General features: G+C 31.6%; 69 protein-coding genes (2 of these 69 running past the window's edge). 21 read left to right on the forward strand and 48 right to left on the reverse strand.

What is annotated here, in order from left to right; translation table 11 throughout:
* The 3 genes in view from D3P13_RS00560 to D3P13_RS21845 are tightly spaced (at most 34 nt apart) and all read right to left on the reverse strand, a layout consistent with a single transcriptional unit that may run on beyond the window.
* Positions 1–325, reverse strand: the 5' portion of a protein-coding gene (locus D3P13_RS00560; RefSeq protein ID WP_117879353.1) for a DUF4136 domain-containing protein. It extends 227 nt beyond the left edge of the window; only the first 325 of its 552 coding nucleotides appear in the window; its start codon is at positions 323–325; its stop codon lies off the left edge, out of view.
* Positions 326–348: 23 nt separating this feature from the next.
* On the reverse strand, positions 349–2340 hold the full coding sequence (locus D3P13_RS00565; protein WP_117879354.1) for a urocanate hydratase: 1992 nt from the start codon (positions 2338–2340) through the stop codon (positions 349–351).
* A 34-nt stretch (positions 2341–2374) separates the two neighbouring features.
* Positions 2375–2542 carry a DUF5522 domain-containing protein gene (locus D3P13_RS21845; RefSeq protein WP_157972790.1) on the reverse strand — a complete coding sequence of 56 codons (168 nt, stop codon included), beginning with the start codon at positions 2540–2542 and terminating at the stop codon, positions 2375–2377.
* Between the two features lie 67 nt (positions 2543–2609).
* Between D3P13_RS21845 and D3P13_RS00570 the strand changes: the two genes are divergently transcribed.
* A complete protein-coding gene (locus D3P13_RS00570) occupies positions 2610–3518 on the forward strand; it encodes a 1-aminocyclopropane-1-carboxylate deaminase/D-cysteine desulfhydrase (protein ID WP_117879355.1) in 909 nt (302 codons plus the stop codon).
* 1 nt (position 3519) lies between these two features.
* Entirely contained in the window at positions 3520–4362 is an 843-nt protein-coding gene (locus tag D3P13_RS00575) for a glucosaminidase domain-containing protein (protein WP_117879356.1), read from the forward strand.
* 89 nt (positions 4363–4451) lie between these two features.
* Here D3P13_RS00575 and D3P13_RS00580 read toward each other — a convergent pair whose 3' ends face one another.
* The 3 genes from D3P13_RS00580 to ligA form a co-directional block, all read right to left on the reverse strand.
* Positions 4452–4979 carry a hypothetical protein gene (locus D3P13_RS00580; RefSeq protein WP_117879357.1) on the reverse strand — a complete coding sequence of 176 codons (528 nt, stop codon included), beginning with the start codon at positions 4977–4979 and terminating at the stop codon, positions 4452–4454.
* A gap of 167 nt (positions 4980–5146) precedes the next feature.
* Positions 5147–5818 carry a lysoplasmalogenase gene (locus D3P13_RS00585; protein WP_117879358.1) on the reverse strand — a complete coding sequence of 224 codons (672 nt, stop codon included), beginning with the start codon at positions 5816–5818 and terminating at the stop codon, positions 5147–5149.
* A complete protein-coding gene (ligA, locus tag D3P13_RS00590; protein ID WP_117879359.1) occupies positions 5818–7815 on the reverse strand; it encodes an NAD-dependent DNA ligase LigA in 1998 nt (665 codons plus the stop codon). Before ligA ends, D3P13_RS00585 begins: the two co-directional genes overlap by 1 nt.
* A gap of 261 nt (positions 7816–8076) precedes the next feature.
* On the opposite strand from ligA, the gene sqr reads away from it, so the two are divergent.
* From sqr to D3P13_RS00625, 7 genes are all read left to right on the forward strand, one after another.
* The gene (gene sqr / locus D3P13_RS00595; RefSeq protein ID WP_117879360.1) at positions 8077–9321 is read left to right on the forward strand and encodes a type III sulfide quinone reductase, selenoprotein subtype; all 1245 of its coding nucleotides are present in this window, start codon (positions 8077–8079) and stop codon (positions 9319–9321) included.
* Positions 9322–9350: 29 nt separating this feature from the next.
* Positions 9351–9662, forward strand: coding sequence for a TusE/DsrC/DsvC family sulfur relay protein (locus D3P13_RS00600; RefSeq protein WP_117879361.1), 312 nt, complete (start codon positions 9351–9353; stop codon positions 9660–9662).
* A gap of 30 nt (positions 9663–9692) precedes the next feature.
* Positions 9693–10223, forward strand: a complete 531-nt coding sequence (locus tag D3P13_RS00605) for a DsrE/DsrF/DrsH-like family protein (RefSeq protein WP_117879362.1) — start codon at positions 9693–9695, stop codon at positions 10221–10223.
* Between the two features lie 179 nt (positions 10224–10402).
* The gene (locus tag D3P13_RS00610; protein ID WP_117879363.1) at positions 10403–10798 is read left to right on the forward strand and encodes a (deoxy)nucleoside triphosphate pyrophosphohydrolase; all 396 of its coding nucleotides are present in this window, start codon (positions 10403–10405) and stop codon (positions 10796–10798) included.
* Positions 10791–11894, forward strand: coding sequence for a DEAD/DEAH box helicase family protein (locus D3P13_RS00615; protein ID WP_117879364.1), 1104 nt, complete (start codon positions 10791–10793; stop codon positions 11892–11894). Before D3P13_RS00610 ends, D3P13_RS00615 begins: the two co-directional genes overlap by 8 nt.
* Positions 11895–11913: 19 nt before the next feature.
* A complete protein-coding gene (locus D3P13_RS00620; RefSeq protein WP_117879365.1) occupies positions 11914–12183 on the forward strand; it encodes a hypothetical protein in 270 nt (89 codons plus the stop codon).
* A gap of 166 nt (positions 12184–12349) precedes the next feature.
* A complete protein-coding gene (locus D3P13_RS00625) occupies positions 12350–13285 on the forward strand; it encodes a TerC family protein (protein ID WP_117879366.1) in 936 nt (311 codons plus the stop codon).
* 17 nt (positions 13286–13302) lie between these two features.
* Here D3P13_RS00625 and D3P13_RS00630 read toward each other — a convergent pair whose 3' ends face one another.
* From D3P13_RS00630 to rpsL, 36 genes are all read right to left on the reverse strand, one after another.
* Positions 13303–14217 carry a dimethylarginine dimethylaminohydrolase family protein gene (locus D3P13_RS00630; protein ID WP_117879367.1) on the reverse strand — a complete coding sequence of 305 codons (915 nt, stop codon included), beginning with the start codon at positions 14215–14217 and terminating at the stop codon, positions 13303–13305.
* A gap of 66 nt (positions 14218–14283) precedes the next feature.
* On the reverse strand, positions 14284–15570 hold the full coding sequence (locus D3P13_RS00635; protein WP_117879368.1) for a citrate synthase: 1287 nt from the start codon (positions 15568–15570) through the stop codon (positions 14284–14286).
* A gap of 150 nt (positions 15571–15720) precedes the next feature.
* Complete coding sequence (gene eno, locus D3P13_RS00640; protein WP_117879369.1) at positions 15721–17013, reverse strand: phosphopyruvate hydratase; 1293 nt, start codon at positions 17011–17013, stop codon at positions 15721–15723.
* A 177-nt stretch (positions 17014–17190) separates the two neighbouring features.
* A complete protein-coding gene (carA, locus tag D3P13_RS00645) occupies positions 17191–18294 on the reverse strand; it encodes a glutamine-hydrolyzing carbamoyl-phosphate synthase small subunit (protein ID WP_117879370.1) in 1104 nt (367 codons plus the stop codon).
* An 89-nt stretch (positions 18295–18383) separates the two neighbouring features.
* Entirely contained in the window at positions 18384–18875 is a 492-nt protein-coding gene (rplQ, locus tag D3P13_RS00650) for a 50S ribosomal protein L17 (protein WP_117879371.1), read from the reverse strand.
* Positions 18876–18887: 12 nt separating this feature from the next.
* On the reverse strand, positions 18888–19880 hold the full coding sequence (locus D3P13_RS00655) for a DNA-directed RNA polymerase subunit alpha (RefSeq protein ID WP_117879372.1): 993 nt from the start codon (positions 19878–19880) through the stop codon (positions 18888–18890).
* Between the two features lie 21 nt (positions 19881–19901).
* Positions 19902–20507, reverse strand: coding sequence for a 30S ribosomal protein S4 (gene rpsD / locus D3P13_RS00660; RefSeq protein ID WP_117879373.1), 606 nt, complete (start codon positions 20505–20507; stop codon positions 19902–19904).
* A gap of 143 nt (positions 20508–20650) precedes the next feature.
* Positions 20651–21046 (reverse strand): 30S ribosomal protein S11, encoded by a 396-nt coding sequence (gene rpsK / locus D3P13_RS00665; protein ID WP_117879374.1) that lies wholly within the window; start codon positions 21044–21046, stop codon positions 20651–20653.
* A 69-nt stretch (positions 21047–21115) separates the two neighbouring features.
* On the reverse strand, positions 21116–21490 hold the full coding sequence (rpsM, locus tag D3P13_RS00670) for a 30S ribosomal protein S13 (protein WP_117879375.1): 375 nt from the start codon (positions 21488–21490) through the stop codon (positions 21116–21118).
* A gap of 2 nt (positions 21491–21492) precedes the next feature.
* On the reverse strand, positions 21493–21609 hold the full coding sequence (gene ykgO / locus D3P13_RS00675; protein ID WP_013305171.1) for a type B 50S ribosomal protein L36: 117 nt from the start codon (positions 21607–21609) through the stop codon (positions 21493–21495).
* 10 nt (positions 21610–21619) lie between these two features.
* The gene (gene infA, locus D3P13_RS00680; protein WP_117879376.1) at positions 21620–21835 is read right to left on the reverse strand and encodes a translation initiation factor IF-1; all 216 of its coding nucleotides are present in this window, start codon (positions 21833–21835) and stop codon (positions 21620–21622) included.
* Between the two features lies 1 nt (position 21836).
* The gene (secY, locus tag D3P13_RS00685; protein ID WP_117879377.1) at positions 21837–23174 is read right to left on the reverse strand and encodes a preprotein translocase subunit SecY; all 1338 of its coding nucleotides are present in this window, start codon (positions 23172–23174) and stop codon (positions 21837–21839) included.
* A gap of 7 nt (positions 23175–23181) precedes the next feature.
* Positions 23182–23634 (reverse strand): 50S ribosomal protein L15, encoded by a 453-nt coding sequence (gene rplO / locus D3P13_RS00690; RefSeq protein WP_117879378.1) that lies wholly within the window; start codon positions 23632–23634, stop codon positions 23182–23184.
* Between the two features lie 9 nt (positions 23635–23643).
* Entirely contained in the window at positions 23644–23826 is a 183-nt protein-coding gene (gene rpmD / locus D3P13_RS00695; RefSeq protein WP_117879379.1) for a 50S ribosomal protein L30, read from the reverse strand.
* A 12-nt stretch (positions 23827–23838) separates the two neighbouring features.
* Complete coding sequence (gene rpsE, locus D3P13_RS00700) at positions 23839–24363, reverse strand: 30S ribosomal protein S5 (protein ID WP_117879380.1); 525 nt, start codon at positions 24361–24363, stop codon at positions 23839–23841.
* 9 nt (positions 24364–24372) lie between these two features.
* Complete coding sequence (gene rplR / locus D3P13_RS00705; protein WP_117879381.1) at positions 24373–24726, reverse strand: 50S ribosomal protein L18; 354 nt, start codon at positions 24724–24726, stop codon at positions 24373–24375.
* 12 nt (positions 24727–24738) lie between these two features.
* Entirely contained in the window at positions 24739–25281 is a 543-nt protein-coding gene (gene rplF / locus D3P13_RS00710) for a 50S ribosomal protein L6 (protein WP_117879382.1), read from the reverse strand.
* A 13-nt stretch (positions 25282–25294) separates the two neighbouring features.
* Positions 25295–25693 (reverse strand): 30S ribosomal protein S8, encoded by a 399-nt coding sequence (rpsH, locus tag D3P13_RS00715; protein ID WP_117879383.1) that lies wholly within the window; start codon positions 25691–25693, stop codon positions 25295–25297.
* A gap of 62 nt (positions 25694–25755) precedes the next feature.
* Positions 25756–26025: a 30S ribosomal protein S14 gene (gene rpsN, locus D3P13_RS00720; protein WP_117879384.1), complete on the reverse strand. Its 270-nt coding sequence runs from the start codon at positions 26023–26025 to the stop codon at positions 25756–25758.
* Between the two features lie 3 nt (positions 26026–26028).
* On the reverse strand, positions 26029–26580 hold the full coding sequence (gene rplE / locus D3P13_RS00725) for a 50S ribosomal protein L5 (protein ID WP_117879385.1): 552 nt from the start codon (positions 26578–26580) through the stop codon (positions 26029–26031).
* Between the two features lie 2 nt (positions 26581–26582).
* A complete protein-coding gene (rplX, locus tag D3P13_RS00730; RefSeq protein WP_117879386.1) occupies positions 26583–26891 on the reverse strand; it encodes a 50S ribosomal protein L24 in 309 nt (102 codons plus the stop codon).
* A gap of 11 nt (positions 26892–26902) precedes the next feature.
* Positions 26903–27271, reverse strand: a complete 369-nt coding sequence (gene rplN, locus D3P13_RS00735; RefSeq protein WP_117879387.1) for a 50S ribosomal protein L14 — start codon at positions 27269–27271, stop codon at positions 26903–26905.
* Positions 27272–27273: 2 nt separating this feature from the next.
* Positions 27274–27531 (reverse strand): 30S ribosomal protein S17, encoded by a 258-nt coding sequence (gene rpsQ / locus D3P13_RS00740; protein WP_117879388.1) that lies wholly within the window; start codon positions 27529–27531, stop codon positions 27274–27276.
* 19 nt (positions 27532–27550) lie between these two features.
* The gene (rpmC, locus tag D3P13_RS00745) at positions 27551–27742 is read right to left on the reverse strand and encodes a 50S ribosomal protein L29 (RefSeq protein ID WP_117879389.1); all 192 of its coding nucleotides are present in this window, start codon (positions 27740–27742) and stop codon (positions 27551–27553) included.
* A gap of 11 nt (positions 27743–27753) precedes the next feature.
* The gene (rplP, locus tag D3P13_RS00750; RefSeq protein ID WP_117879390.1) at positions 27754–28188 is read right to left on the reverse strand and encodes a 50S ribosomal protein L16; all 435 of its coding nucleotides are present in this window, start codon (positions 28186–28188) and stop codon (positions 27754–27756) included.
* A 19-nt stretch (positions 28189–28207) separates the two neighbouring features.
* On the reverse strand, positions 28208–28924 hold the full coding sequence (gene rpsC / locus D3P13_RS00755) for a 30S ribosomal protein S3 (protein ID WP_117879391.1): 717 nt from the start codon (positions 28922–28924) through the stop codon (positions 28208–28210).
* Between the two features lie 5 nt (positions 28925–28929).
* Positions 28930–29340, reverse strand: a complete 411-nt coding sequence (gene rplV, locus D3P13_RS00760) for a 50S ribosomal protein L22 (protein ID WP_117879392.1) — start codon at positions 29338–29340, stop codon at positions 28930–28932.
* A 3-nt stretch (positions 29341–29343) separates the two neighbouring features.
* A complete protein-coding gene (gene rpsS / locus D3P13_RS00765; RefSeq protein ID WP_117879393.1) occupies positions 29344–29622 on the reverse strand; it encodes a 30S ribosomal protein S19 in 279 nt (92 codons plus the stop codon).
* 9 nt (positions 29623–29631) lie between these two features.
* Positions 29632–30456 (reverse strand): 50S ribosomal protein L2, encoded by an 825-nt coding sequence (rplB, locus tag D3P13_RS00770; RefSeq protein WP_117879394.1) that lies wholly within the window; start codon positions 30454–30456, stop codon positions 29632–29634.
* Between the two features lie 11 nt (positions 30457–30467).
* A complete protein-coding gene (rplW, locus tag D3P13_RS00775; RefSeq protein WP_117879395.1) occupies positions 30468–30758 on the reverse strand; it encodes a 50S ribosomal protein L23 in 291 nt (96 codons plus the stop codon).
* Between the two features lie 4 nt (positions 30759–30762).
* Positions 30763–31392: a 50S ribosomal protein L4 gene (gene rplD, locus D3P13_RS00780; RefSeq protein ID WP_117879396.1), complete on the reverse strand. Its 630-nt coding sequence runs from the start codon at positions 31390–31392 to the stop codon at positions 30763–30765.
* On the reverse strand, positions 31392–32009 hold the full coding sequence (rplC, locus tag D3P13_RS00785) for a 50S ribosomal protein L3 (protein ID WP_117879397.1): 618 nt from the start codon (positions 32007–32009) through the stop codon (positions 31392–31394). Before rplC ends, rplD begins: the two co-directional genes overlap by 1 nt.
* Before the next feature lie 152 nt (positions 32010–32161).
* A complete protein-coding gene (rpsJ, locus tag D3P13_RS00790; protein WP_117879398.1) occupies positions 32162–32467 on the reverse strand; it encodes a 30S ribosomal protein S10 in 306 nt (101 codons plus the stop codon).
* Positions 32468–32485: 18 nt separating this feature from the next.
* A complete protein-coding gene (gene fusA, locus D3P13_RS00795; RefSeq protein ID WP_117879399.1) occupies positions 32486–34609 on the reverse strand; it encodes an elongation factor G in 2124 nt (707 codons plus the stop codon).
* Positions 34610–34612: 3 nt separating this feature from the next.
* Positions 34613–35089, reverse strand: coding sequence for a 30S ribosomal protein S7 (rpsG, locus tag D3P13_RS00800; protein WP_117879400.1), 477 nt, complete (start codon positions 35087–35089; stop codon positions 34613–34615).
* Positions 35090–35114: 25 nt separating this feature from the next.
* Positions 35115–35489 carry a 30S ribosomal protein S12 gene (gene rpsL / locus D3P13_RS00805; protein ID WP_117879401.1) on the reverse strand — a complete coding sequence of 125 codons (375 nt, stop codon included), beginning with the start codon at positions 35487–35489 and terminating at the stop codon, positions 35115–35117.
* 171 nt (positions 35490–35660) lie between these two features.
* Between rpsL and D3P13_RS00810 the strand changes: the two genes are divergently transcribed.
* From D3P13_RS00810 to rlmB, 6 genes are all read left to right on the forward strand, one after another.
* Positions 35661–37340 (forward strand): ShlB/FhaC/HecB family hemolysin secretion/activation protein, encoded by a 1680-nt coding sequence (locus tag D3P13_RS00810; protein ID WP_157972791.1) that lies wholly within the window; start codon positions 35661–35663, stop codon positions 37338–37340.
* A 159-nt stretch (positions 37341–37499) separates the two neighbouring features.
* Complete coding sequence (locus D3P13_RS00815) at positions 37500–40589, forward strand: SusC/RagA family TonB-linked outer membrane protein (RefSeq protein ID WP_117879403.1); 3090 nt, start codon at positions 37500–37502, stop codon at positions 40587–40589.
* Between the two features lie 13 nt (positions 40590–40602).
* Positions 40603–42096, forward strand: coding sequence for a SusD/RagB family nutrient-binding outer membrane lipoprotein (locus D3P13_RS00820; protein ID WP_232829107.1), 1494 nt, complete (start codon positions 40603–40605; stop codon positions 42094–42096).
* A gap of 20 nt (positions 42097–42116) precedes the next feature.
* Complete coding sequence (locus tag D3P13_RS00825) at positions 42117–42965, forward strand: hypothetical protein (RefSeq protein ID WP_157972792.1); 849 nt, start codon at positions 42117–42119, stop codon at positions 42963–42965.
* A gap of 387 nt (positions 42966–43352) precedes the next feature.
* Positions 43353–44003: a hypothetical protein gene (locus D3P13_RS00830; protein WP_117879405.1), complete on the forward strand. Its 651-nt coding sequence runs from the start codon at positions 43353–43355 to the stop codon at positions 44001–44003.
* 80 nt (positions 44004–44083) lie between these two features.
* Positions 44084–44818 carry a 23S rRNA (guanosine(2251)-2'-O)-methyltransferase RlmB gene (gene rlmB / locus D3P13_RS00835; RefSeq protein ID WP_117879406.1) on the forward strand — a complete coding sequence of 245 codons (735 nt, stop codon included), beginning with the start codon at positions 44084–44086 and terminating at the stop codon, positions 44816–44818.
* A 67-nt stretch (positions 44819–44885) separates the two neighbouring features.
* On the opposite strand, the gene D3P13_RS00840 is transcribed toward rlmB, so the two are convergent.
* Entirely contained in the window at positions 44886–45545 is a 660-nt protein-coding gene (locus D3P13_RS00840) for a rhomboid family intramembrane serine protease (RefSeq protein ID WP_117879407.1), read from the reverse strand.
* A 128-nt stretch (positions 45546–45673) separates the two neighbouring features.
* Between D3P13_RS00840 and D3P13_RS00845 the strand changes: the two genes are divergently transcribed.
* Positions 45674–46948 carry a replication-associated recombination protein A gene (locus tag D3P13_RS00845; RefSeq protein ID WP_117879408.1) on the forward strand — a complete coding sequence of 425 codons (1275 nt, stop codon included), beginning with the start codon at positions 45674–45676 and terminating at the stop codon, positions 46946–46948.
* An 80-nt stretch (positions 46949–47028) separates the two neighbouring features.
* Here D3P13_RS00845 and D3P13_RS00850 read toward each other — a convergent pair whose 3' ends face one another.
* Both D3P13_RS00850 and D3P13_RS00855 read right to left on the reverse strand, forming a co-directional pair.
* A complete protein-coding gene (locus D3P13_RS00850) occupies positions 47029–47958 on the reverse strand; it encodes a hypothetical protein (protein WP_117879409.1) in 930 nt (309 codons plus the stop codon).
* 191 nt (positions 47959–48149) lie between these two features.
* A complete protein-coding gene (locus D3P13_RS00855; RefSeq protein ID WP_117879410.1) occupies positions 48150–48830 on the reverse strand; it encodes a YjjG family noncanonical pyrimidine nucleotidase in 681 nt (226 codons plus the stop codon).
* Between the two features lie 78 nt (positions 48831–48908).
* On the opposite strand from D3P13_RS00855, the gene D3P13_RS00860 reads away from it, so the two are divergent.
* The 3 genes from D3P13_RS00860 to D3P13_RS00870 all read left to right on the forward strand — a co-directional run bounded on the left by D3P13_RS00860 (position 48909) and on the right by D3P13_RS00870 (position 52845).
* Entirely contained in the window at positions 48909–50165 is a 1257-nt protein-coding gene (locus tag D3P13_RS00860) for a lipopolysaccharide biosynthesis protein (protein ID WP_157972793.1), read from the forward strand.
* Positions 50166–50443: 278 nt separating this feature from the next.
* Positions 50444–51574 (forward strand): glycosyltransferase family 4 protein, encoded by a 1131-nt coding sequence (locus D3P13_RS00865; RefSeq protein ID WP_117879412.1) that lies wholly within the window; start codon positions 50444–50446, stop codon positions 51572–51574.
* Positions 51571–52845, forward strand: coding sequence for an oligosaccharide flippase family protein (locus D3P13_RS00870; RefSeq protein WP_117879413.1), 1275 nt, complete (start codon positions 51571–51573; stop codon positions 52843–52845). Before D3P13_RS00865 ends, D3P13_RS00870 begins: the two co-directional genes overlap by 4 nt.
* Here D3P13_RS00870 and D3P13_RS00875 read toward each other — a convergent pair.
* The 3 genes from D3P13_RS00875 to radC all read right to left on the reverse strand — a co-directional run bounded on the left by D3P13_RS00875 (position 52837) and on the right by radC (position 55829).
* On the reverse strand, positions 52837–53721 hold the full coding sequence (locus D3P13_RS00875) for a peptidoglycan bridge formation glycyltransferase FemA/FemB family protein (protein ID WP_117879414.1): 885 nt from the start codon (positions 53719–53721) through the stop codon (positions 52837–52839). The two genes, D3P13_RS00870 and D3P13_RS00875, sit on opposite strands and share 9 nt — an antisense overlap.
* 10 nt (positions 53722–53731) lie before the next feature.
* Positions 53732–55042, reverse strand: coding sequence for a polysaccharide deacetylase family protein (locus tag D3P13_RS00880; protein WP_117879415.1), 1311 nt, complete (start codon positions 55040–55042; stop codon positions 53732–53734).
* Positions 55043–55130: 88 nt separating this feature from the next.
* Positions 55131–55829 carry a RadC family protein gene (gene radC / locus D3P13_RS00885; protein WP_117879416.1) on the reverse strand — a complete coding sequence of 233 codons (699 nt, stop codon included), beginning with the start codon at positions 55827–55829 and terminating at the stop codon, positions 55131–55133.
* A 253-nt stretch (positions 55830–56082) separates the two neighbouring features.
* Here radC and trkA point away from each other — a divergent pair, with 253 nt between their 5' ends.
* A complete protein-coding gene (trkA, locus tag D3P13_RS00890) occupies positions 56083–57432 on the forward strand; it encodes a Trk system potassium transporter TrkA (protein ID WP_117879417.1) in 1350 nt (449 codons plus the stop codon).
* 18 nt (positions 57433–57450) lie between these two features.
* Positions 57451–57671 carry the 5' end (the start) of a TrkH family potassium uptake protein gene (locus D3P13_RS00895; protein WP_117879418.1) on the forward strand. It continues 1297 nt past the right edge of the window, so 221 of the gene's 1518 nt are visible here — the first part of the coding sequence; it begins with the start codon at positions 57451–57453; its stop codon lies off the right edge, out of view.

Below are 57671 nucleotides of genomic sequence, written 5' to 3' on the forward strand. Positions count from 1 at the left end.
CATAATACCAAGGATACCAACCGTTATAATTGTTATTATACACATTAATTTTTTCTCTAGACTTGGTAAAGATATTTACCAATAAATCTGGGTTTTCAGATTTTGTAAATCCTTTAGCTATTAAATCTGCTTCAACCGCTCGTAATATTCTACGCTTGTCTAAATCAGAAATATCTACTTTATCAATTCCTTTTTTGTAAAAAGCAAACGTTTTATATTTACTAAAGTCAACTTCTTTATCATAATCTGAAGAAACTCTAACTGATGCACAAGAGGATACTAAAAAAAGTACCACAACCACTGAAAGTAATTTTACGTATTTCATAAGTTTAATTTTTTAAAAACAATTTAATCTAATAATGATTCGTCAACTATATTAGGAAGTGTAACTTTTAAATTGGGTTCTACTTCCATTGCTCGCTTTATAGCAAATATAGCTTCTTTATTTCTCGCCCAACTTCGTCTTGCAATACCGTTATTTACATCCCAAAATAGCATGGCTTGCAAACGTTGTTCAGCTTCTTCACTACCATCAATAACCATGCCGAAACCACCATTAACAACCTCTCCCCATCCTACGCCACCACCATTATGTATAGATACCCAAGTGGCCCCTCTAAAGCTATCTCCAATTACATTTTGTATGGCCATATCTGCAGTAAACTTTGATCCATCATAAATATTTGAGGTCTCTCTAAAAGGAGAGTCTGTACCAGAAACATCATGATGATCTCTTCCTAACACCACCGGACCAATTTCACCAGCAGCAATTGCATGGTTAAAGGCCTTGGCTATTTTAATACGACCTTCAGCATCTGCATATAAGATTCTTGCTTGCGAACCTACTACCAATTTATTTTCTTGTGCTCCTTTTATCCATTTCACATTATCAGCCATTTGCTGTTGTATTTCAACAGGCGAATGCTGCATCATTTCTTCCAACACAGCACAAGCAATAGCGTCTGTTTTTTCTAAATCTTCAGACTTGCCAGAGACACAAACCCATCGAAAAGGACCAAAACCGTAATCGAAACACATAGGTCCCATAATATCTTGTACATAACTCTTGTATTTAAAATCAATTCCGTTTGTTGCCATTACATCAGCTCCAGCTCGTGATGCTTCTAAGAGAAATGCATTACCATAATCGAAAAAATAAGTACCTTTTGCTGTATGCTTATTTATTGCATCGGCTTGACGCCGTAAACTTTCTTGTACTTTTTCTTTAAAAGTAGCAGGGTCTTTCACCATTAATTCAACCGCCTCTTCAAATGATAATCCCACAGGATAATAACCGCCTGCCCAAGGATTATGTAATGAGGTTTGGTCAGAACCTAAATCGATATATACATTTTGTTCATCAAACTTTTCCCAAACGGCAACCACATTTCCATGATAGGCAATAGAGATGACTTCTTTATTTGCTTTCGCTTTACGTACACGCTGCACCAACACATCTAAATCATCAATAACCTCATCTACCCAACCTTGTGAATGCCGTGTCTGAACCGCCTTTAAATTAACCTCTGCACATACCGTAATACAGCCTGCAATATTCCCCGCTTTGGGTTGAGCACCGCTCATACCGCCAAGCCCAGAAGTCACAAACAATTTTCCGGCTAAACCTTCACCTTGTTTGGCAATTTTTCGCCCTGCATTTAAAACCGTAATCGTAGTACCATGCACAATTCCTTGAGGACCGATATACATAAAACTACCCGCTGTCATTTGCCCATATTGGGTTACACCTAAGGCATTAAATTTCTCCCAATCATCTGGTTTGGAATAATTGGGAACCATCATACCGTTAGTAACCACAACTCTTGGTGCATTTTTATGCGAAGGAAACAACCCCATTGGATGACCTGAATACATCGTTAAGGTTTGCTCATCAGTCATTTCAGCCAAATACTGCATGGTAAGTAAATATTGAGCCCAATTTTGAAACACCGCTCCATTACCTCCATAGGTTATCAATTCATGTGGATGTTGTGCCACGGCATTGTCCAAATTATTTTGAATCATATGCATTATGGCTTTGGCTTGTAATGATTTTCCAGGATAGGCTTCTATTGGTCTAGCATACATTTTATACTCGGGCTTAAACCGATACATATAAATTCTACCATAAGTTTCTAATTCTTCTTTAAATTCAGGTAGTAATGTGGCATGAAATTTAGAATCAAAATAACGAAGTGCATTTTTAAGGGCTAGCTTTTTTTCATCTTCTGATAAAATGGCTTTTCGTTTAGGAGCATGGTTTATTTCCGAATCATACGTTTTAAGATTGGGAAGTTGGTTTGGAATACCTTTTAAAATTTGTTGATGAAATTCGTTCATTGGTATTTATTTATTATAAACCGTTTATTATTCTCTAATTATCAAAAGAATCTGTTTTTTTATCATAACCATAAGGACAATGTCTACATCCGCTTTTACAGCAATATCCACGTTTTAAATGGTATTTCTCTGTAAACACTTTGTATCCTTTATCCGTGAGATAATAATCCTCAGGTTCTAATTTTGGTAAATTATTAAACATGCAATTTTATTTATCAGGTAAATTTACCATAAATATCATTAAATAAATTCACTAATTTCGCCATGATATGGATTTTAACGTAAACAGCAGAAACCAATCGGTGCATTTTCCTTTACTTGAGGATATTGAACTTGTTATTAAACGAGAAGATGAAATCCATCCTGACATTTCAGGTAATAAATACAGAAAATTGAAGTATAATTTAATTGCTGCCAGAGAGCAAGGCTTTGACACCTTAGTCACTTTTGGTGGTGCCTATTCTAACCATATTGCAGCAACTGCCGCTGTAGGATTAAAATTCGGGTTTAAGACCATCGGTATTATTAGAGGCGAAGAATTGGTTGATAAAATTGAAGGAAATGCAACTTTGGCTTTTGCTCAAAAATGCGGAATGCAGTTTAAGTTTATCACTAGAAGTTTATATCGTGAAAAGGAAAATGACACCTTTTTAAGTACTTTAAAAGATGAATTGGGCAACTACTATTTAATACCTGAAGGAGGCACAAATAGCTTAGCCATAAAAGGATGTGAAGAAATTTTAACAAAAGAAGACAAAAGCTTTGATTATATTTGCACATCTGTTGGAACAGGTGGCACTATTTCTGGTATTATAAATAGTACGGAACCCCGTCAGAAAGTGATAGGGTTTTCATCACTTAAAGGTGACTTTTTAAAAGATGAAATTGCCAAATGGACAACGAAGAACAATTGGGAATTAAATACCGACTTTCATTTTGGCGGTTACGCTAAAATAAATAATGAGCTTATTACATTTATAAATAATTTTAAGCTTGCAACTGACATTCCCTTAGACCCTATTTATACTGGAAAAATGCTTTACGGCATTGTAGATATGGCTAAAAATAAAGTATTTAAAAAAGGAAGTAAAATACTTGCAATTCATACTGGCGGTTTACAAGGAATAGCAGGAATGAATAACGTATTAAAACAAAAGAATTATTTGCAATTAATTTAAAATGAAGTATCTAAAAATAGTTTTAAGTATTATTATTTTAAGTGTTTTTGCCAGTTGTGGCTCACACAAAAGAACAACTTCACAAAAAATAATAGATCAACGACAACCAAATAAAGTCGTAAAAAAGACGGTAACACCTGTAAAACTTCAAAAAATAGATGAAGCTGATGTAATTCATGCTGATCTAATGAGACGTAAACCTAATTTGAATGAAAACACATTGGCGTATATTGATGAATATAATGATATTGCCATCTTAGAAATGATAGCGTATAAAATACCTGCTAGTATTACATTGGCACAAGGTATATTAGAATCTAACAGCGGTAAGAGTAGACTTTCAGTAAAAGGTAACAATCATTTTGGTATAAAGTGTCATACTTGGGATGGTAAACGCATGTATCATGATGATGATTCACGTCAAGAATGTTTTAGAAAATACGAACATCCATTAACCTCTTTTAGAGATCATTCCTTATTTTTATTTGATAGAAAACGTTATGCTGGATTGTTTGAGCTTCGTAAAAAAGATTATAAAGGTTGGTCTAAAGGCTTGAGAAAAGCGGGTTATGCAACAGACCCTAAATATCCTGCAAAGTTAATTACACTTATAGAAACTTATGAATTAGATAAGTATGACGACTTTGATGAAAGCTATCTTTATAATGGTAAAGTAATTAAAAAAACAAAAGATGATGTAACGTCTAAATACATCATTGTATCTAAAGGAGACACCTTGTATTCTTTAGCTAAAAACAATAACTTAACCGTTGATAAATTAAAGTGGCTAAACGGTCTTAAGAATAATGAACTGTCTGTGGGTCAGAAAATTTTTGTTGAATAATTGCAACAGTTAAGTGTCTTTTTACAATAAAAAAATCGTCACAAATACTTTCGTGTCAGTGACGATTTTCCAAAACTAAATCTAAATTATTAATTATTATTTGATCTTTTATTTACTCTATTACCTTTAGAGTTTTGATTGTTCATGTTACGTTTTCCTTGTTTTTTCATTTTATCTCCTTTGCGTTTCATGGTTGTTTTCCAGGTTTCATATTGGTCTTCATTTAAAATCTTTTTCATAGATTCTTGACGAACCAATTGAGCATCTAATCTAGATTTTTGCTTGTCATATGAATTTCTATTCGCTGGCTTTTCTCCTTTTTCACGTAAAGCTTGCATCTCTTTTCTTTTTGCATCACGCACAATAGCTTGTTCTTTGTTTAAATCATACACCTTTTTTTGCTGAGCATCCGTAAGGTCTAAATTTAATGCCATTTTTTTTGTTTGTAATTCTGCCATTTGATCAGGTGTCATATCTGATCTATTAAAGCCTCTTTTGTTGTTTTGAGCAAAAGCACCTACAGTTAACAAGGCCATAAAACCTCCAATTACTAAATTTCTACGCATTGGTTTTTTATTTCCTATTAGGGATTTGTTTTTTGTTTCTAAATTTTTCATTTTTTTTATTTTAATGTTATACTGCTTTGACTGTAGCTATTAAAAATAGTTTAATTAAAAGTTTGATTTTAACAGTAGATTAACATTCCAAAAAATTAGTGACTCTATCAAAAAATTACTTTTCTATATCCTTAAAAATCATAAAAATCTGACTAATAGATTATTTACTATTCTTTTTCGTGGGTAAGTACAGCTCTTAAAATTAAATATTGAGCCGCTAAATAGGTGAGCATAATAATGATGGGGAATATATTATTTGTAGTATCAAATTTATTTATTGCCAACACAGAATCGGAAATAATAAAAAGACAAGCACCTATAAACATATATTTCGAAGCAATACTTTTTCTATGTAAGTAAAATAATAAAGAAACAATGCCCATCACAGAAATGGTAACACCATAAACCACCACAGGAACGAACAATTCATTTAAGCTATTTTTCAATAAATTGATGAGTGCAAAAAACACTATTAAAAAGGGTACCGTAGCTATGAGTATAGTTTTTAAATTAGAGCTATTAATCCAACCCAATACTATTTTAATATATATGATATGTGCTATTAAAAAGGAAATTAAACCTAACATAAAATAGAGTTCACCTTCAAATAACAATAATACATCACCAAAAAACGAAAACACTAAAGCACCTATATACCAGCCATTAACCTGCTTCGTTGACACCAAATAGAGCATCAATAGTGTTAACATTAACAAGGGTTTAAAAACACTTCGCAGTAGTTCTATATTGAAAACAACACCTACCATATCACAAAGTGAAACTATTACAAAAAGAGCTGTAATAATAGTAACTTTAGTATTGTTTTTGGTTGTAGTCATTATATCATCGCTATATAATCATCTTCTGAAATAATAGGAATACCTAAATCTTCAGCTTTTGTACGTTTACTTGGTCCCATATTATCACCTGCAATAATATAATTGGTCTTTTTAGAAATGGAGCTTGATACTTTTCCGCCATTATCTTCAATTGATTTTTTAAGTTCGTTTCTACTCATTTTTGTAAAAACACCTGACACTACAAAAATCTTTCCTTGCAATTCATCTGTCTGATTTTCCAACGCCTTGGCGGAAAGTTCCATTTGCACACCATAGCTTTTTAATCTATTTACCAAGTCAATATTTAAAGGATTATTTGAAAAATCAATAATACTTTGAGCTATTCTGTCTCCTATTTCATCAACGGCAATTAATTCTTCAAAACTTGCGTTGAGTAAACTATCAATGTTTTTAAAATATTTAGCCAATTTTTTAGCAACTGTTTCACCAACAAATCGAATTCCTAAAGCAAATAAAACACGTTCAAATGGAATTTCTTTTGATTTTTCAATTCCTTTAATCATGTTTTCAGCAGATTTTTCAGCCATTCTTTCTAACGGAATAATTTGTTCCGTTTTTAACTCATACAAGTCTGCATAATTTGAAATTAAGTTCTCCTTAGCTAATAAGGCAACCGTTTCTCCACCCAAGCCTTCAATATCCATGGCTTTTCTACTGATAAAATGTTGAATTCTACCTGCAATTTGTGTCGGACAACCATATTCATTAGGGCAATAGTGTTTGGCGTCTCCTTCAGTTCTTACTAACGACGTATTGCATTCCGGACAATGTGTAGCATAAACTGTAGGTTGAGAATCTGCGGGTCTTTTTGTTAAATCTACCCCAACTACTTTAGGAATAATTTCACCGCCTTTTTCTACAAATACAGTATCATTAACACGTATATCTAGTTTTTCAATTTGATCAGCATTATGCAACGAAGCACGTTTTACGATGGTACCTGCTAACTCAACCGGTTCTAAATTAGCAACTGGTGTTATGGCTCCAGTTCTACCAACTTGATAAGAAATACTATTTAAAACGGTACTTTTTTGCTCCGCTTTAAACTTATAGGCTATTGCCCAACGTGGTGCTTTTGCCGTATACCCTAATTCATCTTGCTGATGTAACGAGTTTACTTTTATTACCACACCATCGGTTTCATAAGGCAACTTAAAACGCTGCGTATCCCAATAATTTATATAGTCTAATATTTCGTCTATGGACTTCGCTACTTTTATAGTATCTGGAATTTTAAAGCCCGCTTTTTTAGCATTTTCTAAGGCTTCATAATGGGTTTTAAAGGGTAATCTTTCAGCCACCACATGGTATAGTAAGCAATCTAATGGTCGTTTAGCCACCTCGGCACTATCTTGTAGTTTTAAACTACCACTCGCCGTGTTTCTTGGGTTCATATAAGGATCATCACCAGCTTCTACCCTAGCCTCATTCATTTTCGAAAAACCCTCTAGCGGTAAAATAATTTCACCTCTAATCTCAAAATCATCTACAAAATTACTTTTTAATTGCAACGGAATTGAGCGTATTGTTTTAATATTGGCAGTAACATTATCTCCTTGAAATCCATCACCTCTAGTTACGGCTTTTATTAATTGTCCTTTTTCATAGGTTAAATTTATTGACGCTCCGTCATATTTAAGCTCGCAAGTATATTCAACAGCCTCTGTTCCTAATATTTTTTGAACGCGTTTTTCCCAATCCAATAAATCTTCTTTAGAATAACTATTACTTAAAGAATACATTCTATTCTTATGAGCAATCGTTTCAAAATTCTTAGTAACCTCACCACCTACACGTTGCGTAGGTGAGCTGGCATCAAAAAACTCAGGATGCTTTGCTTCCAAATCTTGCAATGTTTTGAGCTTCATGTCAAAATCATAATCAGAAATGGTGGCATTATCCAACACATAATAGTTATAATTATGTTCACGTAATTCTTCTCGGAGTTGTATAAGTTGTTCTTGAATTGAAGACATTGTTCTTGTAAATTTTAAAAGTTAAAAATAAATAAATTTTAACTCTAAAAGTTAAAAAACTTCAGGTCTTTATAAGTCGTTCCCTTTTTACAAGAAAGGTTCTTCATTTTATATTATAAGTAACAAAAACCTTCATTAACCATTCATTATGTAACATAAGTTACTGAATATCGAGTGTTTAGCATCAATTACATGACTTTTATCACCTTTTTCCACATTATTATTAACTAACTTCGAGACAGTAACTTAAACAAATAACTCATGAAAAAGCTATTAATATTAGGAGCAGGAACAGCAGGCACAATGATGGCAAATCATTTAAGGCCGAAACTACGCAGTAATGAATGGGATGTTACTATTGTAGATCAATATAAGACACATTATTATCAACCTGGTTTTTTATTTCTTCCTTTTGACACCTATACCGAAAGTCAAGTAAAAAAAGTTGGAAAAAAATTAATTCATAAAAAAGTAAATTATATCCAGAAAAAAATTGAGAAGATAATTCCCAACGAAAACAAAGTCCAATTAGAAGATGAAACCATAAATTATGATGTACTCATAATTGCAACTGGTTCAAAAATTGCACCTCAAGAAACTCAAGGTCTATTAGGACCATTATGGAAAAAAGACATTTTTGATTTTTACACTTATGAAGGTGCTTTGGCACTCAGGGATAAACTAAGAGATTGGAAAGGCGGAAAATTAGTAGTTCACATTACTGAAATGCCTATAAAATGTCCCGTTGCTCCACTTGAGTTTGCTTTTTTAGCTGATTCTTATTTCCGTAAAAAAGGTATGCGAGACAAAGTAGATATTACCTATGTAACGCCACTTTCAGGGGCATTTACAAAACCCACTTGTTCTACCGCATTGGCGTACCTTTTAGAAGAGAAAGATATTCATCTCGAACCTGATTTTTCTATAATGGAAGTAGATAATAACCAAAAAGCAATTGTAGATTATGAAGAAAGAGAAATTCCTTTTGATTTACTAGTAACCGTACCAACCAATATGGGTGATGAACTTATAGAAAGGTCAGGTTTAGGTGATGATTTGAATTTTATACCTACAGATCATAACACCTTACAATCAAAAGCACATGAAAATATTTTTGTAATTGGAGATGCCACTGATGTTCCAGCCTCTAAGGCAGGTTCCGTAGCACATTTTCAGGCAGAAACATTGACAGATAATATCCTTCTCTATATAGATGGTTATAAACTTAAAAAAGAATTTGATGGACATGCCAATTGTTTTATTGAAACAGGAAATAACAAGGCATTGCTAATTGATTTTAATTACAACACAGAACCCGTACATGGTACATTCCCTTTTGCTAAAATAGGTCCATTACGGTTATTGAAAGAAAGTGTATTTAACCATTGGGGAAAATTAGCTTTTCGATGGATTTATTGGAACATGTTATTAAAAGGTATTGCCATTCCTTTTGTCTCAAGAAATATGAGCTTTAAAGGAAAAGTATTTGACATAAAATCGAAATAAAAATTAAGTAAAACTAAAAAACTAAAATTATGGAAGCAAAAACAATAGCAGGTATGCAAGTAAACGTAAACGAAGAAGGATACCTAGAAGATATGAATCAATGGAATGAAAATATTGCAACAGAAATTGCAGATGAAATAGGTATTGAATTAACTGATAAACATTTTGAAGTGCTACATTATTTACGCAATCAAAATAAAGAAGGTGTGGCCCTTACTATCAGAAGAGTAGGTAAATCTGGCATTGTAGATATTAAAGGATTGTATACATTATTTCCAAAAGGACCTTTAAAATTTTCATCTAAAATTGCTGGAATACCAAAACCAACAAGTTGTATATAGTTCACTATAAATTCAATAAAAACTCACAAAATGGAAACAAAAAAAATAGATAATAAAACCGAGTTAAAAGAGAAGAAGCCTTTAGAAAAAGTATGTCTTATTTGTGCAAAAGGTAGTTTAGAAGATGTTTATGCTACTTTAATAATGGCGAATGGTGCCGTTATGGAAGGTATAGAAACCAATGTGTTTTTCACCTTTTTCGGATTGGATGGTATCACTAAAAAATCGATGAATACATTGCATACAGCAACAACAGGAAACCCTTCTATGAGAATGCCAGGAGGTCTTCCTTTCCCTACTATGCTTGGCGGATTACCAGGAGTAGAAACAGCAGTTTCGGGTATGATGCGAAAACAAATGGAAGCGTTAGATATGCCACCTGTAGATGAATTTCTAGAAATGATAACCGCTGGTGGTGGTAGAATATTTGCTTGTAAATTAGCCGTTGACATGTTTAAAATAACCAAAGAAGATATGTCTGAAGAAGTAGAAGATATCATTACCATAGGTCAGTTTTATGAACTTTGCGATGGTGACAGAACTCAAATAATATTTACCTAGTCATTTTAAATTAAACTGTAAAACCCGAAGCCGTGGCTTCGGGTTTTTTATTTGCCTTTCTCAACAAAAAGGGCGAACTTCGTCATTGGTCGATACCAATAAATAAAATGAGTTAACATACTTTAGTTTCATGATAGAATTTAATTTATCATACTAACATAATATTTTAATAAAAGTAAATGAAAAAAGTAGAAGTTGTTGCTGCAATAATCATGCATGATAATGAGATTCTTTGTGTTCAAAGAGCAGAAAACTTATTAGATTACATCTCTTGTAAATTTGAATTTCCAGGCGGAAAAATAGAAAATGGTGAATCTAAAAAAGAAGCTTTGGAAAGAGAGTTAATTGAGGAGTTAAATATTAGTCCAAACATTGAGAATTTGTATCTAACCGTTGTTCATCAATATCCAGATTTTGAACTAACAATGCACAGTTTCTTATGTACTACATCTACAAAAAAAATCGAACTAAATGAGCATATTTCATCTCAATGGCTTAAAAAAGAAGAATTATTAAAACTGGATTGGGCAGCAGCGGACTTACCTATTGTTTCAAAATTAATTACTAATGATTAAATTTTCTACTGAAAAGTTTGAGAAAAGTATTCAAACAGGTTTTATAAACAAATCTATTAGTTCTGAGGTGGTTTATCAGCCAGAATTATTGGTAAACAGTAAAGAACCTAAGTTAAAAATTTTATCAACTATCATAAAAGAGTTAGAATCTTGTGAATCCTTTTATATATCCGTTGCATTTGTAACTACTGGTGGAGTAGCAACATTAATGAATACTTTAATATCATTAGAAAAAAGGAATATAAAAGGTAAGATATTAGTTTCTCAATATTTAAATTTCACACAACCTGAAGCTCTAAAAAGGCTCTTAAAGTTTAAAAACATTGAACTTAAAATTGCGACAAAAGGTAATTCACATTCTAAGGGTTATCTTTTTAAAACAAATAAATATTATAATTTAATCATTGGCAGTAGTAATTTAACAGATAATGCATTAACAACAAATAAAGAATGGAATTTAAAAGTATCTGCTTTAAATGAAAGTGAAATTGTTAACAAGGTTGTTGGAGAATTTGAAGATGATTTTAAGCATGGTACCAAAGTTACTTCTCAGTTTATCGAAGCGTATAAAACAATATATGACAATCAAAAATTATTCAATACTCTAAACGAAACTGTACAAGTATCCATTAAAAAAATCATCCCAAATTCAATGCAACGAGAAGCATTGATAAACCTAGAGAATTTAAGGCTTGAAAATAAAAATAAAGCTTTATTAATTTCAGCGACAGGAACGGGTAAAACTTATCTATCTGCATTTGATGCTAAGGCATTTAATTCTAAAAAATTACTATTTGTTGTACACCGTTTAAACATTGCTAAGAAAGCCTTAAAAACATTTGAAATGGTATTTGGTGACTCAAAAACAATGGGCTTATACTCAGGGAATCATAGAGATTTAGACAAAGATTTTAATTCTGCTTTTACTATAAAAACTTACTCAAGTAAAAAATCAATTACAAATGAAGGTTGGGAACATAAAGAAATAGTGTTAAAAGCTAATTCTTTTGATGATAGTTATGAAGACATTGTCATCACTGAAGAAAATGCTCAAGGAATGACGGTAATCGGGGAATTTGTATGTGTTTTAAATTGAAAAATTTAACGAAAATCATATGCTAAACTTTAAAGAAAAAATAAATTATCTAAACGAACAATTAAGTATAACCAATGAAAATTATGCAGATAGTTTTAAACTAGATATTGTGTTTTTCATTAATGATTTTAATGAACAGAATCAACTTTTATTCTTTTTAAATCAACTTTCTTCAAGAGAAGAAATCACTAAATGGATAAATAAATTAACTTCAAGAATTGTTATGAAATTTGATAAAGAAAGTGAAAGCATAAATGACTTTATTTATGATTATATAATAAATGGTTAATCTAAGGTTAAATTTATTAAACATTAACTCAACTAGCCTTATAACTTAATTACATCTTATAATACATAAAAGTATTTGTTTAAAATGAAACAAAATAATTTCTTTTCCCGTTAATTTTGAATCTGTAAATGATATACTTTTACACGCAATTAACACATAAACTTATATGATTGTTTGGGGCTTATTTATTTTAGGAATTTTAATTTTTCTAGCGTTAGATTTAGGTGTTTTTAATAAAAACCCGCATGTTATTAGTATTAAAGAAGCTTCTGCATGGACAGCCGTTTGGGTGACGCTTTCCTTTCTTTTTTCGGGTGTTATTTACTGGTTGTATGGTTCGGGTACCATTGCCAATCCAGATCAGCTTACGGCTACTAATGCCACTATCAAATATATTACAGGTTATTTGATTGAACTATCATTGAGTATCGATAATATTTTTGTGATTGCCGTTATTTTCAGTTCTTTTAATATTCCTTTAAAATATCAGCATCGCGTATTGTTTTGGGGTATTTTGGGTGCCATCGTATTTAGAGCTTTGATGATTTTCTTTGGTGTAGTACTCATTAATAAATTCAGTTTTACTACTTATGTTTTTGGAGCCTTTTTATTATTTACGGCCTTTAAAATGCTAACACAAAAAGAAGAAACCTTTAACCCTAAAAGGTCTTTTGTCTATAGAAATTTAAGAAAAGTAATGCCCATTACTACTCAAATGGATGGACAAAAGTTTTTTATGCAGTTAAAGCATATAAAAGCGGCTACACCACTATTTATAACGTTGGTTGTAATTGAGTTTACAGATATTCTATTCGCACTAGATTCTGTGCCTGCTATCTTAGCCATTACTTCTGATCCGTTTTTGGTATTTAGCTCTAATATCTTTGCTATTTTGGGGCTACGGTCTATGTATTTCTTTCTTTCAAATATGCTTAATAAATTTGCATATCTTAAATACAGTTTGGTTGCTATTTTAACCTTTGTTGGTGTAAAATTAATTTTAGCACATCACTTTAAATTTCCAGAATGGGTTTCGCTAACCATTATAGGCTTGTCCTTGCTGATAGGTATTTTAGTTTCTCTAAGAAAAGCAGAAGATTAAAAAGAACTATTTATATTTTAGTCGCGTATCAATGGCATTGTAGAACAACGTAACAATCCTTCTTGTTTGGCAATTTCGGCATATGGCACTTCTTCAACCGTAAAATCGTGTTGACGTAACCATGTATTTAAGCGTGTAAAATTTCGTTCAGAAACGATCACTTTTTCAGAAATAGAAAATATATTACTATTCATGTTGTACATTTCCTCTTTTGTAATTTCATAGGTGTTTTCAGCTCCAAAATAATTAACCAACCACTTGTACTCTTCTTCAATTAAGAATCCATTTTTATGAAGTATCGCTTTGTCTTTACCAATAGGTTGAAAACAACAATCTAAATGCAAGGCATTATCTTTAGCGTCTGTATTAGATTTACGTAGCTCAAATGATTTTACCTTTTTGTTAGGAAACAATTCTTGTAAAGCTTCAACAGCATAACTATTAGTACGTGCGGTAATTAAATCAGGGTAATCATCACCCGTATAAACACCTACAAAAATATACTCATTCCATGGCATTACATCACCGCCCTCTACATGTACCTTTTCTGGTAATTTAATTACATTTTTAGGATCTATTTGAGCTATAACATAATCTATAGCTTCAATTTCTCGATCTCGGTCTGGCAGTATATTTGATTTTATAAATTTATCTTCTATGACAAAGGCAATATCTCTAGTAAAAATCTGATTGTAATTTTCTATTGATTTTGGTCTAAAAACATGTACATCGTATTTTTTAAAAACCGCATCTAAAGCTTCCATTTCTAGTATCATATCTTCTTGCTTCGGATAGGTACCTGCCAAAATATGCTCAATTGACTTAGGGTCATACGCTTCTTCAACAGAAGGTGCTGGACCATTACTGTTGGCAATACCTAAGACTACCGCTCGTAGTCTTGAAGTTTCGTTTTGTATATTTAGTTTAAGCATATAAAAAATGTCATTTTCCCCAAAAATATGGAAAAAATGACATTATAGATATTTTAAAATTGATAATTATCTTTTTTCTACTGGTATAAAAGGTCTTAAGGTTTTACCAATATATATTTGACGTGGTCTACCAATAGGTTCTTTGTTTAAACGCATTTCTCTCCATTGAGCAATCCATCCTGGTAAACGACCTAAAGCAAACATTACGGTAAACATTTCTGTTGGAATACCTAACGCTCTATAAATGATACCTGAATAGAAATCAACATTTGGATATAGTTTTCTTTCTACGAAATAAGGATCTTCCAACGCTTCTTTTTCTAAGCCTTTAGCGATTTCTAAAATTGGATCTTCAATACCTAAATCTGCTAAAACTTCATCAGCAGCTTTCTTAATTATTTTAGCTCTAGGATCAAAGTTTTTATATACACGATGACCGAAGCCCATTAATCTAAATGGATCATTTTTATCTTTAGCTTTGGCCATGAATTTTTTAGTATCACCACCATCCGCTTTTATAGCTTCTAACATTTCTATTACAGCTTGGTTTGCACCACCATGTAATGGCCCCCAAAGAGCTGAAATACCTGATGCCAATGACACAAATAAACCAGCATGAGATGAACCTGCAATACGCACAGTACTCGTTGAACAATTTTGTTCATGGTCTGCATGTAAAATTAACAACTTATCTAAGGCTTCTACTACAATAGGATTTAAAGTATACTCTTCATTAGGTTGTCTAAACATCATTTGTAAGACATTCTCAACATACCCTAACGATGTGCTACCATAATTTAGAGGTAACCCCATTTTTTTACGCATGGTCCAAGCTACTAATACCGGAAACTTACCTAAAATCTTAACTATCGATTTGTACATCGCTTCTTCAGACCGAACATCTACTGACGTTGGATTAAAAGCTGTTAATGCACTTGTTAATGAACATAAAACGCCCATTGGGTGTGCCGATTTTGGAAAAGCATCTAATATTTTTTTAACATCTTCATCTACAATAGATTGATGTTGAATATCATAATGAAATTTATCCAACTCACTTTCCGTTGGTAATTCTCCAAATATTAATAAATAGACAACTTCTAAAAAGTGTGCCTTTTCAGCTAGTTCTTCAATACCGTAGCCTCTATAATGTAAAATTCCTTTTTCACCATCTAAAAATGTAATAGCACTCTCACACGACCCCGTGTTTTTAAACCCTGGATCTAACGTTATAACTCCGTCTGTACTAGTTCTTAGCGAGCTTATATCAATTCCTAATTCATCTTCAGTACCTTTTACGACCGGAAATTCATACGACTTTCCATTTATTGCTAAAGTTGCTTTTTCTGACATGTATTTTGCTTAAATTTTATTAAATATAGTATAACGCTAATTTACAAAAATTACTATAATAATTTTAAGAAAAAAATTGAATTTAATATTCCGCATAAAAAAAAGCGATTATCTTAGATAATCGCTTTTTATATTCACTTATAATTAAAATTATTTAACCTTAAATGCTTTTTCTTGAGGATAATAAGCTACATCTCCTAATTCTTCCTCAATACGTAATAATTGATTGTACTTAGCCATACGATCTGAACGAGAAGCAGAACCCGTTTTAATCTGACCACAATTTAACGCTACCGCTAAATCAGCAATAGTATTATCTTCTGTTTCACCTGATCTGTGACTCATTACAGTTGTATATCCAGCATCTTTTGCCATATTTACAGCAGCAATAGTTTCTGTAAGTGAACCAATTTGATTTACTTTAATTAAAATTGAATTCGCAATGCCGTTCTCAATACCTTTTGCTAAACGCTCTACATTTGTAACAAATAAATCATCACCAACTAATTGTACTTTATCTCCAATTAATTCAGTAAGATATTTAGTTCCATCCCAGTCATTTTCATCCATTCCATCTTCAATAGAGATAATTGGATATTTAGCAGCCAATTCAGCTAAATATTCCGCTTGTTCTTTAGAAGTTCTTATTACACCTTTATCACCTTCAAATTTTGTGTAATCATATTTACCATCAACAAAAAATTCTGCAGATGCACAATCTAAAGCAATCATAATTTCATCACCTAATTTGTAACTGGCATTAGAAACAGCTTTTGCAATAGTATCTAAAGCATCTTCTGTACCTCCAGCTAAGTTTGGTGCAAAACCACCTTCATCACCAACAGCTGTACTTAAACCTCTATCGTGTAATACTTTCTTTAAGTTATGGAAAATCTCTGTTCCCATTTGCAAAGCATGCGTAAAGTTTTTGGCCTTTACTGGCATAATCATAAACTCTTGAAAAGCAATAGGAGCATCTGAATGCGAACCACCGTTGATGATATTCATCATTGGTACTGGTAACGTTTTTGCAGAAACACCACCTACATAACGATAAAGAGGCATACCTAATTCATTAGCAGCAGCTTTAGCAACTGCTAAAGAAACACCTAAAATAGCGTTTGCTCCTAACTTAGATTTATTTGGTGTACCATCTAACTCAATCATTAATTTGTCAATCAACGCTTGTTCAAAAACAGAAGTTCCAATTAATTCTTCAGCAATTATATCATTAACATTAGCAACGGCTTTTAAAACACCTTTACCCATATAAGCTTTACCACCATCGCGTAATTCAACAGCTTCATGCTCTCCTGTTGACGCTCCAGATGGTACTGCAGCTCTACCTAATATACCACTATCTGTAATTACATCAACTTCTACAGTTGGATTACCTCTTGAATCAAAAATTTGACGTGCGTGAATGTTAATTATAATGCTCATGACTTTACTATTTTTTGTTATTATTTAATGTTTTAAACTCTCTTAAATTGTTCATGTAAATTTACGCAATTACCGCCGTTTTTACCTTAAAAATAAAGCTTATATACGACAACGTTTTCGATAAAAACTAGGTCAATCCAGCTTGCAGTAGATTCCTTTTACATTTACAAAATTGTATTAATTACTTTCAATCATTTCAAAGAACTGATCAAAAAGATATACCGAGTCATTTGGTCCCGGACTAGCCTCTGGATGGTATTGTACAGAAAAACACTTTTTATTTTTGATACGAATACCTGCTACGGTATGATCATTTAAATGCATGTGTGTTATTTCTACATTTTCATTCTTTTCAGTTTCTTCTTTGTTAATTGCAAATCCGTGATTCTGAGATGTTATTTCACCTTTACCAGAAATTAGATTTTTTACAGGATGATTAATTCCTCTATGACCGTGGTGCATTTTATAAGTGCTAATTCCATTTGCTAAAGCGATTACTTGATGCCCTAGACATATTCCAAATAACGGTAAATTTTTTTCAATAATTTCTTTAGCTACTTTCTGAGCTTCTACTAATGGTTCTGGATCTCCAGGACCGTTAGACAAAAAGTATCCGTCTGGATTAAAGCTACTCATTTCCTCAAAAGTTGAGTTATAAGGGAAAACTTTTATATACGCATCTCTTTTGGCTAAATTTCTAAGAATATTCTTTTTTATACCAATGTCTAATGCTGAAATTTTATATTTTGCATTCTCTTCACCAACATAATAGGGTTTGTCTGTTGACACTTGAGATGCCAATTCTAAACCATCCATATTAGGTACTTCTGCCAATTGTTTTTTTAATTTTTCAATATCATCAACCTCAGTTGAAATAATGGCATTCATAGCTCCATTTTCTCTAATATAAGTTACTAGAGCTCTCGTATCCACATCCGAAATTGCAATCAAATTGTGTTTTTCAAACCAATCTTTTAAAGAACCATCAGCATCAGGGCGTGAATAATCAAAACTAAAGTTTCTACAAATTAATCCAGAAATTTTTATTCCATCTGATTCTACTTCAGCTTCCTTAACACCATAATTTCCAATATGTGCATTGGTTGCAACCATTAATTGACCAAAATATGACGGATCTGTAAAAATTTCTTGATAACCGGTCATCCCCGTATTAAAACAAATTTCTCCTGTTGATGAACCTTCTATACCAATTGATTTCCCTTCAAAAACAGTTCCATCAGCTAATAAAACGATTGCCTTTTTTCTAGTTTGATACTTCATTTAGCGTATATGATTTTTACAAAAATAATATAAAAAAAAGGATAAACTAAATTAGCTTATCCTTTTTATATTTAATGTTTATTAACATTCTATTCTTCCTCTTCTGAATTAGAAGCTTTTTTATCAGCAACTGGAACCGGAGGTACAGCTGTAGTAGCTTTGCTACCACCTCTTCTACTTCTTCTAGTATTTTTCTTCTTATTGCTATTAGGATTGTAAGTAGTATTGTAATCAACCAATTCTACCATAGCCATATCAGCATTATCACCTAATCGGTTACCCAATTTGATAATTCTAACATAACCTCCTGGTCTGTCTGCTACTTTAGTAGCAACTTCTCTAAACAATTCTGTTACTGCCTCTTTTTGTCTCAAATAAGCAAAAACTATTCTTCTATTGTGAGTAGTATCAGCTTTTGATTTTGTGATTAAAGGTTCCACAAATTGTCTTACCGCTTTCGCTTTAGCAACAGTAGTATTTATACGTTTATGCTCTATTAATGAACATGCCATATTTGCTAACATGGCTTTTCTATGAGCAGTTTTTCTACTTAAATGATTAAATTTCTTTCCGTGTCTCATCTCTTACTATCCTTATTCTTTATCTAACTTATATTTACTTAAATCCATTCCAAAAGTTAATCCTTTGACATTCACTAACTCATCTAATTCAGTTAATGATTTTTTACCAAAGTTTCTAAATTTCATTAAGTCATTTTTATTGAATGATACTAAATCACCTAAAGTATCTACTTCAGCAGCTTTTAAACAATTTAATGCTCTTACTGAAAGATCCATATCAATCAACCTAGTTTTTAACAACTGTCTCATGTGAAGTGATTCTTCATCATAAGTCTCAGTTTGTGCAATTTCATCAGCCTCTAAAGTAATACGCTCATCAGAGAATAACATAAAGTGGTGAATCAATATTTTTGCAGCTTCAGTTAATGCATCTTTAGGGTTTATAGAACCGTCAGTAACAATATCAAAGATTAATTTTTCATAATCTGTCTTTTGCTCAACACGAAAGTTCTCTACTGCATATTTTACATTTTTTATTGGTGTAAAAATAGCATCAGTAAATATTGTTCCTAAAGCAGCATTTGCTTTTTTATTCTCTTCAGATAAAACAAAACCTCTACCTTTTTCTATTGTAAATTCTAAATCAAGTTTAACTGATTTTTCCATTTTACAGATAACTAAATCAGGATTCAATACTTGAAAACCTGAAATAAAGTTTTGAAAATCACCAGCAGTTAACTGATCTTTACCAGTTACTGTTACCGTTACCGTTTCGTTTTCAGTTTCTTCAATTTGTTGCTTAAAACGTACTTGTTTTAAGTTCAAAATCATTTCAGTAACATCTTCTACAACACCTTTTACTGTAGAAAATTCATGCTCAACACCTTCAATTCTTAAAGATGTAATTGCGTATCCTTCTAATGAAGATAATAAAACTCTACGTAGTGCATTACCAACTGTTAAACCATAACCTGGTTCTAAAGGTCTGAATTCAAATCTACCTTCAAAATCAGTAGATTCGATCATTATTACTTTATCGGGTTTTTGAAAATTTAATATTGCCATAAGTTCAAATACTATCTTTAATTATTTAGAGTATAATTCTACAATAAATTGTTCATTAATATTTTCTGGAATTTGAATTCTTTCTGGTACAGTTACAAAAGTACCTTGCATTGTATCACTATTCCAGTTTAACCACTCAAATACCGCACTATTATTAGCTAATGAATTTTCAATAGCCACTAAAGATTTAGATTTTTCTCTAACTCCGATAACATCACCTGCTTTTAAAGAATAAGAAGGAATATTAACTAATTCACCATTAACAGTTATATGTCTGTGAGAAACTAATTGACGAGCTCCACTACGAGAAGGAGAAATACCCATTCTGAAAACAACGTTATCTAAACGAGATTCACATAATTGAATTAAAATCTCACCCGTAATACCTCTACTTCTAGATGCTTTTTCGAATAAATTTCTAAACTGACGTTCTAAAATTCCGTAAGTGTATTTTGCTTTCTGCTTTTCCATTAACTGGACAGCGTACTCAGATTTTTTACCACGACGACGGTTATTACCGTGTTGTCCTGGAGGATAATTTCTCTTTTCGAATGATTTATCATCTCCGAAGATTGCCTCGCCAAATTTACGAGCTATTTTAGTTTTGGGTCCTGTATATCTTGCCATTTCTTTTTGTTTTATAAAAGGGATTATGAATTAAGGCTTATCCTTCGATAATCTATATTTCCTTCTAATTGATTAAAATTTATATTAACAGTTACTAAATTATATTCAGTATTTTATACTTGAGCAGTTGATATTAATTCAACTTATACTCTACGTCTTTTAGGAGGACGACATCCGTTGTGAGGTAATGGAGTAACATCAATTATTTCAGTTACTTCGATACCAGCATTATGTATGGTTCTAATAGCAGATTCTCTACCATTACCTGGACCTTTTACATATACTTTCACTTTTCTCAATCCTGCTTCATGTGCAACTTTAGCACAATCTTCAGCTGCAGTTTGAGCAGCATAAGGTGTGTTCTTTTTAGAACCTCTAAACCCTTGCTTACCTGCAGAAGACCAAGAAATAACATCTCCTTTTTTATTCGTTAAAGAAATTATGATATTATTGAATGTAGCTTGAATGTGAGCTTCACCAATAGCATCAACGACAACTTTACGTTTTTTTGAACTCGCTTTTGAACTTGTTTTTGCCATAATTAATAGTCATTAGTAGATTGTACAAAGTAAGTTAAAAATATAACTACTAGCACAAACCCTTATAAATTATTTAGTTGCTTTCTTTTTGTTAGCAACAGTTTTTCTTTTACCTTTTCTAGTTCTAGAATTATTCTTAGTTCTTTGACCTCTTAATGGTAAACCTGATCTATGACGAATACCTCTGTAACATCCAATATCCATTAAACGCTTAATGTTCATTTGAGTTTCAGAACGTAATTCACCTTCTATAGTGTAAGTACCAACTTGTTCTCTAATTCTACTGATTTCATCATCAGTCCAATCTTGAACTTTAGTGTTTTCATCTACCTTTGCATTGGCTAAAACTTCTTTTGCTCTATTTCTGCCAACACCATAGATGTAAGTTAATGAAATAACTCCTCTTTTGTTTTTTGGTATATCTATACCCGCTATTCTTGCCATAATTATCCTTGTCTTTGTTTAAATCTAGGATTCTTTTTATTGATTACATATAATCTACCTTTTCTGCGAACTATTTTGCAGTCGGCACTTCTCTTTTTTACTGATGCTCTTACCTTCATCGTTATATTTTTAGTATCTGTAAGTTATTCGAGCCTTAGTTAAATCATAAGGACTCATTTCTAATTTTACTTTATCTCCAGGTAGTAATTTAATGTAGTGCATACGCATTTTACCTGAAATGTGTGCGGTTACAATATGACCATTTTCTAGCTCAACGCGAAACATTGCATTTGACAATGCTTCAATTATTGTTCCGTCTTGCTCTATTGCTTGTTGTTTTGCCATATTATACTACTGATTTTCTATTAGTTCCTGTTTTCATTAAACCATCATAATGACGATTTAATAAATGTGAATTTATTTGTTGTATTGTATCTATAGCAACACCCACCATAATTAATAATGATGTACCACCATAAAATATAGCCCAACCCGGTTGCACACCTGCTTTTACAATAAAAGCTGGTAGTATAGCCAACAGAGCTAAAAATATTGAACCTGGAAATGTTATTCTTGATAAAATAGTATCTAAATAGTCAGCCGTTTCTTTACCTGGTCTTATTCCTGGTAAAAAGCCACCACTCCTTTTCAAATCATCTGCCATCTTATTGGTAGGAATTGTAATTGCCGTATAAAAATAACTGAAAATTATAATTAAAATCGCAAATACTACATTATACCAAAAACCAAACATATCTTGAAAAGCAATACCCATAGATTTCAACGTATTATTTTCTGCACTTGATAATAATTGAGGCACAAACATTAAAGCTTGAGCAAAGATTATCGGCATAACACCAGATGAATTTAATTTCAATGGAATGTATTGTCTTGCACCAGCAGCATCTTCTACATTACCTGCAACTGTACGCCTCGCATACTGCACGGCTATTCTTCGAACCGCGGTGACTAAGAAAACACATGCTAAAATAGCTACCAACCAAAGTATTACTTCAATTAAAACCATTAATAAACCTCCATTAGATTGTGAAACCCTAGAAGTAAATTCCTGCATAAATGTTGACGGTAATCGTGCGATAATACCAATCATAATTAACAATGAAATACCATTACCAATACCTTTATCAGTAATTCTTTCACCCAACCACATTGCAAACACAGTACCTGTAGTTAATAAAAGAATAGACGAAAACCAGAATAATGGTCCTCTACCTAATAAAAACGCAGTTTCAGGAATACCTAAACTTGGTAAACTTGCAATATAGGCAGGAGCTTGTAATAGTAAAATACCAATGGTTAACCAACGTGTAATTTGATTAATCTTTTTACGACCACTTTCACCTTCCTTCTGTAATTTTTGCAAATAAGGTACTGCTATCCCCATCAACTGTACCACAATAGATGCAGAAATATAAGGCATAATACCTAATGCCATTACTGAAGCTTGAGCAAATGCTCCACCAGTAAAGGCATTTAACAATCCTAATAAATTATTATCACTAGTCTTATTAGCAAGATTTGTTAATTGAGTTCCATCAATACCTGGCAATGTTACTTGAGCAGCTAAACGATAAACAACCATTAATCCAAGTGTTAAGATAATCTTGTTTCTTAACTCTTCAATTTTCCAAATATCTTGTATGGTACTTATAAATTTTTTCATTTATTTCTTATAATGTTACTGCTTTTCCACCTACTTTTTCAATAGCTTCTTTTGCTGTTGCAGTAAATTTATGTACAGTAATATCTAATTTCGCTTTTAATTCTCCTCTACCTAAAATTTTAACCAAGTCATTTTTACCAACAACTCCATTATTAACTAGAATTTCAAAAGTAACCGTATCTTTTATGCTACCATTATCTACCATAGTTTGTAAGGTATCTAAATTTATAGCCGCGTATTCTTTTCGGTTAATGTTGGTGAATCCAAATTTAGGTAAACGACGTTGAATTGGCATTTGCCCACCTTCAAATCCTATTTTCTTAGAATATCCAGAACGAGATTTAGCACCGTTATGACCTCTTGTAGCTGTACCACCTTTTCCAGATCCTTGACCTCTACCTATTCTTTTCGCTTTACTTTTTACTGCACCTTTGGCAGGTCTTAAGTTGTTTAATTCCATATCGTTATCTTATTTAACTTCCTCTACAGAAACTAAGTGTTTAACTTTATTTACCATACCTAGAATCGTTGGTGAAGCATCATGCTCAACAACTTGATTCAATTTACGTAAACCCAATGACTCTAAAGTTCTTTTTTGATCTTGAGGACGTCTGATTTGACTACGTACTTGTTTTACTTTAATTTTTTTCATCTCCTCTTAGTTTTATCCGTTAAAAACTTTGTTTAAAGAAATTCCTCTTTCTTTAGCAATAGTATTTGCATCACGCATTTGCAATAAAGCATCAAATGTTGCTTTTACCACGTTATGAGGATTTGAAGAACCTTGTGATTTTGATAATACATCATGTACACCAACAGATTCTAATACCATACGTACAGCACCACCAGCAATTACACCAGTACCATGAGTAGCAGGTTTTAAAAATACTTTTGCACCAGCATACTTACCTTTTTGTTCGTGAGGTATTGTATGTTTTATGATCGGTATTCTTATTAAATTTTTCTTAGCGTCTTCAATAGCTTTTGCAATAGCAGAGGCAACATCCTTAGATTTTCCAAGACCATGACCTACAACACCATTTTCATTACCAACAACAACAATTGCTGAAAAACCAAATGTTCTACCACCTTTTGTTACTTTAGTAACCCTTTGTACTCCAACCAAATGATCTTTTAAATCTAATCCACTTGGTTTTACGTGTTCAACGTTTCCGTATTTTTGATACATAAATCTTAATTAAAATTTTAATCCTGCTTCTCTTGCTCCATCCGCAAGAGCCTTTACTCTACCGTGGTATAAATAACCATTTCTATCAAAAGCAACACCTTCTATTCCAGATTTTGTCGCTTTTTCAGCCAATGCTTTACCTACTGCAGCAGCTACTTCAATTTTTGTGCCTTTAGCAGCAATTCCTTTATCTCTTGATGATACTGCAACCATTGTGTTACCAGTAATGTCATCTATTAATTGAGCATCAATTTCTTTATTGCTTCTAAATACTGAAAGCCTTGGCTTTTCAGTAGTACCTGAAACAATTTTTCTAATTCTTTGCTTAATTCTTTGTCTTCTTTGAAGCTTTGATAATGCCATAATATCTATTTATTATGCAGATTTACCTGCTTTTCTTCTTAATTCTTCTCCTACAAATTTAATTCCTTTCCCTTTGTAAGGTTCTGGCTTACGATAAGAACGAATCTTAGCGGCTACCTGTCCTACTAACTGTTTGTCAAAAGAACTTAATTTTACAATTGGGTTTTTACCTTTTTCTGATACCGTTTCAACTTTAACCTCTGGAGCCAAATTTAAAACAATATTATGTGAAAATCCTAAAGCCAACTCTAACCTTTGTCCTTGATGACTAGCTCTATAACCAACACCAACTAATTCTAACTCCTTTGACCAACCTTTAGAAACACCTTCAATCATATTAAACATAAGAGCTCGGTATAAACCATGCTTTGCCTTATCTTCTTTACTATCTGAAGGACGTGTTACTAAAATATTTCCGTCTTCAACTTTAATAGTTACGTTAGTAAAACCTTGCTTTAATTCGCCTAATTTCCCTTTAACGGTAACTATGTTATCTTTAACATCTATAGTAACTCCTTCTGGAATCGCCACTGGATTATTTCCTATTCTTGACATCTCTTATTCTTTATTAGTAAACGTAACATAAAACTTCTCCACCAACATTTTCTAATTTGGCCTGTTTGTTAGTCATCACACCTTTAGAGGTTGACACTATCGCAATACCAAGACCGTTTAAAACTCTTGGTAAATCAGAAGTATTTACATATTTACGTAAACCTGGTTTACTAATTCTTTCAATTTTCTTAATTACAGGTTGTTTTGAAACACTATCATATTTCAAAGCAATCTTAATTGAATCTTGAACTTTATTTTCTTCAAACTTATAACTTAAGATATAACCTTGATCAAATAAAATCTTAGTCATTTCCTTCTTTAAGTTAGAAGCTGGTATTTCAACAACTCTTAGTCCTGCATTAGCTGCATTTCTAATTCTTGTTAAATAATCTGCAATAGGATCTGTATACATATATATTTAATTACGGTTTTGGTTTTTAACATTTATGTTAAACCTGAAACCAATTTATAATTTTACCAACTCGCTTTTCTAACACCAGGTATTAAACCTTGATTAGCCATTTCACGAAATGTTACACGAGAAACTCCGAAAGTTCTCATATACCCTTTAGGTCTTCCTGTTAATTTACAACGATTGTGTAATCGAACAGGTGAAGCATTTTTAGGTAACTTTTGTAATCCTTCAAAATCGCCAGCTTCTTTTAAAGCTTTACGTCTCTCAGCATATTTAGCTACTGTTTTTCTTCTCTTTACCTCACGGGCTTTCATTGATTCTTTAGCCATTTCTTAATTTTTTTTAAAGGGTAAACCTAATTCGTTTAACAATGATTTTGCTTCTTTATCAGTATCGGCAGAAGTTACAAAAGTAATATCCATACCACTAATTTTATTCACTTTATCAATATCAATCTCAGGAAAAATAATTTGTTCAATAATTCCTAAATTGTAATTACCTCTTCCGTCAAAACCAGTAGATTTTATACCTCTAAAATCTCTTACACGTGGTAATGATGCTGTTACTAATCTATCTAAAAATTCGTACATTCTTTGTCCACGTAACGTAACTTTAACACCAATTGGCATTCCTTTACGTAATTTAAACGATGCAACATCTTTTTTAGACATTGTTGCTATTGCTTTTTGACCAGATATTTTGGTTACTTCGTCAAGAGCATAATCAATTAACTTTTTATCAGCTACTGCAGCACCTACACCTTTACTAATTACAATTTTTTGTAATTTAGGAACTTGCATAATATTTTTATAGCCGAACTCTTCGGTTAAAGCAGCCTTAATTCTGCTATTATATTCTTCTTTAAGTCTAGGTACGTATGCCATAACTAAATAATTTCTTTTGATTTTTTAGAGAATCTTACTTTTTTGTCGCCCTCAATTTTATATCCCACTCTAGTGGTATTGCCATTTTCTACTAACATAATGTTAGATATTTGGATAGGAGCTTCAAATTTTGAAATTCCACCTTGAGGATTTTGAGCACTAGGTTTAGTATGTTTAGATACCATATTAACACCCTCTACAACTGCTTTGTTCTTATCTTTAAGAATTTTTACAATTTTTCCTTCTTTACCTTTATCTTCTCCAGTTGTTACTCTAACAGTATCTCCTGTTTTTAGTTTGATCTTTATCATCATCTATAATTTTAAAGCACTTCAGGTGCTAGTGATACAATTTTCATGAATTGTTTTTCACGAAGTTCTCTAGCCACTGGTCCAAAAACACGAGTACCTCTCATCTCTTCAGTTGGAGTTAATAATACACATGCATTATCATCAAATCTTATATAAGAACCATCTTTACGACGTACTTCTTTTTTTGTTCGTACCACAACCGCTCTAGAAACTTGTCCTTTCTTAACTGTGCCGTTAGGTGTAGCATGTTTTACCGACACTACAATTTTATCGCCAACAGATGCGTAACGCCTTTTTGTTCCGCCTAAAACTCTTATTACCAACACTTCTTTTGCACCGGTATTGTCAGCTACTTTTAATCTTGATTCTTGTTGTAACATAATTATTTAGCTCTTTCTAAGATTTCTACTAATCTCCAACGTTTGGTTTTACTTAAAGGTCTTGTTTCCATGATCTTTACAGTATCCCCCTCATTGCAGTCGTTTTTTTCGTCATGTGCAACATATTTCTTCGTCTTAATAACGAACTTTCCGTACATAGGGTGTTTTGCTTTTGAAACTTCATTAACAACAATAGATTTCTCCATTTTGTTACTTGAAACAACTCCTATTCTTTCTTTTCTAAGATTTCTTTTTTCCATCTTGTAAATACGAATACAATTACTGTACTTCTCTTTTAGTTAATTCTGTGGCTAATCTTGCAACTGTCTTTCTTAAATCTTTCAGTTGAATTGGATTCTCAAGTGGAGATATAGCATGTGCCATTTTAAGATCTGAATAGTTCTTTTTTACTCCTGCCAATTTTTCCTGTATATCTGCTACAGCTAATTCTTTAATTTCTGATTGTTTCATCTCTTATGCTTTTAGGCCTCGTTTTCCTCGTAATCTCTTGCGATTATAAATTTTGTTCTTACAGGTAATTTCTGTGCTGCTAATCTTAGTGCTTCTTTAGCAACTTCGATTGATACACCTCCTATTTCGAATAAAATTCTACCTGGTTTTACCACAGCTACAAAATATTCTGGAGCACCTTTACCTTTACCCATACGTACCTCTAAAGGTTTTTTCGTAATAGGTTTGTCTGGAAATATTTTAATCCAAATACTTCCTTGTCTTTTCATATAACGCGTTGCTGCAATACGAGCTGCCTCAATCTGACGTGATGTAAGTAGGTCTTGATCTAAAGATTTTATACCGAACATACCGTTTGAAAGTCTATGACCCCTTTGGGCATTCCCTTTCATGTTCCCTTTAGCCTTCTGTACTTTACGATATTTCGTTCTTTTTGGTTGTAACATTTCTTAAAACTTTAAAAAATTATTTTCTTCTTTGAGGCTTTCTTCCTCCACCTTTTTGACCACCTTTACCTTGTTTCTTAGACAAGCCTACTAAAGGAGACAATTCTCTCTTACCATATACTTCACCTTTCATAATCCACACTTTAACACCTATTCTTCCATAAGTAGTATGAGACTCTACTAAAGCATAATCAATATCAGCTCTAAATGTAGAAAGAGGTATTCTTCCCTCTTTATAAGATTCTGAACGTGCCATCTCTGCTCCATTTAAACGACCTGAAATTTGTACCTTAATACCTTCAGCATTCATTCTAATAGTTGCAGCAATCGCCATTTTAATTGCTCTTCTATAAGATATTCTATTTTCTATTTGACGTGCAATACTAGTTGCTACTAAAAAAGCATCTAATTCAGGACGTTTAATTTCAAATATATTTATCTGTACTTCTTTACCAGTAATCTTTTTAAGTTCTTCTTTTAACTTATCAACTTCTTGACCACCTTTTCCAATAATAATTCCCGGACGAGCCGTAGTAATTGTTATCGTTATCAATTTAAGTGTACGTTCTATAATTACTCTAGCAACACTTGCTTTAGCTAATCTAGTGTGTACGTACTCTCTAATTTTATAATCTTCTGCAAGCTTATCGCCGTAGTCATTTCCACCATACCAGTTAGATTCCCATCCTCTGATAATTCCTAAACGATTTCCTATTGGATTAGTTTTTTGTCCCATACTATTTACGAATTGCTTGTATTATTTTTTTCTCCTAATATCATAGTAACATGATTAGAACGTTTTCTTATTCTATGTGCACGCCCTTGTGGAGCCGGTCTTAATCTCTTTAACATTGCTGCACTATCAACATAAATTTCTTTTACAAATAATCCAGCATCCTCGATATTTGCATCTTCATTTTTTGCTTGCCAATTTGCTATTGCAGACAAAGTCAACTTCTCTAAATCACGTGAAGCTGCCTTTGGACTGAATTTCAAAAGAGCTAATGCCTTTTCAACTTCAACACCTCTTATCTGATCAGCTACTAATCGCATTTTTCTTGGCGAAGTTGGACAACCATTTAACTTTGCAAAAAATTTAGTTTTGCGATCTTCTTTAAGCTGCTGTGCTCTTAATTTTTTTCGAACTCCCATTGCTTATCTTTTACCTTTATTTTTCGTACCTCCATGTCCTCTAAATGAACGTGTTGGTGAAAATTCTCCTAATTTATGACCTACCATGTTTTCAGTAATATATACTGGTACAAATTGACGACCATTGTGAACTCCAATTGTTTGTCCAACAAAGTCAGGTGTAATCATTGAGGCTCTTGACCATGTTTTGATTACAGATTTTTTTCCAGAATCTATATTAGTTTGTACTTTCTTTTCCAATTTATGGAAAACGTAAGGTCCTTTTTTTAATGAACGTGCCATATCTTTCTCTTATTTTTTTCTACGTTCTACGATATACTTATTACTCGCTTTCGTCTTAGAACGTGTTTTAAATCCTTTTGCAGGAATACCGTTTCTAGATCTTGGATGTCCACCTGAAGATTTACCTTCACCACCACCCATTGGATGATCTACTGGATTCATAACTACTGGTCTAGTTCTTGGTCTTCTACCTTGCCATCTTGATCTACCTGCTTTACCAGACACTTCCAATTGATGATCTGAATTAGAAACAACACCAATAGTTGCTTTACATGTAAGTAAAATTAATCTTACTTCACTAGAAGGCATTTTGATTGTTCCATATTTTCCTTCTCTTGCAATTAACTGAGCAAAAGAACCTGCACTACGAGCAATAACTGCTCCTTGACCAGGATGTAATTCAATACAAGAAATTATTGTACCTAATGGTAAATCTTTTAAGATTTTTGCATTACCAACTTCTGGCGTAGCCTTCTCTCCAGATAATACTGTTTGTCCAACCTGTAATCCAGCTTGAGCAATTACATATCTTTTTTCACCATCAGCATAATTTAGTAAAGCGATATAAGCAGTACGATTAGGATCGTACTCTATAGACTTTACTGTAGCTGGTATACCGTCTTTCTCTCTTTTAAAATCGACAATACGGTATCTTTTTTTATGACCACCACCTAAATATCGCATGGTCATTTTTCCTCCACTATTTCTACCACCAGATCTTTTTTTCGGTGCTAACAAACTCTTTTCAGGTTTGTCAGTAGTTAACGTTTCAAAAGTATTTAATACCTTATGACGTTGACCTGGAGTTACTGGTTTTAATTTTCTTAATGACATCTTTTTTCGTCTTAAATATTGCTATAAAAATCTATGCTATCTCCGTCAGCTAATTCAATAATAGCTTTTTTATAAGCTCCTATTTTACCTGTTACAACTCCTTTTTTGGTAAATTTTGTATTACGTTTTACCGGATAAGTCAAAGTTCTAACTTTACTAACTGAAACACCATAAGTGCTCTCAACAGCATTCTTTATCTCTATCTTATTTGCACGCTTATCAACTTCAAACGTGAATCTATTATGTAATTCACTCAGTTCGTTTGCTTTCTCCGTAATAATTGGTTTTATTAAAATGCTCATGCTATTACTTGCTAAGATTTGATTCAATTTCTCCTATACTTCCTTCCGTAAGAACAATTTTATTTGCGTTAAGCATCCCGTAAGTGCTTAATGATGAAGCGTTTACAACGCTAGTGCCTTTTAAATTGCGAGAGGACAAATATACATTTTTATTTGAAGCATCCAACACAAACAACGTTTTTTTGTTATTAAGCTCTAAAGCATTTAAAACATTTGTAAAATTTTTCGTTTTTGGAGCATCAAATTCAAAGTTCTCTACAACCACAATATTGTTGTCTTTTGCTTTGATTGATAGTGCTGATTGTCTAGCTAATCGTTTTAAACCTTTATTCAATTTAAAACTATAACTTCTAGGTCTAGGTCCAAAAATTCTACCACCACCTCTAAAAACAGGAGATTTAATAGAACCTGCACGTGCTGTACCTGTACCTTTTTGTTTCTTTATCTTTCTAGTACTACCTTTTATCTCAGCTCTTTCTTTCGCTTTGTGAGTACCTTGTCTCTGATTTGCTAAAAATTGCTTAACATCTAAATAAACAGCATGCTTATTTGGTTCTATTGCAAAAATCGCATCTGAAAGCTCAACTTTTCTTCCAGTATTTTTCCCGTTGATATCTATAACTTCTACTTTCATTATTTCTGAATAGTTATGTAAGCGTTTTTATGACCAGGAATAGCTCCTTTAACTACGATAAGATTCTTTTCAGCTATTACTTTTAAAACTCTTAAATTTTGAACTTTCACTTTATCACCACCCATTCTACCAGCCATTCTCATACCCTTAAATACTCTTGCAGGATAAGATGCTGCACCTATAGAACCAGGAGCTCTTAGACGGTTATGTTGACCGTGAGTTGCTTGACCAACACCAGCAAAGCCATGACGTTTCACAACCCCTTGAAAGCCTTTACCTTTAGAGGTACCTGCAACATCAACAAATTCACCTTCTTTAAAGTGTTCTACAGTGATTGAATCACCTAATTTGTACTCCTCATCAAAACCTTGAAATTCAGCAACGCGACTTTTGGCAGTTGTTCCAGCTTTCTTAAAGTGTCCTTTTAACGCTTTAGTTGTCTGCTTTTCTGCTTTGTCATCGAAACCTAGTTGTAAGGCTTCATAGCCGTCAACTTCTTTGGTTCTGACTTGGGTAACTACACACGGACCTGCTTCAATAACAGTACAAGGAATATTTTTCCCGTTGTCATCAAAAATACTGGTCATTCCAATTTTTCTTCCTATTAACCCAGACATTTTACTTATTTATTAATTAATTATTATTTACTTACTTTTTTTTCAAAAAAATAGGGTCAAAAATAATTCAACCCTGAATGTATTTTTTCCGTTTTTCCTTCGTCAACCGCTTAGGACATGTTGAGATACAAATAAATTGTATCCCTTAATAATTATACTTTAATCTCTACTTCAACACCACTTGGCAATTCTAGCTTCATTAAAGCATCAATTGTTTTTGATGATGAACTGTAAATATCTAACAATCTTTTATAAGAACTTAATTGAAATTGCTCTCTAGATTTTTTATTTACGTGCGGTGATCTTAATACTGTAAATATTTTCTTGTGTGTTGGCAATGGAATAGGTCCATTAATAACAGCACCTGTACTCTTAACTGTTTTTACGATTTTCTCAGCAGATTTATCTACTAAATTATGATCGTAAGATTTTAATTTTATTCTAATTTTTTGACTCATCTTTGTCTATTTAGTAAATTAACCTTGTGCTTTTTTAATTACTTCAGCAGAAATATTAGATGGAGTTGCTTCATAATGTGAAAACTCCATTGTCGATGTTGCTCTACCTGATGACAATGTTCTTAAAGAAGTAACATAACCAAACATTTCTGATAATGGTACTGTTCCTTTAATCACTTTTGCACCTGCTCTATCTGACATACTTACTACCTGACCTCTTCTTCTATTTAAGTCACCTACAATATCACCCATGTTCTCTTCTGGTGTAAGCACTTCCATTTTCATTATAGGCTCCATAATTACTGCCCCTGCCGCCTTAGCCGCAGATTTATAACCCATTTTTGCTGCTAATTCAAAAGAAAGAGCATCAGAATCTACAGGGTGAAAAGAACCGTCTGTCAATGTAATTTTCATTGTATCCATCTCATAACCAGCTAAAGGTCCGTTTTTCATTGCTGCAGTAAAACCTTTTTCTACCGAAGGAATAAATTCTTTCGGGATACGCCCACCTTTAATTTTATCTTCAAATTGTAAACCTTCACCTACAAAATCTTCATCAACAGGGCCCATTTCAAATACAATGTCAGCAAACTTACCACGTCCACCAGATTGTTTTTTATAAACTTCTCTAGTTTCCGCACTTTTTGTTAATGCTTCTTTATACTCTACTTGAGGCTCACCTTGATCTACCTCTACTTTAAATTCACGACGTAATCTATCAACAATAATATCTAAGTGAAGTTCTCCCATACCAGAAATAATGGTTTGTCCAGAAGCTTCATCAGTTCTCACTGTAAATGTTGGATCTTCTTCGGCTAATTTACCTAAAGCAACTCCAAGTTTATCAACATCAACCTTTGTTTTTGGCTCAACTGCGATACCAATTACTGGATCAGGAAAATCCATTGATTCTAATACAATAGGATGTTTCTCATCTGATAATGTATCACCAGTTTTAATACTTTTAAAACCTACAGCAGCACCTATATCACCAGCTTCAATATAATCAATTGCATTTTGTTTATTAGCATGCATTTGATAGATACGTGAAATACGTTCTTTTTTACCAGAACGATTGTTTAACACATATGAACCAGCATCTAAATGCCCTGAATATGCTCTAAAAAATGCTAAACGCCCTACAAAAGGATCCGTTGCAATTTTAAAAGCCAACGCAGCAAATGGCTCTTTTACATCTGGTTTTCTTGATATTTTTTCACCTGTATCTGGATCAGTACCTATAATAGCATCTTTATCCAAAGGTGAAGGTAAATAACGACAAACAGCATCTAATAAGAATTGAACTCCTTTATTTTTAAATGCCGAACCACATATCATTGGTATAATTGCCATATCCATAACTGCAGCTCTTAGTGCAGCATGTACTTCATCTTCAGTAATTGAATCTTCATCTTCCATGAACTTTTCTAATAAGTTCTCATCATAACTAGCAACTTCTTCAATCAATAAAGCTCTATGTTTTCTTGCATCTTCTTTTAATTCCTCAGGAATATCAACTACATCAAAAGTAGCACCCATATTTTCCTCATGCCAAATAATTGCTCTGTTCTTAACTAGATCAACTACTCCTTTAAAATCTCCTTCTTCACCAATAGGTAAAACGATAGGAACTGCATTAGAACCTAACATTTCTTTAACCTGTCTGTTAACCATCATAAAGTCTGAGCCTTGACGATCCATTTTATTAACGAATCCAATTCTTGGCACTTTATAATTATCAGCTAATCTCCAGTTTGTTTCAGATTGTGGCTCAACACCATCAACTGCTGAAAACAAGAACACCAATCCATCAAGTACTCTCAACGAACGATTTACCTCTACAGTAAAATCAACGTGACCAGGAGTATCAATAATATTACAGTGATAACTTTTTGATTCAGGAGTTGGTTCACCATTCAAACGTGGAAAAACCCATTCACAAGTAGTTGCAGCAGAGGTAATTGTAATACCTCTTTCTTGCTCTTGCTCCATCCAGTCCATTGTTGCTGCACCATCATGTACCTCACCAATTTTGTGAGAAACACCAGTGTAAAACAAAACACGTTCTGTAGTTGTTGTTTTCCCCGCATCAATATGAGCGGCAATACCTATATTCCTTGTATATTTTAAATCTCTCGCCATTTCTTAAAATCTAAAGTGTGAAAACGCTTTATTAGCTTCAGCCATTTTATGCACATCAGTTCTTTTCTTAACTGCCGCACCTTCCTCTTTAGCTGCAGCTAAAACTTCATTTGCTAAACGTTGAGCCATAGATTTTTCATTACGTTTTCTAGAATATGAAATCATCCATTTCATAGCCATAGAAACTTTTCTATCTGGTCTAATTTGCATTGGTATTTGAAATGTTGCACCACCTACTCTTCTACTTCTTACTTCAACATGTGGCATAACGTTAGATAACGCTTCTTTCCAAACTTCTAAAGATGTTTTCTCTTCGTCTTGTTTTTTCTCTTCAACGATATCCATCGCATCATAAAAAACTTTAAACGCTACTGACTTTTTACCGTCCTTCATTAAATTATTTACAAAACGAGTTACCAGCTGATCTTGAAATCTTGGATCTGGCAACAAATGTCTTTTCTTTGCACTTCTTTTTCTCATTACTTCTTACATTAAAGCGTTAAAATTATTTCTTAGGACGTTTAGTTCCGTATTTAGAACGTCTTTGTGTTCGTCCTTCAACTCCTGCAGTATCTAAAGCACCACGAACTACGTGATATTTTACCCCAGGCAAATCTTTTACTCTTCCTCCTCTAACTAATACTATCGAGTGCTCTTGTAAATTATGTCCTTCACCAGGTATGTATGCATTCACCTCATTACCATTAGTCAACCTTACCCTTGCTACTTTACGCATAGCAGAATTTGGTTTTTTTGGTGTAGTAGTGTAAACACGTGTACATACGCCTCTTCTTTGTGGACAAGAATTTAATGCAGCCGATTTGTTCTTCTTAGTTATTTGGGTTCTTCCCTTGCGTACTAATTGCTGTATAGTTGGCATATAAATTAATTGTTATTTTACTTATTAAAAATAAACCTCTTTTTTAAGAGTGTGCAAATGTATAAATAATTTCTGTTTCTACAAACAGGTGTTGCCTAAAATTTATCATCATTTTAAAAACATTTTCAAATAAGTCCATTTTTAACAGTTTTAAACTAATTTTGAACCGATTTGAAACAGAAATTTACTCCATATATATATATACTCTTTTTAATCCTATTTTTTAATCATTGTCATGGTCAAAAAACAGTATTGAATATTTCTGCCATTGACAGCACTTCAACATTGTTTTTACGGAATATACATTACAAAAAACGTCATTTTACGGAAAAATCAATATTTACAACTTTAGATTCCATAAAAAAAGAAATTGAAAAATCTGGCTTTATAAACCATAACATTGATAGCCTAATAAAAAACGATAGTAGCTATACGGCCTATTTTAATCTCAAAAATCAAATTAAAATTATTCGCATTTATTTTGATAATAATAAATTTACCCCCTTTCAACTCATTGGTATTTCTGAAAAAGTAACTTCTAATTTTTTTGAAGTGCAACCATTAAAATTAACAAATGCTTTACAAACCATTACCAATACACTTGAAAAAGAAGGCAAATCATTTTCTGAGGTGTCTTTAAAAAACATCACCATTAAAAATGACACGTTAATTGAATCACATTTATACATCAAGAAATCTACTGCTAGAAAAATAGATAAAGTAATTATAAATGGCTATAGTAATTTCCCAAAACCTTTTCTTATTCATAAACTAGGAATAGAAAAAAATACAGTGTTTAGTAAACAAAAAATTGATAAAGCTTCATCTGCAATTAATTTCATTCCATTTGTTTCTGAACTAAAACCTTCTGAAGTTCTTTTCACAAAAGACTCAACAATCGTTTATTTAAATTTAAAAAAAGAGAATGCAAACAAATTTGACGGATTAATTGGCTTCACTTCCAAAGAAACTGGGAAAGGACTTTCTCTTAACGGTTATTTAGATCTATCATTAAACAACCTTTTCAATTCGGGTGAAAATTTAAATCTAACCTGGAAAAATAATGGTAATGATAGACAAGTATTTAATCTTGACATTTCTTTACCCTATGTGTTCAACTCGAAGCTATCTCCATATCTGGCTCTAAATATATATAAACAAGATTCTTCCTTTGTCAACACCTTATTTAAATTTGCCCTACCTTATCAAATTGACTACAGAAATTCTATTGGATTTATGTTACAATCAGAAAGCTCATTAAATTTATTATCATACATTAACAGCAACATTGAAGATTATTCAAACCTATTTTTTGGTCTAAACTATAATTACAGCATACCACTTAATCATAATATATTCAAAACAAAATTCAATTTAATTATAGAAGCTCTTGCCGGTAAAAGAAATGGCATCACAAAAGACAATCAAAATAAGATTCATTTAAAAAGCAACTTCTTATGGAGCTTAAACCTTAAAAATTATATTTTTATACAAAACCAAAGCGGTTTAATCAACTCTAAAAACCTTTACAACAATGAACTTTTCAGAATTGGAGGTTCAAATAGTATAAGAGGGTTTGACGAAGAAAGTATATTTGCATCATCTTATAGTACTTTTAATTTTGAATATAGATACTCAACCAACAATGGCTCCTACTTATATTCAATTACTGATTTAGGTTATATCAATAACAACAAGCAAACTTCACAATTGTACGCTTTGGGTCTAGGGTATGCTTTTACAAGTAAATTAGGATTAATCAATTTGAGTTACGCCATTGGAGGTAATTCAAATCAGGCCATTGAATTAAATAATTCCCGCTTTCATTTAAAGATTATTAATTTTTTCTAAATAATGAGGAGCATTTTGTAGAAAATGCACCATTAAGCCGATATGACTAACAGATTCTTAGTGATGCCTTAACATTATGTTAACTTTTTTAGTTAAAAAACTTTTTTTATTAACATAATTTTATCATTTTTGCGACAATTAATTCAAATAAAAATAAACATGAAAACAAAGTTTAATGGATTTTTAACGCTATTACTAGCGTTTATGGTGCAACTAACGTTTGCACAAGAAAAAAATGTCACGGGTACGGTTACCGACGAATCAGGACCGTTACCAGGTGTAAGTATAATTATTAAAGGAACTACAACAGGTACTGAAACAGATTTTGATGGTAATTATTCCATCAAAGCGAGTACAGGAGATGTGCTTAAATTTAGTTTTATCGGTATGACTTCAAAAGAAATTAAAGTTGGAGCATTGAATACTATTAACGTAGTATTAGAAGCCGATAATGTACTAGAAGAAGTAATTGTTACTGCATTAGGTATAGAAAGAAAGCCTAAAGAACTTTCTTACTCAGTATCTAATTTAAAAAGTGAAGATATTACTCAAACTAAGTCTGTAAACGTTGCTACTGCAATGGTAGGTAAAGTTTCAGGTTTACAAATTAACACAACTAATAATGGGGTTAATCCTAGTACTAGAGTTGTTTTAAGGGGTAATAGATCTTTATTAGGTAATAATGAGGCGTTAATTGTTGTTGATGGTTTTCCTTCTTCTAGAGGGGTATTGGATAGAATAAATCCAAATGACATTGATAATGTTAGTGTTTTAAAAGGTGCCAATGCTGCTGCACTTTACGGTTCTGAAGCTGCAAATGGTGTAGTTTTAGTGACTACAAAAAGAGGTAAAGGTAAATTAAAAGTTACCTATTCAGGTACATATCAAGCAGAGAATGTGTCGTATTTACCAGATGTTCAAGATGAATTTGGTGCAGGTGGTTTTCCTGATGGCACATTATACCCATTAGAAAATGTAAACTGGGGTCCTCGTTATGATGGAAGATTAGTTGATGCTAGTGAAACTTTAGATAATGGTGAAGTTTGGCAAGTACCTTTTACACCAATTAAAAATAGAAACGAAAATTTCTTTTCTACTGGTACAACAACTAGACATGGTGTTTCTGTTTCTGGTGGTGATGATGATAGCTCATTCTTGATGTCTATTGATCAAACTAACGTAACTGGTACCATACCAAAAGATGCATATAACAGAACTAACTTCAGATTGAAAGGAAGTAGAACTTATAATAAATTAAGTGTTGGTGGTAATTTAGCTTTCTACAGATCACATACTAACACTGTTAGTTCACAAGGTGGACGTCAAGGCAGACCAGTATACTGGAATGTAATTAACACGCCACTTCATTTACCGTTAGATCAAATGAAAAATTGGAGAACAGGTAAATTTACTAGAAATGAAGTATCATGGTTTCGTTTTTATGAAAACCCTTATTTTATAATAGATACACAAAGAGAAACTTCAGATTTTAGTGAGTTTAATGTTTTAGCATTTGCTGATTATAAAATTACAGATTGGCTTACTGCTTCTCTTAACTTAGGTTATACAGCAACTTCGAGCTCTTCTAAAAGAAAATTCGGAGCGTATACTTACGCTTTCCACTTAGCTAATACTTATTCAGAAATGGATGAATATGGAGCCTCTACAAATGATTTTTTAACGAACTCAAGTAGAACGAATACAGATTTTCTTTTAAAATTTGATAAAGATCTTTCTGACTCTTTTAATTTACAATTAACAGTAGGTCAAAATATAAGAATACAAGATTCTAAAGGTGTTGATGTTGCTGGTAATAATTTAATTATTCCTGATTTTTACAATGTTTCAACTAGAACAGGTGAATTAACAGGAGGTGAATTTTCTACTAAATATAGAAAACTTGGTGTTTATGGAGATTTAACTTTAGGTTTTAAAGATTATCTTTTCTTGAGTGCTACTGGTAGAAATGATTGGTCTTCTACATTACCTGAAGATAACAGATCGTTTTTCTACTATGGTACTGGGGTGTCATTTATTGCAACTGATGCCTTTGAAAATTTAAGATCAGACAAAGGATTGAGCTATTTGAAATTAAGTGCAAACTTAACTAAAACAGGTAACGATCCAGGGGCATATGCAACAGCTGGTACTTTTTCAGCACCAACTAGTTTCCCATACGGTTCTACTGTAGGTTTAACTCAATCTAGTCGTGTTCCTTCTCCTGATTTAAGTCCTGAGTTTACAACTTCACTTGAAGGTGGTGTTGAATTTGGATTATTTAGAAGTAGATTGAATGCTAATATTACTGTTTACAAATCTAATTCTACAGATCAAATTGTACCCGTTAATACTTCATTTGCATCAGGAGCATCAAGTGCTTTGGTAAATGTAGGTGAAATTCAAAATCTTGGTTTAGAAATTGATTTAAATGGTAAGATCTTAAAGACAGAAGACTTTGCATGGGATTTAGGCGTAAACTTTTCAACGATTAAGTCTGAAGTAATTTCAATTGCTGATGGAGTTGATGAATTGAACATTGGAGGATTTACTTCTGCTCAAATTATAGCTAAAGTTGGTGAACCTTATCCTCAAATTAGAACAAGTGCTTATGAAAGAGATCCTCAAGGTAGAATAATAGTTGGTGCGGATGGAGACCCTTTACAAAGTGCAGAACTTAAAATTCAAGGTAAAACAACACCTGACTATATTTTAGGTGTAAACACTACTATTAGATATAAAAACTTTAGTTTTTATGCGGTAGCAGATTATAGAACTGGTCACGTATTTTTCAATGACATTGTAAGAGCTTTAGAGTTTACTGGTTTAACACAACATAGTGTAACTTCAGGTAGACAACCTTTTGTGTTCCCTAACTCATCTTATAATACGGGTACTGCAGCTGACCCTGTATATGTAGCGAATAACAACAGATTAACAACTGGTGGTGGTAATGATTTTTGGGATGCATATGGTGAAGTAGATGAAAATTATGTTACTGATGCAACTACCTTAAAATTAAGAGAAGTGTTATTATCTTATAGTTTTGATAGAGACTTTCTAGAGACTATTGGTATTCAAGACTTGTCATTAGGGATTTTTGGTAGAAATTTAATAACGCTAAGACCTAAAGACAATGTTTATACTGATCCTGAATTTAACTTTACAACAGGTAACGCAGTTGGTATAGGTACACAAGCTCAAGCAGCACCTACGAGACAGTATGGTATGAACCTTACTATAACATTCTAAAAAAATTAACAATATGAAAACAATACAAATGAAAAAATCAATTTTATTGCTGTTATCCATTGCAATATTGAGTGTGGGTTGTAGTGATTTCTTGGATGTCAATGATAATCCTAATGATCCGTCAATTTCGACACCTAGTTTAACTTTGCCAGTAGCACAAGATAATTTTGCTGCATTGAATGCAAGAACCATGACCTACTTAGGAAATATGTTAGTTGTTAATTGGGCAACTCCATCTAACTGGTCAGCTAATCAGATCTATTCTAGATATAATTTTACGAATTCTGATTTTACGAATGTATTTGAAACTTCTTATGTTTCAATTTTCAAAGATTTGAGCTATGTTGAAAACTATACAGATCCAACTGGTGCTGTAGATTATAGTGGTTATAGAGCCATGTCACAAATTATAAAAGGTTTTCAGTATCAATTACTGGTAGACTTATATGGTGACATACCTTATACAGAAGCTAACTTACGTGGAGATAATACAACTCCAAAGTATGATGATGCTGAGACAGTTTATAAATCAGTTATTGATTCATTAACAATGGCAGCTAACTTAGCATTGAACTTACCAGCTAACTCTGAAGATCCTGGAACTCAAGATATTATTTTAGGTGGACATATGGATGAATGGGCACAATTTGCAAATTCAATCAAGTTAAGAATGTTAGTAAGATTAAGTAACACAGGACAAGACGCTTATATCACAAGCCAAATTGCATCTATTGATGCTAACGGTGCGGGATACATTACTCAAGATATTTCTTCAAATCCTGGTTATATTAATGCTGATGATAAACAAAGTCCATTTTACGATTATTTCGTTAATGCAGTAACACTTACTGAAACAGATAGAGGTGATTATACTGTGGCTGCAAAATATGCTATTGATTACTTAACAAATAATAATGATCCAAGGTTAGAAAGATTATACAAGCCATCTTCAACTGGAGGTAATTATAAAGGAGCTGTTCAGACATCCCTTTTACCTGGTACAGGTTTTACTTCTACTGATTTAGCTAAAGTAGGCCCTGGTTTATTAAAAAGTTCAGAACAAGATCAAGTTATTATGTCTCTTGCTGAAAGTTTATTTGTTCAAGCAGAAGCTGTACAAAGAGGTTATTTGGTCGGTGATGCTGAAGCATTGTACGAAGCTGCAATTGAAGAGTCTTTTATCTTTTTGGAAGTACCTGATGCTGTAACTGAAGCACAAACCTATTATGCTCAACCAGTGAACAATATCGCTTGGGGATCTTCAACAAATAAAATTGAGGCTATTATGACCCAAAAATGGATTGCCTTAAATGGTACTTCATCTATTGAGTCTTGGATTGACTTAACTAGAACTGGTTATCCTTCTGGCTTACCAATTCCTAGTGAAGCAAATGGAAAGCGTCCAGTAAGATTACTTTACCCTGCTTCTGAGTTAGCAAGAAATAGAGATAATGTACCTACACAAACTGCTGATGCTGTATTTACAAGTGATCCTTTTTGGAGATAAAAACCTATAAAATAAATAAAATGAAAAACATAAAAAATAATCTAAAATTTGTACTCGTATTTGTACTTGGTAGTATAATGTTGAGTTCATGTGATGCCATAATTGATGACTATATAACGGATTTTGGCAATGGACCAATTCTGGCTGAATTTGATAGTCAAAATACAACTGCCAACTTTATACAAGATGGTACAACGCAAACTTATGATGTTTCAATTTCTATCATTGGTGGAGATAATCAACCAATTAATAGACCTGTTGAAGTAACAATAAGTGCTGACCCAAGTTCGACAGCAACGGCTGGTACAGAGTTTAATTTGCCTACAACGTCTTTCACTATACCTGCGGGACAATTATCAACCAATGCTCAAATTGAAGTATTGACTTCTAATTTAGATCCTTTTGATGCAAAAACTCTTGTGTTAAAGATTGATACTTCTACAGAAGGAGTATCGGAAAGTAATTTAACGAGTATTAAATTACAAGGTGTTTGTGAATTAGATTTAAGTGGGTTTGTAGGAGTCTATACTTCGGTTAATACTCGCTTTGCTGCACCACTTGTTTCTACGGTTGAATTAGGTCCAGTGCCAAATTCACTACTTATTACAAATACAGATGGATATGGTGACGATGAGGTTCTTGTATTATTAAGCACAGATGTAACAAATCCTACAATGACGTATATAAGTGAAGAGAACGAAGCGTATCTATATGATAATTCAACTTATGGATGGGTTTGGGCAACAACACTTACTGCTGAACAATCTACTTATAATTCATGTGATTATTCTTTAAATTTAGAATATAAGCGTTGTGTAAGCATTGGTTGTTTTGGTGGATCAAGAGTTATCACTATGACCAAACAATAGTTTATTAAAATAAATGTAAAAACCGTTTTTTTCAATATTGAAAAAAACGGTTTTTTTATGCTCTTAAATTACCTGATTTTTATGATGGTTTGATAAAGGTAGCATAATATAAAGTATTTCAATTTTAAGGTTTTATCTAGATAATAAACATTAATTATGATTGATATTCATTTTAGTAATTTACATGAGAGTATTTACAACAGTAAATCGATTTTGTTAGTAATTTCTTTACAAACAATTGACCTATCTAAAGCAATTTTAGAACAAATTTCAAAAACACTTTTTTATTAACACATTGGCATAATTATTGTGTAAATTTAAAATCAACTAACTACGTGAATAACTATTTTAAATAAAATAGTTAAATTTACTTAAAATAAAAAAAATATGAAAAAACTTGTTCTAGTATTAGGCTTAATTTTAACATGTAGCACCATAATTGCACAAACACGGGTTAATTATAGCTCTACGACAAATGCTTATGGTAGTATTGGCACCGTAGATGCAAACTTAAATAATAGTGATGGTGTCGAAGGAAGCCCATTATTATTTAATGATTGGAATAATTCAGCAACTATATATCTAGACAATGATAAACAATTAGATATTCAAAATATTAATTTCAACATTCAAAATTCCACTTTTGCTTCTAAAATGTCAAAAGACTCCATTTTTACTTTTTACAATGTAAATAAGGTGGTTATGAATAATAGGACATTCATTCAAATTAATAATAAATTTTATGAAAATTTGGCTACAATAAATGATGGTTATCTTTTAAAAAGTTATTCATTAAAAGTTGTTCCTGAAAAACATAAAATTACAAATACAGTGATTGGCCCCGGAAAATATGAAATAGAGAATGACTATTTTCTAATCAATAATGGTAAATTATCGGGAATTAAATTGAGAAAAAAAGATATTCTTCAACACGTGAATACTAAAAAAGACCAAGTTTCAAAATATGTAAAAGATCATAAGCTCTCCTATTCTAAAGAAAGAGATATTGTAAAAATATTTGAACATTTTGAAAACTAGTTTCATCTAACTGAATATAATAATTATAAAACCATCTTTAGAGATGGTTTTTTTATGTCCAAATTACATACCTTTGCTAAATGAAAGAAACCTCTAACATCTTTGGCATAAGAGCAATTATTGAAGCAATAAATGCTGGCCAATCTATGGAAAAAGTATATATTCAGAAAGGTCTAAGCGGTCATTTATTTTCTGAATTAAACACGCTTATAAAACAACATAACATTTCTTCAAGTTATGTACCCATTGAAAAATTAAACCATCTTTCAAAGAATCAAAACCACCAAGGTGTTGTTGGAAAAATTTCTGCTATTGATTTCTATAGTTTAGAAGACATTATTGTAAACAACCAGAAAGAAAATCCGTTATATTTATTATTAGATCAAATTACCGACGTTAGAAATTTTGGTGCCATATTAAGGACAGCAGAATGTACGGGTGTAGATGCTATTATAATACCAAATCAGGGAAGTGCTCCACTAAATGCAGATGCTATCAAAACATCAGCAGGTGCAGCTTTTAAAATTCCTATTTGTAAAGTCAATCATTTGTTAGATGCTATATATCACTTACAAGGAGAAGGCATACAAATTGTTGGTATTACTGAAAAAACAGACACCACACTGTATGAGGTTGAATTTAACAAGCCCACTGCATTAATAATGGGTTCAGAACACAAAGGTATTTCACCAGCAATTCTTAAAATAGCTGATGCTACAGCTAAATTACCATTACTTGGTGATATCGCATCTCTAAACGTATCTGTAGCGTGCGGAGTGGCCTTATATGAAGTGGTAAGACAAAGGAGAAGTTAACACAGAAGTAGTCTTCAGCTGGCAGTACTAAAAACCTATCAACTGCCACTGGTAACTGAAGGCTGATTTATTCTTCTTCGTTATGTTCATCATACATTAGAAAGCCTTCGTTTTCATCAAAGTTTTCATCTTCCCAATAGTACTTTTCAGGTTGAGGGCCATGTTTCCTATAGATGACAGCTAACATTATTCCTATTAAAAATCCTGATAAATGACCTTCCCAAGAAACACCTTCTTTAATGGGCAGAATATACCATATCATGCTTCCATAGAGAAAAATTACAACTAAAGATACCGCTATTAAACGATAATACTTACGAATCATTCCACTAAATAGTATAAAACTAAACAGTAAATAAACCACTCCACTAGCTCCTATATGATACGCAGGTCTTGCAATTAACCATGTTAACAGACCACTTAAAAGGACTCCATAAATAAGCACTTTAAATGCAATATTTCTATAAAAATAAAATAAAGCACTCATTAAAATAAAAAGTGGAATAGAATTATTAAACAAGTGTTTGACTCCACTATGAATAAAAGGAGAAAACGCAATGCCTCGTAATCCTTTTAACGTTTTAGGGTACAATCCGTACTTTGTTAAATACAAATTATAATTACCTTCTACCCAAAACACAACCCATAGAAACAAAACAAAATACAATGGTATTGCAATAACCATTGGTGAAAATTTAAATTGTTTATGTTCTTCTTGTAAATTCATAATTGGGTTATTACAAAAATATACCCAATTTTATAAATATGCACATATTGTCATGAATTACGTATCTTAATATCAAATATTTCTTTCAATTAAAATTAAACCAACTATGTTTTCTTTATTTTTGCATTATGGATGCACCACTAGCAGAACGTATACGACCAAAAACCTTAGACGATTATATTAGTCAACAACATTTGGTTGGTGAAAAAGGAGCTTTAACGGCTCATATCAAAAGAGGTGTCATTCCGTCACTCATCTTATGGGGACCTCCTGGTATTGGTAAAACCACGTTGGCAAATATTATTGCTGTAGAATCTAAGCGTCCTTTTTACACACTAAGTGCTATTAATTCTGGAGTTAAAGATGTTAGAGAAGTAATTGAAAAGGCGAAACAGAGTGGCGGATTATTTACAACTAAAAATCCTATTTTATTTATTGATGAAATACATCGGTTTAGCAAATCACAGCAAGATTCTTTATTAGGAGCCGTTGAAAAAGGTTGGGTTACCTTAATTGGAGCCACTACTGAAAACCCTAGTTTTGAAGTGATACCTGCCCTACTCTCTCGCTGTCAAGTTTATATATTAAATTCTTTTGACAAAATTGATTTAATAGCTCTTTTGAAAAGAGCTATAGCTGAGGATAGTATTATTTCTAAAAAGAAAATAGAATTAAAAGAAACGGATGCTTTGTTGCAACTCTCTGGTGGTGACGCTAGAAAACTACTTAATATTTTTGAGTTAATTGTAAATGCAGAAGATGAACCTATTGTTATTACTAATGAAAAGGTTTTAGAAAAAGTTCAAAATAATACGGTACGTTACGATAAAACTGGAGAACAGCATTATGACATCATATCGGCATTTATTAAATCTATCCGTGGTAGTGATCCCAATGGTGCGGTTTATTGGTTAGCACGTATGATTGAAGGTGGTGAAGATGGCAAATTCATTGCCAGAAGATTAGTTATTTTAGCATCAGAAGATATTGGTAATGCCAACCCAAATGCCCTAATGTTGGCTACTTCAACGTTCCAAGCTGTTTCGGTAATCGGTAATCCAGAATCCAGAATTATTCTAAGCCAATGTGCGGTGTATCTAGCTAATTCTCCAAAAAGTAACGCTTCATATATGGCTATTGGTAACGCCCAGCAGTTGGTGCAACAAACTGGTGATTTATCTGTGCCCTTACATTTAAGAAATGCTCCAACAAAATTAATGAAAGATTTAGATTATGGTAAGAATTATCAATATGCACATAACTATGATGATAATTTTATCAATCAAGAATTTTTACCCGACGAAATCAAAAACACAACATTATACCAACCTGGAAATAATAGTAGAGAAAATAACTTTAGAGAATTTCTAAAAAAACGCTGGAAGGATAAATACAACTATTAACCTTTCTGTTAATCAAAAAACCATCAAATTCTAAATGCATATTATCAAACAAAGGTACTGGTACTACCCCTTTATTAAGATTACCATTTTACTTCAAACTCTTGCTTAAAACGGTGTCCTCCATGATAAAATTCAGCATACCATTTTTGACCTTCTTTAAAGAAAATACCAGATCTATCTTTTATATAATAAACATCTTCTTTTTCAGATTTTAACAATTGAAAAACAATTTTAGGATCGCTATCCACTAGGTTATAACCCATTCTATTTTCTTGAGCATAAAGTTTCTTTGCGGTTGGCAGGCCTAAAAGGACTCCTTTTTGGTTTAAATCTTTAAAATTGTTAATAATACTAGATGTACTTGTTGATTTTACAATTGTCTCTTCAACTTCAACAATTTCTTCTTCTACTTCAGCAATTTGAATTTCTTCTGGTATTTCAACTTCTGCAGTTTCTATAATTTCAACTTCTTGTACTGCTTCTTCTACGACAGCTGCAGCTTCTGCAGCAGCTTTCCTTACAGCATTTTTAGCGTCTTGAACAGTACTTTTTGCAATTGCTGATTGGGTATTATCAGCGTTTACTTTATTGTAATTTTGTGCTGTTACAAATTCAAATGCTTTTCGTAATGCCTCTTGATATCCTTTCTTGTATTCCTTTTCTTTGCTTATCCCCTCTCCAGTAATAAGTACTTTTTGATTTTTACAATTTATTAATTCGATAACCAATTTTGTAGTAAACATGTTAGAAGTATTATTAACACGAGCAGTTAAAACGTCACAAGGATTTTTTGATATTTCCAATGGGATTTCTAAGTTATCAAACTGCGTTTTAAACCCTTCCTTTTCAAATAGAAATTTAGTTAAGGAATTTAATTGATATTGATCATCCGTTTTTTGAAAATCATATTTTGCAGGAATAATTACATACTTATAGTCATCTAATGATTGTCCTATAACTGTATTAGATATAAATATTGTAATAATAATGAACAACGATTTCAATTTCATAATATAAATTTTAGTTGATAAAGATAAGAATAATTTTAGTCAAAAATTAAATTCATCCCTAAACTAAAAGACATTTTAGTAGCTCTTTATAAATTACGAAATTCAAGAATATTATCTATGGCAGAATAACAATTAAATTTTCTCAATAAGTAATAGGAACAATTAAACTAATTCCATATAAAGTTATAATTCTAAAGATATTGTTTTATTTCTAAAAGGCCGGTTATATTAATAACACCATCTGTTTCTGTGTTATGCTTTTCTTTAAAATGTATTGTTTTCATACCTACGGCCTTTGCTCCTAAAATATCAGCCTCAAAATTATCGCCAATCATTACACTATCGTTAATAGTAGCTTTCGCTAACTGCATAGCATGATGAAAAATTTTGGGGTTAGGCTTTTTGACGCCCACGCTCTCGGAGGTAATTACTTTATCAAAGAATTCTAGTATACCAGAGGTATTCATTTTTTTAGTCTGAACTTCATCAAATCCATTCGTTATAATATGCAACCCATATTTTGGCGATAAATAATTCAATATATCAACCGCACCATCAAAAAGGGTATTATAATTTGATAAATTATCGATATACACTTTACTTAAAAGATCTATTTTAGGGTCAGAAATTCGATATGACAATAAATCAAATGTTTCTTTTAACCGTTTATATCTTAAAAGTTTCTTACTCACTCGATCTTCACGATAAAGCTTCCAATACTTTAAATTTATAGGTTTATAATGAATTAAAAATTCATCTATATTCACTCCTATTCCATTCTCCTTGAATATAAATTCAAAAGCTTGAGCTGAATTGGTTTCAAAATCCCATAATGTATGGTCCAAATCGAAAAAAATATGTTTTATTGACATTAAGGAAGATAAATGATTATGTTTGATGGTAAAATTACAACTTTAGAAGTTGTCTTTAATCTCAAACATAAGTTTATAGTGAAATTTAATCTTAAATTAATATTTACAACTCCATTTCAAAAAAACATTGCAACACTTTTTAGTGGCACTTTATTAGCTCAATTAATTAATGTAATTGGTGCTTTGTTTTTAGCAAAAATATATGCCCCTGAGTTTTACGGAGCCTATAGTGTTTTTTTAAGTTTCGTAAGTATTTTAACTATTGTAAATAGTTTAAAATTAGAATATGTTATAATTACTGATAAATCAGAAGAAAAGAGTAATAATATGGTCAATGCCATATTGATTATTGTTTTAATAGTTAGTGCTATACATTTATTTCTTTTCGCACTATTTGAAGATTTTTTTTTTAAGCATGGAATTATTTATATCATATTATTATTGAGTAGTATTACCTCAATATTTTTATCGAATGCGAAATTATTGGAATCTTACGCTACAAGAAAATCATGGTTTAAAAATATAGCAAATGCTAGAGTTTTAATGGCAATCTGTACCGTTTTATTTCAATTTGTATTATTTTACTACAGCGTAAATGGACTTATTTATGGATATACAGGTGCTGTACTTGTACTTTTTATTTTTTACATTTTTATTTCGAAAAATATTATTAAAAAGCCCGATTTAAAACTATTTAAAAACACTATTAAGTATCATAAAAACATTATTCGTTTTGCGTATCCTTCAGGATTGATTAATGGTGTTGCCAATTACATTCTACCCATATTAATACTGGCTTACTTTTCTGCTGCGGAATCTGGAGTTTATGCGTTAGGCTTAAAAGTAGTATCCGTACCTCTATTTATTATTTCTTCTTCTATTTCTCAAGTTTATTTTCAGAAAGCATCAGATTTTTTCAACCATGCCAAATACAAACTTTATGATTTTACAAAAAAAGTAGCCCTAACAAATATTTTAATCATGTTAGCCATTCTATTAGTAATTAACACCATTGGTATTTATTTATTAGAATTATTTTTTGATAAGGATTGGGAAAATTTAAGTATTTATATTGTCATCCTCTCTTTCTTTGTACTTGGTCAAGTAGCCTTTTCTCCTATTAGCTCATTAATAGTAATTATTAATAAAATGCATATAGGATTGATTTTTAATATTACCTTGGCTTTTATTAATTTTATAGCCATTTACGTTGGTCAGCTCTATAACAATATCGTTTATACCGTTCTTATTTTCTCTATTGTTGGTGGACTAAGTTATATTATTTTATTAATTTATTTTTTATCGTTACTTAAAACGTATAAAAAAGAGGTCTAATATTTATTTCAGGCAAAGAATAGATTTTATCGTTGTCAGATGAAAAATCAATTTAACTAATTGCGAAATCAGATAATAATTACAAAAATGATATTCAAATTATTTGCAATTAACTACGGAACGTTATAACTTTAAAAGTTCGGGCTGAATTAATTTCAAAGTCCCATATGTATTATCCAAATCTAAAAAACGTGTTTTACATATATGAAGCTCATTTAATAGTATTAGACACAATTATGCTATTTTTTAAATTTTCATCTTTGAATAAACTTATCTAATTGGAAAAAAAGTTACATATTTTATTTTTAAATGGATGGTATCCTTCTAGGGTAATGCCCTTTAACGGTGATTTTATACAGAGACATGCAGAAGCAGTCGCTATAAAAAACAAAGTAACTTCTATACATGTTATTACCGATGACAATATCAATAATAATTTAGAAATTGAAAAAAAACAAATTAATGGCGTTACTACTATAATTGGTTATGTAAAACCAACTCAAAATAAAATTTTAAAAGGATACTTATTTTATAAAGCCTATAAACAAATTTTTAAATTAATTAAACCATATCAACTTGTACATGTTAATAGAATTTATCCCATTGGACTCATTGCTGTATATCTAAAATTATTTAAAAAAAAGCCCTTCATAGTATCCGAGCACTGGACAGGTTATCTCACTCATAAAATAGGAAGGGTTGAAATTTTTTTTTCTAAATCAATAGCAAAAAACGCATCCTATATTTGTCCTGTTAGTGATCATTTAGGGTTAATGATGCAAAAAAAAGGATTAAAAGGTAATTATACAACGATACCTAATGTAGTTAATACGAATATTTTTAGGCCACTAAACACAAAAAATAATACATTTACATTATTGCACATCTCGCATATGGGAGACAAGCACAAAAACATTTCTGGTCAATTAAGAGTAATGTCTAAATTAAAAGAAGAAAATTCAAACTTTAAATTTTATTTAATTGGAGAAAACTCTTTTAGGTATAAACCAATTATAAAGGAACTAAATATAGCATCTAACGTAATTCTCATAAGTCAAATAAAGCATTCTGAGATTCCGGAATATATGCATAAAGCTGATTTACTCATTCAATTTAGTAATTACGAAAATCTTCCTTGTGTAATTTTAGAAGCTTTTGCTTGTGGATTACCAGTTATATCAACAAATGTTGGTGGGATTTCTGAGCATTTCCCTGAGAATTTTGGAACACTTATTTCAAAAAATGAAGAAAAAGAATTATTAAACAGTATCTTAAGTTTTAGAAAAAAAAGTACTACTGAAAATGCATTAATTATGCATAAATATATAGAATCAAAATTTTCCCCTCCGGTTCTTTGTGATAAATTTACAAGTTTATACAAACAAGCATTATTAAGAATTAATAAATGATAGACGGATTAAAAGATTTACTATCAGGTTTTAGAAACAGGAATGGTATGAGTATTTTTTATGCTACCATTTTAGCTAGAATATTATCTTTCTTTACTTCTTGGATTGCTTTACAGCTTATAGACCATAAAGACTTAGGGGTAGTCATATATGCGTTTACCTTAATTTCATTCATAATACCAATTAGTGGATTAGGGCTTCATCAAAGTTTAATAAGATATGGGTCATTATCAACATCTGATACCACTAAAAATCAAATCTTTAAATATGTTTTAAATAAAGGATTAATATCTTCAATTGTATTAGTATTAATAATTATTTTAATCAGTTTACTCTTTAAAAGTTATTTTCTAAATGGTATTAATTACCTTATTATTTTATCATTTGCAATGCCTACATTTTTCCTTTTAGAAATTGTAAAAGTTCAGTATAGACTTAAACATCAAAATAAAACATTCGCATTTGTTGAAGTTAGTTATAATATTTTACTCATAATTTTAGTGACTATTTTAAGTTATACTTACAAAGAGTTGGGTTATACCATTGCTTTGGTTATAGCCCCATTATTAACTTCCGTACTATTTATCAAGAAATTAAACATTGACTTTAAAATAAAAGTAAAACCAGATATTATAAATTTTGGCTTTTGGAAATATGGCTTTTTTGCAAGCCTTTCAAATGTTGCAACAAAATTTTTAACCGCAATAGATATTATCTTGATTGGGTATTTATTAAAAAATTCAGAAATGGTTACTGTTTATAAATATATTTCTCTTATTCCTCTGAGCTTACTATTTATCTCACAAGTATTTATTACAACTGATTTTGTTAATTTAACAGAAAACATTTACAACAAAAATTACATTAAAAAATATATTAAAAATTACATGTTTTTATTTGCATTTATAAGTATTTGCATTGGGTTTTCCTCTTGGTTATTTGCCGAAGACTTATTACTTTTTTTCGGTACTGAATTTATAAATTATAAAGCCTCCTTTTTAGTTTTAATACTGGGAGCCATTGGTATTTTAATTTTAAGAGGCCTATATGGTAATCTTCTTTCAATCATTGGTAAAGCCAATATCAACTACTATATCGCTATATCAGCTATTGTTTTAAATGTAATTCTTAATTATTATTTAATTCCCAACTATGGTATTTTTGGAGCTGCTTTAACCTCTACATTGTTAATGTGGATAACAGGAATTATTTCTTGTTTTGCTTTTTATAAGTTGTATAAAAAGTTTCTAGTACATCAGAAATTAGATTAATTGCCATTTTTTATACTGAAAATAGATTTCTTTTATTGCACCAAAACTTTTATAAAAGGATGCAATTTCAGTAATCATAGAGCCTTCAAAATCTAAAACAAATGGCTCACCCGCATATCGTTTAATCATAAAATCAATTAAAAAGGACATGGCTTGTTTTTCTCTTCCTAAATTATTTAATGCTGAAAATAAATTTGTAATTCTATGTTCATCTTTTAAAAACATAGCCCCTCCAAGCAGTTTGTCATTTGAATTAAAAACTTCATAAATGAGTATTTTCCCCAAGAGTTGGCCTTGATTAACTAATCGTTGCAGTGCTAAGTAATCTTGTGCAGATTTTTGTAAATCTTCTCCTTTATTTTCTCTAAACAGCTCAATAATTGCATTTGTCGAAGTCGTCTTTTTTATTTTTAAACCAAACTTTTGGGCTTGCTTCACACTGCTTTTCCGACCTTTTGAATAGCCTTTAAGTAATACCTGATAACTATTATTTTCTAGAGGTAGCACAAAATTGTCTCTAGGCTCTATATGCTTTATAGAAAAATGATTGGTGGTGTTGAGCATCATGTCAATCAATTTGAATTTCTTCGGTATCTTTTGAATAAAATCTTCAAATAATTTCGATTCTATTTTTTTGTCCGAAAAAAGCCCTAATTGTTGTATCCATGGAGCTTGGTAAATGTAATTAATTCCGTATTTTACACGTCTTGGCAACGGCATAACAGCGTTGTAATCATTTAAAACCAATGCATCCCAAGTATCACAAACGGCATCTAGATACCAACTAAAGCCATAAACACGGCTACTCATTGATTCTAAAATACAATGATCATACTTTAACAGATCAATTTGACTCCTAGTTAAATACCGAATCATAAAAAATGTTTTAGGCTGATGGTGTTAACTTTTTAAACATATCTATGTAAATTTTACGCCATCGTCTCCATCTGTATCTATTACCCAATGTTTCGTTATGAAAAAGCGTAATAAAAGTACCATCCACTTTTTTAACTTGATTGGCTAAGTCAATAATTACTTCAAAAGACTTTTTATTTGGAAGATTTAAATAATCTTTTAAAGTACCATCCATAACCGCAAAAGGAAAAACTTTTAATGGCGTTTGAATTTCAAATTCTAAATCATAGAAATAAAACGGCGTGCATGTGCTCGCCCTAAAACCGAAATGAGAAGCATACCCCATAGTATAATCTTCCTTTACTTCTAAATTTACCAAATTTTGATACGTTTCTGGTAAATCTAAACGCAGATAATGTTGTCTCGATTTCTCAATAGGTCTGTTTACAATAGATTCTAATCGCAATTTTTCTTTCTGTAATTTACTTTCGTCTTTTGAAGTAAAGTACGATGGATGTAACCCAACTTCAGCATAATCGGCTACAGATTTAATTAATGATTGATAACTAGCATTTCTTGAAGATGTATTTTTATCGAAAGTGGTATATCCACCCACAGAAAAGAAAAATATAGTTCTGATATTATATTGTTTTTGTAAACTAATTAGGTCATCAAAAGTATCGAAAGGGTCTTGTTTAAAGCCTAAAATAACCAACGACCTATACCATAAATCAAAAAGCCTCAATTTTGATAAATCTTTAAAATATCCAGCCACTGTTCTTACCAAACCTTTATGTTTAAAACAGTACGCAATATCAACATCTATAGTTGATATAAATTTGAATTCTCTTTGTTTTAATATACTTGATGGGTACTTTTCTTTCAATATTTGCTTAAATTTATATGCCCAAATATCAATTAAAGGTTTATGTAAAAATTGATGCTTAAATGCTAGGCTATCTTCTGCTGGATAACGTTCATGTTCATCTCTAAGATGCGGTAAATATTCTTCATATCTACTCACTAAATAAAAGGTAGCTGCAAATATGTCAAATGGCACGGAAGCCTCTTGTCGTGTTTGAAAAAAACACTGAACGCCATCCCATTCGCCCATTTTAATTTCAATATCATTAATACCTTGCTCAAACAGAAGATCAGTACTTCTAATAAATATTTCATTCCCAAAGGGTTGTTTACCATAGGATAATTTATATCCTTCATGGGCAATAAAATCTTCTACTTTTGATGTAAAATCAACTTGAATTTTTAAAATCCTTGTAAAAAAGTGTTTGAAAGTATAGGTTAACCTAGGCGTTATTTTATTGGAATATACTAGTAGCATTATTTTTTCATGTTCAGTTTTCGACAGGCAGTTGCAGTCTTCGTATGACTATTCATAGTATAACAAACTAATAGTTATGATGTAAAAACTACATCAAATTACCATCTGCAAAGCTAAAGTAATCTTTTTCAGTTATTATTAAATGGTCTAATACTTTTATATCTAAAGTTTTACCTGCTTCTTGTATTTTTTTTGTCAAATCAATATCTGCTTTACTAGGTTTTAAATTTCCTGACGGATGGTTATGACTGAGAATAATGGCAACGGATGAAAGCTCTAATGCTTTTTTAAATAACATTCTAACATCTACTAAAGTGCCGGTTATACCACCGCTACTTAATTTGTTTTTGTAAATAATTTTATTAGAATTGTTTAAATAGAGTAACCAAAATTCTTCATGTAATAATTCGCCAATTATGGGTTGCATAATTTCAAAAACCGCCTTACTACTAGATATTTTTGGTTTTATTAAAGCCTCTTCTAATCTTCGTCTTCGACCAAGTTCTAAGGCAGTAATTATCGTGATAGCTTTAGCTTCTCCTATTCCTTTAAATTGCATTAGATCGTTAACAGACAGTTTACCCAATTCGCTTAGATTATTATTTACATTCGCTAAAATTCGCTTTGACAAATCTACAGCACTTTCTTGTCTATTTCCAGATCCAATTAATATAGCAACCAACTCTGCATCAGATAAAGAGTCTTTACCCTTAATTATTAATTTTTCTCTTGGTCTGTCATCTTCCTTCCAACCTTTAATTGAAGTTGGTTTATTTTGATCGTCCATGCTTACTACTCCTATTTATGAAATTATTCTTTTACTAGAATTTGTTCAATTTAATAAATAATTATCTTTCTATGCATTAAGTAGTTACTTAAAGTATAAAAAAGGATCTTACTTATCAAATTTTATGTCCTTATGCTTCTAAAACACAACTATTGAAGTCAATAGCACTCATTTTCTACTAAAATTTAAAAAGTTCAAATAAGTATTAGAAAAAACAATACTTTTGTATATACTTTCAAATTTAAAATTATTTATGAGAATAATTATTGCTGGTGCTGGTGAAGTAGGTTTTCATTTAGCCAAGCTACTCTCTTTTGAAGCTCACGACATTACACTTATCGATGAAAAATCGGAACGATTGCACTATGCTGATTTACGTTTAGATATAAAAGTAATGAAAGGTAATGCCACATCAATACGAGTTTTAAAACAAGCTGATGTAAAACATACAGATTTGGTAATAGCAGTAACTTCAAATGAAACTGTTAACATTACAATATGCTTTTTAGCTAAAAGACTGGGTGCTAAGCAAACCATTGCGAGAGTTCGTAATTCAGAATTCATAGATAATAAAAATGAAATCAATTTTTCAGAATATGGTATTGATGAATTAATTTCTACAGAAGAATTAGCTACCAAAGAAATTAAAATGCTTCTGAATCAGGCTGCATTTAACCATATGCATGAATTTGAAGATGGTCAATTGAGCTTATTAGGTATTATATTATCCAAATCGGCACCATTTGTAGGAATGTCTGTAAAAGAGGCCGCAGCTACTTTTCCAGAAATTCATTTTATGCCCATTGCAATACAGACTAATAATTCTAGTAATAGTATTATCCCCAGAGGTGATACTGTGTTTAAAAGTGGTGACCTTGCTTTTTTTATTACGGTAAAAGAAGGTGTTAATGAATTATATAAATTAACTGGAAAAACAAGAGAGCCGGTAAAAAACATAATGATATTGGGTGGTAGTTCTGTAGGCAGAAGAGTAGCCAAACAACTATGCAACAAACACCTAAATGTCAAAATTATAGAAAAAAACAAAACAAGAGCATTAGAATTGGCTGATAGGTTACCAAATGCCTTGGTTATACATGGTGATGGTAGAGATATTGAACTATTAGATGAGGAAAGTATAGAAAGCATGGATGTTTTCATTGGAGCTACAACAAGCTCTGAAGCAAATATTATGGCCTGCTTAATTGCAAAATCAAAGGGTGTTAAAAAAACGATTGCATTAGCTGAAATTGTAGATTATTCTAAACTTTCTCATTCCATCGGAATTCATAGTATTATCAATAAAAAATTATTAGCAGCAAATTCAATTTTTAAACATGTTAGAAAAGGAGATGTTTTAGAAATTGCTACCTTAAATAATTTAGATGTTGAAATCTTAGAATTTCAAGTTAGAGAAGGATCTAAAATCACAACTAAAGACATTAGAGATTTAAACTTGCCTAGAGAAGCTACCATTGGTGGTGTTATTAGAGATGGGAAAGGAGTCATAGCTTTAGGTGACTTTAGAATTAGAACGAATGATAAAGTAGTTGTTAGCTGTTTATCAGATACACTTAAAAAGGTTGAAAAGTTTTTCGCCTAAGATCACATTATAATATAAATGAAAAATTTAAACATAAAAATCATTTTTCAAATGATGGGGTTTCTCCTCATTTTTAATGGTCTTTTTATGCTCATATCAGCAGGTGTAAGTTTCTATTACAAAGATGGTGCTACTGAAGGAATCTTTTTTGCAGGCATCATCACCATATTGGCAGGGTTAATTTCAAGGTTTACAACCAAAAATTTTAAAAAAAGAATTAATAAGCAAGAGGGCTACAT

Origin of the sequence: Aureibaculum luteum (assembly GCF_003449015.1) — a bacterium.
GTDB lineage: Bacteria > Bacteroidota > Bacteroidia > Flavobacteriales > Flavobacteriaceae > Aureibaculum > Aureibaculum luteum.

Excerpts from the sequence above, each read along its gene's own strand:
- rplF (WP_117879382.1), bottom strand. The coding sequence starts at position 25,281 with ATGTCAAGAATAGGAAATAATCCAGTGGCGATTCCAGAAGGAGTTACT.
- rpsM (WP_117879375.1), bottom strand. The coding sequence starts at position 21,490 with ATGGCAAGAATAGCGGGTATAGATATACCAAAAAACAAAAGAGGAGTT.
- rplD (WP_117879396.1), bottom strand. The coding sequence starts at position 31,392 with ATGAAAGTAGAAGTTATAGATATCAACGGGAAAAATACTGGAAGAAAA.
- D3P13_RS21845 (WP_157972790.1), bottom strand. The coding sequence starts at position 2,542 with ATGTTTAATAATTTACCAAAATTAGAACCTGAGGATTATTATCTCACG.
- rplQ (WP_117879371.1), bottom strand. The coding sequence starts at position 18,875 with ATGAGACACGGAAAGAAATTTAATCATTTAAGTAGAAAAACTGCTCAT.
- rplC (WP_117879397.1), bottom strand. The coding sequence starts at position 32,009 with ATGTCTGGGTTAATAGGAAGAAAAATTGGAATGACCAGTATTTTTGAT.
- rpsK (WP_117879374.1), bottom strand. The coding sequence starts at position 21,046 with ATGGCAAAAACAAGTTCAAAAGCGAGTTCAAAAAAACGTAAAGTTGTC.
- D3P13_RS00875 (WP_117879414.1), bottom strand. The coding sequence starts at position 53,721 with ATGATTCGGTATTTAACTAGGAGTCAAATTGATCTGTTAAAGTATGAT.
- carA (WP_117879370.1), bottom strand. The coding sequence starts at position 18,294 with ATGAAGTATCAAACTAGAAAAAAGGCAATCGTTTTATTAGCTGATGGA.
- rplE (WP_117879385.1), bottom strand. The coding sequence starts at position 26,580 with ATGGCATACGTACCTAGACTTAAAGAAGAATATAATAGCAGAATTAAG.
- D3P13_RS00830 (WP_117879405.1), top strand. The coding sequence starts at position 43,353 with ATGAAAAAACTTGTTCTAGTATTAGGCTTAATTTTAACATGTAGCACC.
- D3P13_RS00825 (WP_157972792.1), top strand. The coding sequence starts at position 42,117 with ATGAAAAACATAAAAAATAATCTAAAATTTGTACTCGTATTTGTACTT.
- D3P13_RS00855 (WP_117879410.1), bottom strand. The coding sequence starts at position 48,830 with ATGTCAATAAAACATATTTTTTTCGATTTGGACCATACATTATGGGAT.
- rplO (WP_117879378.1), bottom strand. The coding sequence starts at position 23,634 with ATGGAATTAAACAACTTAAGACCTGCCAAAGGTGCAGTAAAAAGTAAA.
- rpsL (WP_117879401.1), bottom strand. The coding sequence starts at position 35,489 with ATGCCAACTATACAGCAATTAGTACGCAAGGGAAGAACCCAAATAACT.
- ykgO (WP_013305171.1), bottom strand. The coding sequence starts at position 21,609 with ATGAAGGTAAGAGCATCAGTAAAAAAGAGAAGTGCCGACTGCAAAATA.
- rplR (WP_117879381.1), bottom strand. The coding sequence starts at position 24,726 with ATGGCATTATCAAAGCTTCAAAGAAGACAAAGAATTAAGCAAAGAATT.
- D3P13_RS00605 (WP_117879362.1), top strand. The coding sequence starts at position 9,693 with ATGGAAACAAAAAAAATAGATAATAAAACCGAGTTAAAAGAGAAGAAG.
- radC (WP_117879416.1), bottom strand. The coding sequence starts at position 55,829 with ATGGACGATCAAAATAAACCAACTTCAATTAAAGGTTGGAAGGAAGAT.
- rpsE (WP_117879380.1), bottom strand. The coding sequence starts at position 24,363 with ATGTATCAAAAATACGGAAACGTTGAACACGTAAAACCAAGTGGATTA.
- D3P13_RS00870 (WP_117879413.1), top strand. The coding sequence starts at position 51,571 with ATGATAGACGGATTAAAAGATTTACTATCAGGTTTTAGAAACAGGAAT.
- rplW (WP_117879395.1), bottom strand. The coding sequence starts at position 30,758 with ATGAGCATTTTAATAAAACCAATTATTACGGAGAAAGCAAACGAACTG.
- rplB (WP_117879394.1), bottom strand. The coding sequence starts at position 30,456 with ATGTCATTAAGAAAATTAAAACCAGTAACTCCAGGTCAACGTCATAAG.
- rpsC (WP_117879391.1), bottom strand. The coding sequence starts at position 28,924 with ATGGGACAAAAAACTAATCCAATAGGAAATCGTTTAGGAATTATCAGA.
- D3P13_RS00880 (WP_117879415.1), bottom strand. The coding sequence starts at position 55,042 with ATGCTACTAGTATATTCCAATAAAATAACGCCTAGGTTAACCTATACT.
- rpsJ (WP_117879398.1), bottom strand. The coding sequence starts at position 32,467 with ATGAGTCAAAAAATTAGAATAAAATTAAAATCTTACGATCATAATTTA.
- rplN (WP_117879387.1), bottom strand. The coding sequence starts at position 27,271 with ATGTTACAACAAGAATCAAGATTAAAAGTAGCTGACAATACCGGTGCA.
- D3P13_RS00625 (WP_117879366.1), top strand. The coding sequence starts at position 12,350 with ATGATTGTTTGGGGCTTATTTATTTTAGGAATTTTAATTTTTCTAGCG.
- rplV (WP_117879392.1), bottom strand. The coding sequence starts at position 29,340 with ATGGGAGTTCGAAAAAAATTAAGAGCACAGCAGCTTAAAGAAGATCGC.
- D3P13_RS00840 (WP_117879407.1), bottom strand. The coding sequence starts at position 45,545 with ATGAATTTACAAGAAGAACATAAACAATTTAAATTTTCACCAATGGTT.
- ligA (WP_117879359.1), bottom strand. The coding sequence starts at position 7,815 with ATGTCTTCAATTCAAGAACAACTTATACAACTCCGAGAAGAATTACGT.
- rpmC (WP_117879389.1), bottom strand. The coding sequence starts at position 27,742 with ATGAAACAATCAGAAATTAAAGAATTAGCTGTAGCAGATATACAGGAA.
- D3P13_RS00815 (WP_117879403.1), top strand. The coding sequence starts at position 37,500 with ATGAAAACAAAGTTTAATGGATTTTTAACGCTATTACTAGCGTTTATG.
- D3P13_RS00655 (WP_117879372.1), bottom strand. The coding sequence starts at position 19,880 with ATGGCAATATTAAATTTTCAAAAACCCGATAAAGTAATAATGATCGAA.
- rpsG (WP_117879400.1), bottom strand. The coding sequence starts at position 35,089 with ATGAGAAAAAGAAGTGCAAAGAAAAGACATTTGTTGCCAGATCCAAGA.
- infA (WP_117879376.1), bottom strand. The coding sequence starts at position 21,835 with ATGGCAAAACAACAAGCAATAGAGCAAGACGGAACAATAATTGAAGCA.
- rplP (WP_117879390.1), bottom strand. The coding sequence starts at position 28,188 with ATGTTACAACCAAAAAGAACGAAATATCGTAAAGTACAGAAGGCTAAA.
- rpmD (WP_117879379.1), bottom strand. The coding sequence starts at position 23,826 with ATGAAAAAAATTAAAGTAAAACAAGTACGTAGTCAAATCAGACGTCCT.
- secY (WP_117879377.1), bottom strand. The coding sequence starts at position 23,174 with ATGAAAAAATTTATAAGTACCATACAAGATATTTGGAAAATTGAAGAG.
- D3P13_RS00615 (WP_117879364.1), top strand. The coding sequence starts at position 10,791 with ATGATTAAATTTTCTACTGAAAAGTTTGAGAAAAGTATTCAAACAGGT.
- rpsS (WP_117879393.1), bottom strand. The coding sequence starts at position 29,622 with ATGGCACGTTCATTAAAAAAAGGACCTTACGTTTTCCATAAATTGGAA.
- D3P13_RS00610 (WP_117879363.1), top strand. The coding sequence starts at position 10,403 with ATGAAAAAAGTAGAAGTTGTTGCTGCAATAATCATGCATGATAATGAG.
- rpsH (WP_117879383.1), bottom strand. The coding sequence starts at position 25,693 with ATGTATACAGATCCTATTGCAGATTATTTAACAAGAATTAGAAATGCA.
- rpsD (WP_117879373.1), bottom strand. The coding sequence starts at position 20,507 with ATGGCAAGATATACAGGACCCAAAACTAAAATAGCTCGTAAATTTGGC.
- D3P13_RS00600 (WP_117879361.1), top strand. The coding sequence starts at position 9,351 with ATGGAAGCAAAAACAATAGCAGGTATGCAAGTAAACGTAAACGAAGAA.
- D3P13_RS00565 (WP_117879354.1), bottom strand. The coding sequence starts at position 2,340 with ATGAACGAATTTCATCAACAAATTTTAAAAGGTATTCCAAACCAACTT.
- D3P13_RS00575 (WP_117879356.1), top strand. The coding sequence starts at position 3,520 with ATGAAGTATCTAAAAATAGTTTTAAGTATTATTATTTTAAGTGTTTTT.
- D3P13_RS00580 (WP_117879357.1), bottom strand. The coding sequence starts at position 4,979 with ATGAAAAATTTAGAAACAAAAAACAAATCCCTAATAGGAAATAAAAAA.
- rplX (WP_117879386.1), bottom strand. The coding sequence starts at position 26,891 with ATGATAAAGATCAAACTAAAAACAGGAGATACTGTTAGAGTAACAACT.
- sqr (WP_117879360.1), top strand. The coding sequence starts at position 8,077 with ATGAAAAAGCTATTAATATTAGGAGCAGGAACAGCAGGCACAATGATG.
- rlmB (WP_117879406.1), top strand. The coding sequence starts at position 44,084 with ATGAAAGAAACCTCTAACATCTTTGGCATAAGAGCAATTATTGAAGCA.
- D3P13_RS00845 (WP_117879408.1), top strand. The coding sequence starts at position 45,674 with ATGGATGCACCACTAGCAGAACGTATACGACCAAAAACCTTAGACGAT.
- D3P13_RS00585 (WP_117879358.1), bottom strand. The coding sequence starts at position 5,818 with ATGACTACAACCAAAAACAATACTAAAGTTACTATTATTACAGCTCTT.
- D3P13_RS00570 (WP_117879355.1), top strand. The coding sequence starts at position 2,610 with ATGGATTTTAACGTAAACAGCAGAAACCAATCGGTGCATTTTCCTTTA.
- eno (WP_117879369.1), bottom strand. The coding sequence starts at position 17,013 with ATGAGCATTATAATTAACATTCACGCACGTCAAATTTTTGATTCAAGA.
- trkA (WP_117879417.1), top strand. The coding sequence starts at position 56,083 with ATGAGAATAATTATTGCTGGTGCTGGTGAAGTAGGTTTTCATTTAGCC.
- D3P13_RS00630 (WP_117879367.1), bottom strand. The coding sequence starts at position 14,217 with ATGCTTAAACTAAATATACAAAACGAAACTTCAAGACTACGAGCGGTA.
- D3P13_RS00635 (WP_117879368.1), bottom strand. The coding sequence starts at position 15,570 with ATGTCAGAAAAAGCAACTTTAGCAATAAATGGAAAGTCGTATGAATTT.
- D3P13_RS00850 (WP_117879409.1), bottom strand. The coding sequence starts at position 47,958 with ATGAAATTGAAATCGTTGTTCATTATTATTACAATATTTATATCTAAT.
- fusA (WP_117879399.1), bottom strand. The coding sequence starts at position 34,609 with ATGGCGAGAGATTTAAAATATACAAGGAATATAGGTATTGCCGCTCAT.
- D3P13_RS00620 (WP_117879365.1), top strand. The coding sequence starts at position 11,914 with ATGCTAAACTTTAAAGAAAAAATAAATTATCTAAACGAACAATTAAGT.
- rpsQ (WP_117879388.1), bottom strand. The coding sequence starts at position 27,531 with ATGGAAAAAAGAAATCTTAGAAAAGAAAGAATAGGAGTTGTTTCAAGT.
- D3P13_RS00820 (WP_232829107.1), top strand. The coding sequence starts at position 40,603 with ATGAAAACAATACAAATGAAAAAATCAATTTTATTGCTGTTATCCATT.
- rpsN (WP_117879384.1), bottom strand. The coding sequence starts at position 26,025 with ATGGCTAAAGAATCAATGAAAGCCCGTGAGGTAAAGAGAAGAAAAACA.